51 protein-coding genes, 1 pseudogene and 1 riboswitch (2 of these 53 cut by a window edge) are annotated in these 56,695 nt (G+C 61.0%); of the genes and pseudogenes, 29 read left to right on the top strand and 23 right to left on the bottom strand.

Features of this window, described 5'->3' with window-relative positions:
• The 3 genes in view from ABCW43_RS21995 to ABCW43_RS21985 are tightly spaced (each overlapping or abutting the next) and all read left to right on the top strand, a layout consistent with a single transcriptional unit that may run on beyond the window.
• Nucleotides 1-238, top strand: the 3' portion of a protein-coding gene (locus tag ABCW43_RS21995) for a branched-chain amino acid ABC transporter permease (protein ID WP_345928395.1). 800 nt of this gene lie to the left of the window's left edge; 238 of the gene's 1,038 nt are visible here — the last part of the coding sequence; the start codon falls outside the window, past its left edge; the stop codon is at nt 236-238.
• Nucleotides 238-987: an ABC transporter ATP-binding protein gene (locus ABCW43_RS21990; RefSeq protein ID WP_345928393.1), complete on the top strand. Its 750-nt coding sequence runs from the start codon at nt 238-240 to the stop codon at nt 985-987. The genes ABCW43_RS21995 and ABCW43_RS21990 overlap by 1 nt, the downstream gene beginning before the upstream one ends.
• Nucleotides 984-1,703 (top strand): ABC transporter ATP-binding protein, encoded by a 720-nt coding sequence (locus tag ABCW43_RS21985; protein WP_345928391.1) that lies wholly within the window; start codon nt 984-986, stop codon nt 1,701-1,703. Before ABCW43_RS21990 ends, ABCW43_RS21985 begins: the two co-directional genes overlap by 4 nt.
• Here ABCW43_RS21985 and ABCW43_RS21980 read toward each other — a convergent pair whose 3' ends face one another.
• The 4 genes from ABCW43_RS21980 to ABCW43_RS21965 form a co-directional block, all read right to left on the bottom strand.
• Nucleotides 1,704-2,588 carry an AraC family transcriptional regulator gene (locus tag ABCW43_RS21980; RefSeq protein WP_345928389.1) on the bottom strand — a complete coding sequence of 295 codons (885 nt, stop codon included), beginning with the start codon at nt 2,586-2,588 and terminating at the stop codon, nt 1,704-1,706. It lies immediately after the preceding gene.
• A 134-nt stretch (nt 2,589-2,722) separates the two neighbouring features.
• On the bottom strand, nt 2,723-3,475 hold the full coding sequence (locus ABCW43_RS21975) for an ABC transporter ATP-binding protein (protein ID WP_345928387.1): 753 nt from the start codon (nt 3,473-3,475) through the stop codon (nt 2,723-2,725).
• Complete coding sequence (locus tag ABCW43_RS21970; protein WP_345928385.1) at nt 3,469-4,539, bottom strand: FecCD family ABC transporter permease; 1,071 nt, start codon at nt 4,537-4,539, stop codon at nt 3,469-3,471. The genes ABCW43_RS21975 and ABCW43_RS21970 overlap by 7 nt, the downstream gene beginning before the upstream one ends.
• 6 nt (nt 4,540-4,545) lie before the next feature.
• Nucleotides 4,546-5,682: an ABC transporter substrate-binding protein gene (locus ABCW43_RS21965; RefSeq protein ID WP_345928383.1), complete on the bottom strand. Its 1,137-nt coding sequence runs from the start codon at nt 5,680-5,682 to the stop codon at nt 4,546-4,548.
• A 115-nt stretch (nt 5,683-5,797) separates the two neighbouring features.
• On the opposite strand from ABCW43_RS21965, the gene ABCW43_RS21960 reads away from it, so the two are divergent.
• The 5 genes from ABCW43_RS21960 (at nt 5,798) to ABCW43_RS21940 (ending at nt 11,366) form a co-directional block, all read left to right on the top strand.
• On the top strand, nt 5,798-6,583 hold the full coding sequence (locus tag ABCW43_RS21960; RefSeq protein WP_345928381.1) for a class I SAM-dependent methyltransferase: 786 nt from the start codon (nt 5,798-5,800) through the stop codon (nt 6,581-6,583).
• Nucleotides 6,584-6,892: 309 nt separating this feature from the next.
• Nucleotides 6,893-7,408 (top strand): invasion associated locus B family protein, encoded by a 516-nt coding sequence (locus ABCW43_RS21955; protein ID WP_445738992.1) that lies wholly within the window; start codon nt 6,893-6,895, stop codon nt 7,406-7,408.
• Between the two features lie 67 nt (nt 7,409-7,475).
• Entirely contained in the window at nt 7,476-7,727 is a 252-nt protein-coding gene (locus ABCW43_RS21950; RefSeq protein ID WP_345928378.1) for a type II toxin-antitoxin system VapB family antitoxin, read from the top strand.
• Nucleotides 7,727-8,119: a type II toxin-antitoxin system VapC family toxin gene (locus ABCW43_RS21945; protein ID WP_345928376.1), complete on the top strand. Its 393-nt coding sequence runs from the start codon at nt 7,727-7,729 to the stop codon at nt 8,117-8,119. The genes ABCW43_RS21950 and ABCW43_RS21945 overlap by 1 nt, the downstream gene beginning before the upstream one ends.
• 145 nt (nt 8,120-8,264) lie before the next feature.
• Complete coding sequence (locus tag ABCW43_RS21940) at nt 8,265-11,366, top strand: response regulator (RefSeq protein ID WP_345928374.1); 3,102 nt, start codon at nt 8,265-8,267, stop codon at nt 11,364-11,366.
• A 143-nt stretch (nt 11,367-11,509) separates the two neighbouring features.
• On the opposite strand, the gene thiD is transcribed toward ABCW43_RS21940, so the two are convergent.
• Genes thiD through thiM form a run of 3 tightly spaced genes read right to left on the bottom strand, consistent with a single transcriptional unit; the run spans nt 11,510 to nt 13,745 of the window.
• The gene (gene thiD / locus ABCW43_RS21935; protein ID WP_345928372.1) at nt 11,510-12,313 is read right to left on the bottom strand and encodes a bifunctional hydroxymethylpyrimidine kinase/phosphomethylpyrimidine kinase; all 804 of its coding nucleotides are present in this window, start codon (nt 12,311-12,313) and stop codon (nt 11,510-11,512) included.
• On the bottom strand, nt 12,310-12,948 hold the full coding sequence (gene thiE / locus ABCW43_RS21930) for a thiamine phosphate synthase (RefSeq protein ID WP_345928369.1): 639 nt from the start codon (nt 12,946-12,948) through the stop codon (nt 12,310-12,312). Before thiE ends, thiD begins: the two co-directional genes overlap by 4 nt.
• Entirely contained in the window at nt 12,945-13,745 is an 801-nt protein-coding gene (gene thiM, locus ABCW43_RS21925; protein ID WP_445738991.1) for a hydroxyethylthiazole kinase, read from the bottom strand. Before thiM ends, thiE begins: the two co-directional genes overlap by 4 nt.
• A gap of 50 nt (nt 13,746-13,795) precedes the next feature.
• A riboswitch (TPP riboswitch) is annotated at nt 13,796-13,891 on the bottom strand.
• A 113-nt stretch (nt 13,892-14,004) separates the two neighbouring features.
• On the opposite strand from thiM, the gene ABCW43_RS21920 reads away from it, so the two are divergent.
• The 3 genes from ABCW43_RS21920 (at nt 14,005) to ABCW43_RS21910 (ending at nt 16,998) form a co-directional block, all read left to right on the top strand.
• Entirely contained in the window at nt 14,005-16,335 is a 2,331-nt protein-coding gene (locus tag ABCW43_RS21920) for a heavy metal translocating P-type ATPase (RefSeq protein WP_345928365.1), read from the top strand.
• A gap of 90 nt (nt 16,336-16,425) precedes the next feature.
• Entirely contained in the window at nt 16,426-16,701 is a 276-nt protein-coding gene (locus ABCW43_RS21915) for a type II toxin-antitoxin system ParD family antitoxin (protein WP_345928363.1), read from the top strand.
• Between the two features lie 114 nt (nt 16,702-16,815).
• Complete coding sequence (locus ABCW43_RS21910; RefSeq protein ID WP_345928361.1) at nt 16,816-16,998, top strand: type II toxin-antitoxin system RelE/ParE family toxin; 183 nt, start codon at nt 16,816-16,818, stop codon at nt 16,996-16,998.
• A gap of 8 nt (nt 16,999-17,006) precedes the next feature.
• Here the strand turns inward: ABCW43_RS21910 and ABCW43_RS21905 are convergent, their stop codons facing one another.
• Entirely contained in the window at nt 17,007-18,701 is a 1,695-nt protein-coding gene (locus tag ABCW43_RS21905; protein ID WP_345928360.1) for a glycoside hydrolase family 13 protein, read from the bottom strand.
• A 144-nt stretch (nt 18,702-18,845) separates the two neighbouring features.
• On the opposite strand from ABCW43_RS21905, the gene ABCW43_RS21900 reads away from it, so the two are divergent.
• Entirely contained in the window at nt 18,846-19,028 is a 183-nt protein-coding gene (locus ABCW43_RS21900) for a hypothetical protein (RefSeq protein ID WP_345928358.1), read from the top strand.
• A gap of 11 nt (nt 19,029-19,039) precedes the next feature.
• Nucleotides 19,040-19,267, top strand: coding sequence for a hypothetical protein (locus ABCW43_RS21895; RefSeq protein WP_345928356.1), 228 nt, complete (start codon nt 19,040-19,042; stop codon nt 19,265-19,267).
• Nucleotides 19,268-19,344: 77 nt separating this feature from the next.
• Here ABCW43_RS21895 and ABCW43_RS21890 read toward each other — a convergent pair whose 3' ends face one another.
• Entirely contained in the window at nt 19,345-20,151 is an 807-nt protein-coding gene (locus tag ABCW43_RS21890) for a class I SAM-dependent methyltransferase (protein WP_345928354.1), read from the bottom strand.
• Between the two features lie 155 nt (nt 20,152-20,306).
• Between ABCW43_RS21890 and ABCW43_RS21885 the strand changes: the two are divergent.
• Nucleotides 20,307-20,543: pseudogene (locus ABCW43_RS21885) on the top strand (hypothetical protein); the annotation flags it as partial.
• Between the two features lie 47 nt (nt 20,544-20,590).
• Here the strand turns inward: ABCW43_RS21885 and ABCW43_RS21880 are convergent.
• The 5 genes from ABCW43_RS21880 to ABCW43_RS21860 all read right to left on the bottom strand — a co-directional run bounded on the left by ABCW43_RS21880 (nt 20,591) and on the right by ABCW43_RS21860 (nt 25,557).
• Nucleotides 20,591-21,361 carry a gamma-glutamyl-gamma-aminobutyrate hydrolase family protein gene (locus tag ABCW43_RS21880; protein WP_345928352.1) on the bottom strand — a complete coding sequence of 257 codons (771 nt, stop codon included), beginning with the start codon at nt 21,359-21,361 and terminating at the stop codon, nt 20,591-20,593.
• A gap of 77 nt (nt 21,362-21,438) precedes the next feature.
• On the bottom strand, nt 21,439-21,768 hold the full coding sequence (locus tag ABCW43_RS21875) for a DUF6665 family protein (protein WP_345928350.1): 330 nt from the start codon (nt 21,766-21,768) through the stop codon (nt 21,439-21,441).
• Nucleotides 21,769-22,227: 459 nt separating this feature from the next.
• Entirely contained in the window at nt 22,228-23,301 is a 1,074-nt protein-coding gene (locus ABCW43_RS21870; protein WP_345928348.1) for an HlyD family secretion protein, read from the bottom strand.
• 47 nt (nt 23,302-23,348) lie between these two features.
• The gene (locus ABCW43_RS21865; RefSeq protein ID WP_345928346.1) at nt 23,349-25,115 is read right to left on the bottom strand and encodes an efflux MFS transporter permease; all 1,767 of its coding nucleotides are present in this window, start codon (nt 25,113-25,115) and stop codon (nt 23,349-23,351) included.
• Complete coding sequence (locus ABCW43_RS21860; protein WP_345928344.1) at nt 25,102-25,557, bottom strand: MarR family winged helix-turn-helix transcriptional regulator; 456 nt, start codon at nt 25,555-25,557, stop codon at nt 25,102-25,104. Before ABCW43_RS21860 ends, ABCW43_RS21865 begins: the two co-directional genes overlap by 14 nt.
• A gap of 187 nt (nt 25,558-25,744) precedes the next feature.
• On the opposite strand from ABCW43_RS21860, the gene ABCW43_RS21855 reads away from it, so the two are divergent.
• Together ABCW43_RS21855 and ABCW43_RS21850 are read left to right on the top strand one after the other, a co-directional pair.
• Nucleotides 25,745-26,461, top strand: a complete 717-nt coding sequence (locus ABCW43_RS21855; protein WP_345928342.1) for a cysteine hydrolase family protein — start codon at nt 25,745-25,747, stop codon at nt 26,459-26,461.
• A gap of 140 nt (nt 26,462-26,601) precedes the next feature.
• The gene (locus ABCW43_RS21850; protein WP_046635934.1) at nt 26,602-26,805 is read left to right on the top strand and encodes a hypothetical protein; all 204 of its coding nucleotides are present in this window, start codon (nt 26,602-26,604) and stop codon (nt 26,803-26,805) included.
• 224 nt (nt 26,806-27,029) lie between these two features.
• Here the strand turns inward: ABCW43_RS21850 and ABCW43_RS21845 are convergent, their stop codons facing one another.
• Nucleotides 27,030-28,451: a DHA2 family efflux MFS transporter permease subunit gene (locus tag ABCW43_RS21845; RefSeq protein ID WP_345928339.1), complete on the bottom strand. Its 1,422-nt coding sequence runs from the start codon at nt 28,449-28,451 to the stop codon at nt 27,030-27,032.
• A 266-nt stretch (nt 28,452-28,717) separates the two neighbouring features.
• On the opposite strand from ABCW43_RS21845, the gene ABCW43_RS21840 reads away from it, so the two are divergent.
• From ABCW43_RS21840 to ABCW43_RS21815, 6 genes are all read left to right on the top strand, one after another.
• A complete protein-coding gene (locus tag ABCW43_RS21840; protein WP_345928337.1) occupies nt 28,718-29,530 on the top strand; it encodes an IclR family transcriptional regulator in 813 nt (270 codons plus the stop codon).
• Between the two features lie 238 nt (nt 29,531-29,768).
• Nucleotides 29,769-30,431 carry a gluconate 2-dehydrogenase subunit 3 family protein gene (locus ABCW43_RS21835; protein WP_345928335.1) on the top strand — a complete coding sequence of 221 codons (663 nt, stop codon included), beginning with the start codon at nt 29,769-29,771 and terminating at the stop codon, nt 30,429-30,431.
• A 12-nt stretch (nt 30,432-30,443) separates the two neighbouring features.
• Nucleotides 30,444-32,210 (top strand): GMC family oxidoreductase, encoded by a 1,767-nt coding sequence (locus ABCW43_RS21830; protein ID WP_345928334.1) that lies wholly within the window; start codon nt 30,444-30,446, stop codon nt 32,208-32,210.
• Complete coding sequence (locus tag ABCW43_RS21825) at nt 32,207-33,418, top strand: c-type cytochrome (RefSeq protein WP_345928332.1); 1,212 nt, start codon at nt 32,207-32,209, stop codon at nt 33,416-33,418. Before ABCW43_RS21830 ends, ABCW43_RS21825 begins: the two co-directional genes overlap by 4 nt.
• A gap of 270 nt (nt 33,419-33,688) precedes the next feature.
• A complete protein-coding gene (gene pepT, locus ABCW43_RS21820) occupies nt 33,689-34,924 on the top strand; it encodes a peptidase T (protein WP_345928330.1) in 1,236 nt (411 codons plus the stop codon).
• Nucleotides 34,925-35,907: 983 nt separating this feature from the next.
• On the top strand, nt 35,908-36,609 hold the full coding sequence (locus ABCW43_RS21815; RefSeq protein WP_345928328.1) for a hypothetical protein: 702 nt from the start codon (nt 35,908-35,910) through the stop codon (nt 36,607-36,609).
• A 22-nt stretch (nt 36,610-36,631) separates the two neighbouring features.
• Here ABCW43_RS21815 and ABCW43_RS21810 read toward each other — a convergent pair whose 3' ends face one another.
• Complete coding sequence (locus ABCW43_RS21810) at nt 36,632-37,708, bottom strand: glycosyltransferase family 4 protein (RefSeq protein WP_345928326.1); 1,077 nt, start codon at nt 37,706-37,708, stop codon at nt 36,632-36,634.
• Between the two features lie 7 nt (nt 37,709-37,715).
• Nucleotides 37,716-39,134: an NAD(P)-binding protein gene (locus ABCW43_RS21805; protein ID WP_345928324.1), complete on the bottom strand. Its 1,419-nt coding sequence runs from the start codon at nt 39,132-39,134 to the stop codon at nt 37,716-37,718.
• Nucleotides 39,135-39,436: 302 nt separating this feature from the next.
• Between ABCW43_RS21805 and ABCW43_RS21800 the strand changes: the two genes are divergently transcribed.
• Together ABCW43_RS21800 and ABCW43_RS21795 are read left to right on the top strand one after the other, a co-directional pair.
• Nucleotides 39,437-41,401 carry a hydrolase gene (locus ABCW43_RS21800; RefSeq protein WP_345928322.1) on the top strand — a complete coding sequence of 655 codons (1,965 nt, stop codon included), beginning with the start codon at nt 39,437-39,439 and terminating at the stop codon, nt 41,399-41,401.
• A gap of 69 nt (nt 41,402-41,470) precedes the next feature.
• Nucleotides 41,471-42,907: a lipopolysaccharide biosynthesis protein gene (locus tag ABCW43_RS21795; RefSeq protein WP_345928320.1), complete on the top strand. Its 1,437-nt coding sequence runs from the start codon at nt 41,471-41,473 to the stop codon at nt 42,905-42,907.
• Between the two features lie 4 nt (nt 42,908-42,911).
• On the opposite strand, the gene ABCW43_RS21790 is transcribed toward ABCW43_RS21795, so the two are convergent.
• From ABCW43_RS21790 to ABCW43_RS21775, 4 genes are all read right to left on the bottom strand, one after another.
• Entirely contained in the window at nt 42,912-44,003 is a 1,092-nt protein-coding gene (locus tag ABCW43_RS21790) for a glycosyltransferase family 2 protein (RefSeq protein ID WP_345928318.1), read from the bottom strand.
• The gene (locus tag ABCW43_RS21785; RefSeq protein ID WP_345928316.1) at nt 44,000-45,670 is read right to left on the bottom strand and encodes a Wzz/FepE/Etk N-terminal domain-containing protein; all 1,671 of its coding nucleotides are present in this window, start codon (nt 45,668-45,670) and stop codon (nt 44,000-44,002) included. The genes ABCW43_RS21790 and ABCW43_RS21785 overlap by 4 nt, the downstream gene beginning before the upstream one ends.
• A complete protein-coding gene (locus ABCW43_RS21780; RefSeq protein ID WP_345928314.1) occupies nt 45,667-47,700 on the bottom strand; it encodes a glycosyltransferase in 2,034 nt (677 codons plus the stop codon). Before ABCW43_RS21780 ends, ABCW43_RS21785 begins: the two co-directional genes overlap by 4 nt.
• A 372-nt stretch (nt 47,701-48,072) precedes the next feature.
• Entirely contained in the window at nt 48,073-48,792 is a 720-nt protein-coding gene (locus ABCW43_RS21775) for a sugar transferase (RefSeq protein WP_345928313.1), read from the bottom strand.
• Between the two features lie 286 nt (nt 48,793-49,078).
• Here ABCW43_RS21775 and ABCW43_RS21770 point away from each other — a divergent pair, with 286 nt between their 5' ends.
• The 3 genes from ABCW43_RS21770 (at nt 49,079) to ABCW43_RS21760 (ending at nt 52,051) form a co-directional block, all read left to right on the top strand.
• A complete protein-coding gene (locus tag ABCW43_RS21770) occupies nt 49,079-50,197 on the top strand; it encodes a glycosyltransferase (RefSeq protein WP_345928311.1) in 1,119 nt (372 codons plus the stop codon).
• A gap of 161 nt (nt 50,198-50,358) precedes the next feature.
• Complete coding sequence (locus ABCW43_RS21765; protein ID WP_345928309.1) at nt 50,359-51,558, top strand: polysaccharide biosynthesis/export family protein; 1,200 nt, start codon at nt 50,359-50,361, stop codon at nt 51,556-51,558.
• A gap of 139 nt (nt 51,559-51,697) precedes the next feature.
• On the top strand, nt 51,698-52,051 hold the full coding sequence (locus ABCW43_RS21760) for a hypothetical protein (protein WP_345928307.1): 354 nt from the start codon (nt 51,698-51,700) through the stop codon (nt 52,049-52,051).
• Here the strand turns inward: ABCW43_RS21760 and ABCW43_RS21755 are convergent.
• Together ABCW43_RS21755 and ABCW43_RS21750 are read right to left on the bottom strand one after the other, a co-directional pair.
• Nucleotides 52,048-53,016, bottom strand: coding sequence for an NAD-dependent epimerase/dehydratase family protein (locus tag ABCW43_RS21755; protein ID WP_345928305.1), 969 nt, complete (start codon nt 53,014-53,016; stop codon nt 52,048-52,050). The two genes, ABCW43_RS21760 and ABCW43_RS21755, sit on opposite strands and share 4 nt — an antisense overlap.
• Before the next feature lie 16 nt (nt 53,017-53,032).
• Nucleotides 53,033-54,523, bottom strand: a complete 1,491-nt coding sequence (locus ABCW43_RS21750; RefSeq protein ID WP_345928303.1) for a GMC oxidoreductase — start codon at nt 54,521-54,523, stop codon at nt 53,033-53,035.
• 342 nt (nt 54,524-54,865) lie between these two features.
• On the opposite strand from ABCW43_RS21750, the gene ABCW43_RS21745 reads away from it, so the two are divergent.
• The gene (locus ABCW43_RS21745) at nt 54,866-56,008 is read left to right on the top strand and encodes a glycosyltransferase (RefSeq protein WP_345928301.1); all 1,143 of its coding nucleotides are present in this window, start codon (nt 54,866-54,868) and stop codon (nt 56,006-56,008) included.
• 40 nt (nt 56,009-56,048) lie between these two features.
• A protein-coding gene (locus ABCW43_RS21740; protein WP_345928299.1) for a glycoside hydrolase family 16 protein crosses the window boundary here: on the top strand, nt 56,049-56,695 show its 5' portion. 283 nt of this gene lie beyond the right edge of the window; 647 of the gene's 930 nt are visible here — the first part of the coding sequence; it begins with the start codon at nt 56,049-56,051; its stop codon lies off the right edge, out of view.

Below are 56,695 nucleotides of genomic sequence, written 5' to 3'. Positions count from 1 at the left end.
CCGCTCGGCCGATGTTCTGCTGGTGCTCGTCATCGGTGGTACCGGTTATCTCTACGGCGGCATCTTCGGCGCCATCCTGTTCACCCTGGTGAAGGACTGGCTGTCGGTGATCACGCCCCAATACTGGATGTTCTATATCGGCCTGCTGCTCGTCATCCTGGTGCTGATCGGCCGTGACCGGCTGTCGCGTTGGGTGGAATACCTGCCCGGGCGTTTCTCGAAGAAGGAGGACCGCTGATGAGCGACATCGTTCTCGAAACCCGTCATCTCGTGCGCCGCTTCGGTGCCTTCCTCGCCACCAATGACGTCAGCCTGAAGGTGGAGCGTGGCGCTCGCCACGCCCTGATCGGCCCGAACGGCGCCGGCAAGACGACGCTGATCAACCTCCTGACCGGCGTCCTGCCGCCGTCGGAAGGCCAGGTCTTTCTCGAGGGCGAGGACATCACTTCGATGGCGTCGTTCCGGCGGGTCAAGCGCGGGCTCACCCGCACCTTCCAGATCAACCAGCTGTTCAACGAGTTCACACCGCTCGAAACCGTGGCGCTGGCAATCGCCGAACGCGAAGGCGTCGGCCACAATCTGTGGCGATCGATCGCCGGTTACGGCAAGGTGGTCGACGAGGCGGCAGCCCTTCTGGCGCGCTTCGGCCTCTCCTCCGTGATGGGTGAGCGCACCGTGATCCTGCCTTATGGCAAGCAGCGCCTGCTCGAAATCGCGCTCGCTTTCGCCTCCAAACCGCGGGTTCTGCTGCTCGACGAACCGGCCGCCGGCGTGCCGGAGGACGAGCGGCACGAGGTGCTGCAGATCGTCTCCGACCTTCCGGCAGACGTCACCGTGCTGTTGATCGAGCACGACATGGATCTGGTCTTCTCGTTCGCCAACCGGATTTCGGTCCTGGTGGCGGGCGCGGTCTTTGTCGAAGGAACGGTTGCGGAAATCTCCAGCGATCCGCGCGTCAAGGCCGTCTATCTTGGAGAAAATGCATGAGCGCCCCGGTTCTGGTCACCGAAAAACTGGTCGCGGGTTATGGCGAAGCGAGCGTACTCGCCGGCATCAGCCTCAAGATCGAGGAAGGCCGCACTCTGGCCTTACTGGGCCGCAACGGCACCGGCAAGACGACCTTCGTCAATACGCTGGCCGGCGTCACGACGCATCATTCGGGCTCGATCCACCTGATGGGACGCGACGTGACGAAGCTTCGCGCCGACCGACGTGCCGCGGCCGGCATCGGCTGGGTGCCGCAGGAGCGCAACATCTTCAAGTCTCTGACCGTCGAGGAAAACATGACGGCGATCGCGCGTCCCGGTGTCTGGACGCTGGAACGGGTCTATGCGATGTTCCCGCGGTTGAAAGAGCGCCGCAAGAACCTCGGCAACCAGCTCTCCGGCGGCGAACAGCAGATGCTGGCGGTCGGCCGGGCGCTGATGGTCAATCCGAAACTGCTTCTTCTCGATGAGCCGACCGAAGGCCTGGCGCCTATCATCGTCGATGAACTGCTGGCGGCGATCCAGCGCATCACCCAAGGCGAGGGCATGTCAGCCATCATCATCGAGCAGAAGGCCCGCAAGGTCCTGCCGCTCTCCGACGACGCCGTCATTCTCGATCGCGGTGCGATCGTCTACCAGGGCACCAGCGCCGACCTGCTCGCCAACGACGATATCCTCGGCAAGCACCTGACCGTGGAAAAGGGTACACCGCACTAGTCATTTCAACGGCAGGAACAGCTCCGCGACCGTCTCATGCTCCGCTACCTCGGGGAAGAATGCGAGGCGTTGGCAGTAGAGAGGGAAATCCCTTGGCTCTTCGCCGCTGGCAGGCAGCCAATCGCGATAGAGATAGAGAGCGGCTGGCTCCAGATTGTCGGTATTGCCGACGACGCGCAGAACCGCGCAGCGCCCGCCGGGAATAAGACCCGCCGCCATCCCTTCGTCATTCGGTCCAATCGGGAAATCGATGCCGGCACACAGGTCCATCCGATATTCGGCCGGCGATACGGGCCGCCGTTCGGAACGGAAGACGTTGAAGATCGGGCTGGTTTTTGGGGATGATAGACCCCTGGCCTTTCGCCAGGCGATGAACCGCTGGATGGTATCGCCAATCGTCGCGGGGTCGCCCCGGTGCTCCATGATCGCCACCGGCGTCGAGGGCACATCGCGGATTGTCACATCTTCATGGCTATAAGTCTTCTGCATGAGCTTGCTCCTAGCGTTGTCAAGAGGCCCGAAGGCTGCAAGCCACGGCTCCCATTCGGGAGATTTTCGGAACGACGAAGGCGATTGTCCGAACCGTTGCCGGAAGGCGCGGGCGAAAGCATCCGGTGCGCCGTAGCCGGCATCCATCGCTATGTCGGTGACACTTTCGGCGTCTCTATAGGCCAACCGGTACGAAGCGCGCTTCATGCGGGCAAGTTGGACATAGCGATACACGGACAACCCGAAGGTCGCCGTAAACTGCCGGTGGAAATGGTATTTCGAGAACGCCGCGACGCCGCTCAACGCTTCCAGGTCCAGATCACCGTCAAGGTGCCGGTCTATGTGGTCCAGCACCCGCTGCATTCGGGCATAGTAGTTTTCAAGTGCCGCCTTCATCGTCTCTTCTCCGTGGCGACACCAGCTAGGCCCTTTCGAACATGTCGCGCTCGACCAATCTTGCGATTTTGGCATGGATCAGCAGATGCCCGCCAGCGACGGCGTTCAGGCAAGCCCGAGAGATTCAGCGATTCCTAGTGCGCCGTTCCGTCGACGATCACGTGGTCGTGGTCCATCGAGCATTTCTCGATGCGGGCATGGACCTTGTAGACGTCTCGCAGCATATCGACGGTGACGACTTCGCGCGCGTTGCCGCAGGCGCGCATCCGGCCGTTGGCGATCACCAGGACCTTGTCGGCAAAACGCAGGGCCTGGTTGAGGTCGTGGATGGCGATCATCACGATCATGCCTTTCGAGCGTGCTCGCCGCTGCATGAAATCCAGCACTTCCACCTGCCGGTGAAGATCGAGCGCGCTGGTGGGCTCGTCCATCAGCATGATTTCCGGTTCGCGAACCAGCGCCTGGGCGATCGACACCAGCTGGCGCTGACCGCCGGAGAGCGCACCGAGATCTCGAAACGCGATGGCGGTGATGTTGAGCGCCCTCATGATTTCGTCGATGAACGAAAGGTCGCTGTCGCTGACGCTCCAGGACTGGCCCTGCTTGCGGGCGAGAAGAATGGATTCGTAGACGGTCAGCACCGCATTGGCGGACGTGTCCTGCGGCATGTAGGTGATGGCGTTCCTGGTCCTGGCGCCATCGATGACGATATTGCCGGGACCCTTCAGAAGGCCGGTGATGCGCTTGAACAGCGTCGATTTGCCGGCGGCGTTTGGGCCGATGACGGCGATCAGTTCGCCCGCCTGCATGACCGGCGTCGTCACGTTTTCCACGAAAAGTTTGCGGCCGTGATAGGCGCCGACCGATTGCAGTTGCAACGCTACCATGACCGGCTCCGGTTCGAGAGGATGAGCGAGAAGAAGAACGGTACGCCGACCAGTGCGGTGATGATACCGATCGGGAAGACCACGCCCGGAATGATCGACTTCGAGACGATCGAGGTGACCGACAGCAGCAGCGCCCCCGACAGGATCGAGCCCGGCAGGAAGAAACGCTGGTCTTCGCCGAGGATCATGCGGGCGATATGCGGGCCGACCAGACCGACGAAACCGATCGTGCCGACGAAGCTGACCGGGACTGCGGCCAGAAGCGAAACGATCAGCATGGTTTCGAGCCGGATGCGCCGGACATTGACGCCGAAGCTCGCGGCCTTGTCCTCGCCGAGCCGGATCGCGGTCAGTGCCCATGCGTTGCGGGCAAACAGCGGCAGCGCGATCAGCAGGACGGCAAGCGTGATGCCGATCTTCGGCCAGGTCGCCTTGGTGAGGCTGCCCATGGTCCAGAAGACGACGGCGGAAAGTGCCTGCTCAGAGGCGAGATACTGCAGAAGGGCGAGCAGCGCATTGAAGGTGAAGACCAGCGCGATGCCGAGCAGCACGACCGTCTGCACCGAGACGCCGCGCATCTGCGAGATGAAGTGGATGAACAGCGTGGCGATCAGCGCCATGATGAAGGCATTAGCCGGCACGAGCAGGGTGGCGGCAACCGGCAGGATGGAGACGCTGGTGACGATTGCCAGCGCCGCCCCGAAACTGGCAGCCGCCGAGATGCCGAGCGTGAACGGGCTGGCGAGCGGATTGGCAAGAATCGTCTGCATCTGGGCACCGGCGACCGACAGGGCGGCGCCGACGACGATCGCCATCACGGCGACCGGCATGCGGATATCCCAGACGACCGCCCGTATCTGGGCCGAGACAGAAGAGGGGTCGATCAGCGCGGCGATGACTTCGCCGAGGCTGTAGCGGGCCGGCCCCCAAGCGAGATCGACGGCGAATGACAGGCTGAGAGCGGCCGTCATGGCGGCGAGGATCAGAAGCTTGCGCCGGGCGAGGGCGCGATAGCGCTCCCGCCCTGCTTCAGCTTCGATCCGCAATGCGGCGATCTCGGCCATATCGGTTTACTTTGCTGCCTTGGCGTCGATCCAGTAACCCGGCTGGTAAGGAACCGGCAGGAATTTTTCGTGGAATTCCTTGAAGGTCGCGTCCGGATCGAGATCGGCGAACAGGTCGGGATGGAACCATTTTGCCATCTGCTGGACGGCGGCGAACTGGTAGGGGCTCGTGTAGAACTGATGCCAGATCGCATGCACATTGCCGCCCGCGACCGCCTTGGAACCAGTGAAGGCGGCGTTCTGCATCAGGGCGTTCAATGCCTTGCCGCTGTTCTCGGCGGTTGCGGCGGCCGTCGGACCGACATTCACGAAGTCCTTGGCGTTCTTGGTCTGGCTCCAGTTGGAACCGGTGACGACGATGACATCCGGATTGGAGGCGACGACCTGCTCGGCATTGATCGAGCCGGTATAACCCGGCAGGAAGTCCGAGCCGAGGTTATGGCCGCCTGCCCAATCCACCATCAGGCCAAAATTGTCCGGGCCAAAGGTGCCGCAGCACTCGACTAGACCGGCCGCACGATACATGAAGACATTCGGCTTCTTCGGGTTGGCGGCCTTGAGCTTGTCCGTCACCCGCGCCATCTGCTGCTTCCAGTAGGCTGCGACGGCAGCGGCGCGGTCCTCGTGGCCGAAAAGTTTGCCGAGCACCTTGAGGCTCGGTTCGGTATTGGCGAGAATCTGCTCGCGGAAGTCGATATAGACGATCTTCACGCCGATCTTGTTCAGCATCTCCTCGAGCTTCACCTCGTCGGCAGCTTTCTTGTTGCCGATCGGCAGCAGCATGACATCCGGGTTCAGCTTGACGACGGTCTCGGTCTGCAGCGTACCGTCGGTCAGATTGCCGAGGAAAGGCAGTTCCTTGCCCTTCGGGAATTTCGCGAGATAGGTGTCGTAACCGTCCTTGTCGGTGGTGAGCAGGTCGTTGCGCCAGCCGACGATCTTGGCGAAGGGATCCTCCTTTTCGATCGGGGCGACCGAATAGAGCATCCGGCCTTCGCCGAGAATGACGCGCTCGACCGGCTTGTCGAACTTCACCTCACGGCTGGCGACGTCCTTGACGGTGAAGGACTGCGCCAGCACGGAAAGCGGTAGAAGGCTCGCAAGCACAACCGTTGACGTTGCAAGCACTTTCGCGAAATTCATCTGGAAACTCCCCCGGTGACTGGTAATGTCCGCATGCATATGAAATACGACTTTTGGAATCAAGTTTTATGTTTTAGAGCTTTTCCAAAGTAGTCTGACTGTCGGGGCGCCTATAATGAATTCGATGAACTCCAACTATTCCATCCGTGATGAGATCCGCGACTTCTGGTCGGAGAGGGCGGCTACGTTCGACGAGAGCGTCGGCCATGAGATCTTCTCGGAGGAAGAGCGCAAGGGCTGGCAACGGCTGATCCGCAAGCATCTGGGCGACGGCACCGGCCGTGCGGCCTTGGATCTCGCCTGCGGCACGGCGGTCATCTCGCATCTGATGAACGATGTCGGTTTCAAGGTCACCGGTCTCGACTGGTCGGATGCGATGCTGGGCCAAGCGCGCGCCAAGGCCGCGAAGCGTGGTACCGATATCCGCTTCGTGTCGGGCGATGCGGAAAATACCATGGAGCCGAAGAACAGCTACGACGTCATCACCAATCGGCATCTGGTCTGGACGCTGGTCGATCCGCCGGCCGCCTTTGCGGAATGGTTCTCCGTTCTGAAACCGGGCGGCAAGGTGCTGATCCTCGACGGCAACATGGGCAAGGAGACCTGGGTCAAAGGCCTGCAGAAGTTATGGTCGAGGATCACCGGCAAACCGGCCGCAAGCCACATGACCCCGGCCATGGCAGCGCGTCACCAGAACATTCGCTCGCGCGTCTATTTTTCCGACGCGATGCCGGCGGAGGCGGTGGTCGATCTGCTGACCAAAGCGGGTTTCGTCAACATCGTCGTCGATCGAAAATTGTCCGACATCCATTGGGCCCAGGCCCGCAAAATGCCGTTCCTGCGCGGCCTGGAGCGCATGGTGCAGGAGCGCTTCGCCATTTGCGCGACGAAGCCGGAATAATCTCCCGACATGGGGTGGCCCCTGGTGGCCACCTTTCGACCCATAGCAATATGCACAGCATTTATGGCCGCCTGACATGATTGTGACCGGGCTGTGACCGCGGGCGTTGACCTTTCACGGCGTTTCCCCGAAACGCGGGGGTGGCGCGGAGTAACGCGGATCACGATCCGGTCCCATTCGGCCCCGCGGAGCGCCTCGTTTCGGGACGTCGGCCCGATGCAATTAACCTTGTGATAACCGATCGATTTTTGAATGGGCTATCTTCTGCGCGCGGCCATCGCCGCCGTGGCTCCCTTGCCATTTCCGACCATGGAGACAAGATTGTCCATCAAACTTTTTGCCCTTTCCGCGCTCGCTCTTTCCGCCATCGCAACACCCGTCCTTGCCCAGCCTACCCCGAGCATGGTGAAGAAGTTCGACGCCTGGGGCCTCTATTCCTACAAGGGCGATGGCGGCACGACCTGCTACGTGCTGACCACGCCCACCCGGATGCAGCCCGCCACTGTCGATCACGGCGACAACTTTTTCCTCGTTGCGCCGAAGCCTTCCGGATCCGGCTTCTATCCGCAGGCGATCATGGGTTACGACCTCAAGGGCGGATCGCAGATGACGGTCACCGTCGACGGCCGGACCTTCGCCCTGGAGCCGAAGGGCAATTCCGGCTGGACGAAACAGGAGAGCACCGATGCGGCCCTCATCGCCGCGATGAAATCGGGAAGCAGCATGACGCTTGAAGCGGTCTCCCAGCGCGGCACGCAGACCAGTTACACATTCTCGCTTTCCGGCGTGAGCGCGGCGTTGGCCCAGGCAGGGCGCTGCGGTTGATAAGGGTTTCGCTCGCGTTGTCATGGCGGATGTGCTATTTGTCATGACAACCATTGGAGCGGCTGCCATGAACCTGCAGATACGTGATCCTCTTGCGCATGAACTAGCCCGCGAACTGGCAGAGAAGCGAAAGATTACATTGACCGAAGCGGTGATAGTGGCCCTGAAGGCGGAGCTGGAAAAGGAAAACTCCGCACAGGAGAAGAGCAGGTCGCTCGTCGAGCGGCACGCCTTCCTGGCCGAAAAGCTGAAGGCACTTGGCGCCGGCGAGGGCCGCGAGATGACCAAGGACGAGATTGATGAGATGTGGGGCCACTAGTGTTCATCGATACCTCGGTGATCGTGGCAATTCTTGCTCAGGAAGATGATGGCCCCGCCTGGTCGAAACGGATGGAGGGTGCCGAGCGCCTCCTGACAAGCCCGCTTGTTATTCTCGAGGCAACGATGGTTCTGTCGACCAGGCGGATTGCCGATCCACTTGTGACCCAGATGGTGGTTTCGGACTTTCTCCGAAGCAGCGGCGTAGAGATCGTCCCAATCGAGGAAGCCGATGGCGAGCTCGCGATCCGGGCTTTCCGGGACTACGGGAAGGGACGGGGACACCCGGCGCAGCTCAATCTGGCCGACTGCCTCTCCTATGCCTGCGCCAAAAACCGCGGCCTGTCGCTGCTCTACAAGGGTGACGACTTTGCCCGTACGGACCTCGCCTGAAGCCCTCCGGACTGCGTCGAAAATAGCCGTCATCGCCCATGGCTTTTTCGTGGCACCACCCTAATTGACGATTGCCAAAAGGCTGTCTCAGGTGATCGTTGTCATGTAAGACGGCAGCATAGTGCCTATCGCCGCCGAAAGCCCGATGATGAATCATTCGACTGCCGAGACAGCCTTTCTTTCCCATAACGGCGAAATGGCCCGTCTTATTGCGGCTTTCGATTGGGCGGGCACCTCGCTTGGTCCGATCGCCACCTGGCCGCAGAGCCTCAAGACGACGATTTCCCTGGTGCTTCGTTCGCCGGTCCCGATCGCCACGCTGTGGAACGAGGATGGCGTGATGATCTACAACGACGCCTATTCCGAGTTTGCCGGACGGCGCCATCCGGGCATCCTCGGCTCCAAGGTGCGCGACGGCTGGCCTGAAGTCGCCGACTTCAACGACAACGTCATGAAGGTCTGTTTCGCTGGCGGCACGCTTGCCTATTCCGACCAGGAGATGTTGCTCGACCGCTCCGGCGTGCCGGCCTCGGCATTTATGAATCTCTATTATTCCCCGGTCTATGACGAGGCTGGAAAGCCGTTCGGGGTAGTGGCGATCGTCGTCGAGAACACGGCCAAAGTGCGGGCCGAGCGGCGGCTTCAGGGCGAGGGCGAACGTCTGAGGCTGATGTTCGATCAGGCGCCGGGCTTCATGGCTATGGTGAGCGGACCGGACCATGTTTTCGAAATGGCAAACGGCGCCTACATGCGCCTCGTCGGCGGCCGCGAGCTGCTCGGTCGGCCTATCCGCGATGCCTTGCCGGAAGTGGCGGAGCAGGGTTTTGCCGACTTGCTGGATGAGGTTCGCAGAAGCAGCCGCCCGCATCTCGGACAGGGGGTGAGCGTGATGTTGGCGCGCCAGCCTGGCCATCCGACGGAAGAGCGTTTCGTGGATTTCGTCTATCAGCCGATCGTCGATGACGCCGGCCAGCCGACCGGCATCTTCATCCAGGGCAGCGACGTCACCGACCAGAAGAAGGCGGAGATCGCGCTTCTCAAGGAGACCCGGCATCTCGAGGTGCTGAATCGGCTCGGCGCTGAGCTTTCCGCCGAGCTCGACCTCGAAAAGGTCGTGCAGATGACCACCGATGCCGGCGTCGAACTGACCGGCGCGCAATTCGGAGCCTTCTTCTACAACGTCATCAACGACCGCGGCGAAAGCTACATGCTCTATGCGCTGTCCGGCGTCCCCCGGTCGGCATTCGAGAATTTTCCGATGCCGCGCAACACGGCTGTTTTCGCGCCGACATTCGGCGGTGAGAGCGTTATCCGCTCCGACGATATCATGGCGGACCCACGCTACGGCCGGAACGATCCGTATTTCGGCATGCCGAAGGGTCATCTGCCGGTGCGCAGCTATCTTACGGTCCCGGTGATCTCGCGCTCCGGCGAGGTGCTCGGCGGCCTTTTCTTCGGTCATGCCCAGCCCGGCCAATTCCGCGAGGAGCATGAGCGGCTGGTGGTGGGTGCTGCGGGCCAGGTGGCGATCGCCATCGATAACGCGCGGCTCTTCCGTGCAGCGGAGCGCGACCTTGCAGAACGCCAGCGCGCCGAGGAGGCGCTGCAGGCGTTGAACGCCAGCCTCGAACAGAAGATCGCGTCCGAGATTTCAGAACGCCTGAAGGCGGAAGAGGCGCTGCGCCAGAGCCAGAAGATGGAAGCGCTCGGCCAGCTCACAGGCGGCGTGGCGCATGACTTCAACAACCTGCTGCAGGTGATTTCCGGCAATCTTCAGCTCCTCGCCAAGGACGTCGCCAGCAACCAGCGCGCCGGTCGCCGGGTGGAGAATGCACTTGCCGGCGTGCAGCGCGGTTCCAAGCTGGCAAGCCAATTGCTCGCCTTCGGTCGCCGCCAGCCGCTGGAGCCCAAGGTCGTCAATATCGGCCGGTTCCTCACCGGCATGGAAGAACTGCTGCGCCGAACGCTCGGCGAGGATATCGAGGTCGAGACGATCCGTTCCGGCGGCCTTTGGAACGTGCTGGTCGACCCCACCCAGATCGAGAACGCGCTGCTGAACCTCGCGATCAATGCCCGCGACGCCATGGAAAACGGCGGCAAGCTGACGATCGAGGCGGGCAACGCTTTCCTTGACGACAATTACGTGCGCCAGCACGGGGACGTGCCGGCCGGCCAATATGTGATGCTGGCGGTGACCGACACGGGCACCGGCATGGCGCCGCAGGTGATGGAACAGGTGTTCGAACCGTTCTTCTCGACCAAGCCCGTCGGAAAGGGCACCGGCCTCGGCCTTTCCATGGTCTACGGCTTCGTCAAGCAGTCGGGTGGCCATATCAAGATCTATAGCGAGCTTGGCCAGGGTACGACCGTCAAGATCTATTTCCCCCGCGTCCAGCGCAGCGAGGATCTCGTCACCGACGCCGATTTCGGTCCGGTGACCGGCGGCAGCGAAACCATTCTGGTGGCGGAGGACGACGAGCAGGTGCGTGCCACTGTCGTCGAGCTGCTCGGCGATCTGGGTTATGCCGTGCTGAAGGCGAAGGACGCTGCGGGCGCACTGAGTGTTATCGAAAGCGGTGTGCCGGTCGATCTTCTCTTTACCGACGTGGTGATGCCGGGACCGCTGAAGAGCACCGAGCTTGCCAGGCATGCCCGCGAGCGGATGCCGGATATCGCCGTGCTGTTCACCTCCGGTTATACGGAAAACTCGATCGTGCACGGTGGCCGGCTCGATCCCGGAGTCGAACTGCTCTCCAAACCCTATACCCGCGAGGCCTTGGCGCGAAAGATCCGCCACGTGCTGAACGGCCAGCAGCATCGCAACCGGGTGAGGGCGTCGTTCGCTGCCAATCCGCCCGCCCCGCCGATCGGGCAGCGGCCGGTTCTGCCGCGCTATTCGGTGCTGCTGGTCGAGGACGATTTCCTGATCCGCATGAGCACGGCCGATCTTCTGGCCGAACTGGGGCATGGGGTTTCCGAGGCCTCGACGGCGGAGGAGGCAATGACCATGATTGAGGCGCGCAGCTTTGACGTGGTGGTCACCGATCTCGGCCTGCCGGGTCTTTCCGGCGGAGAGTTCGCGCAGCAGGCGCGCAAGCTATCTCCCGATGTCGGCATCGTGTTCGCGACCGGCAACGACCGCATTCCCGACGAGGCGGCAGTAGAAGGCGCAGTGCTTCTGAAGAAGCCCTACGGCAGCCAGGAGATCGCGATCGCCTTCGAGAAGATTGCAGCGCAGAAGGGCTGAGGACCGGTCGTCACCCTTATCGAGCCGATGACTATGTTCTCACCTTCAACCGCGAGAAAGCTGCCGGCAGCGCCCTTTCGGCGGCCCGGCATCAAGAGCTTTGCGCGCCGACGTGATCGGAGCCCTTCACCTTGAGAATCGCCTCACCACCACTCGTAAAAATGCGATACCGGTCCGTGGCCGGTGCCGACGGTGAGGGTGTCGGCGGCAGCGATAGCGCCGGCGAGATAGGTCTTGGCGATCGCGACCGCTTCAGCCGGCGAGGCGCCCTTGGCGAGTTCGGCGGCGATCGCGCTCGAGAGCGTGCAGCCGGTGCCGTGGGTGTTGCTGGTCGCGGTGCGTCTGCCCTCGAACCAGTGGATGCCGGCGGCATCGGCCAGCACATCCGGGCTATCCTCGCCCTCCAGATGGCCGCCCTTCACCAATACCGCCTTGGGGCCGATCTTCAGCAGCCGCTCAGCCTGGTCTGCCATTTGATCGCGGGTGGTGGCGATCGTCTCGCCGAGCAGCGCCGCGGCTTCCGGCAGATTGGGGGTGACGACGGAGCTAAGCGGCATCAGGCGGTAGGTGACGGCATCCACCGCATCGAGTGCCAGAAGCGGCGATCCGCCTTTGGCGATCATGACCGGATCGAGCACGATCGGCACGCTGTCCCGGTAGGGGCGTAGCACGTCGGCGACGATTTCGGCGATCTCGGCATTGGCGATCATGCCGATCTTCACCGCATCGACGCGCACGTCGAGAAAAATGGTGCGAATCTGGTTTGCGACGAAGGCGGCAGGCACCGCGTGTACGCCCGTGACCCCTTGGGTATTTTGGGCCGTCAGCGCGGTCAATGCCGCCATGCCGTAGGTGCCGCGAGCCGCGAAGGTTTTCAGGTCCGCTTGTATGCCAGCTCCGCCGGAGGGATCCGAACCGGCGATCGACAGGACGTTTTTGATGGTCATGCGCGAGCCCTTTCGATTTCCGCGGCGATCCTGTGGGCCGCCGCTTTCGGATCGGGCTGGCCGCAAATCGCGGACACCACCGCGATGCCCTTCGCGCCGGCGGCAAGTGCCGGGCCGGCATGTTCCGCCTTGACGCCGCCGATCGCGACGGCCGGGACAGGAGCCATGGCGACGATACGGGCGAGGCCGTCGAAGCCGATCGGCTGCTTGTGATCCGGCTTGGTACCGGTCGCAAACACCGGCCCGATGCCGACATAATCGACCACCGACGGATCCACCCGCCGCGCCAGCTCCTCGGTTTCCACAGAAAGGCCGAGGATCATGCCGGTACCGATGTGCTGCCGTGCCATCGCGGCGACCATGTCGCCCTGGCCGACATGCAGGCCTTCCGCGCCGATCGCGATCGCCGCCTCGACGTCGTCGTTGATGATGAGAGGCACGCCGGTGCCTGCCAGCACCGCCTTCAGCGCCCTGCCGGTTTCGATCATTTTTGCCGTATCCGCCTGCTTGTCGCGAAGCTGGACGATGGTGGCGCCGCCGGCGACCGCCAGCCGGGTCGTCTCGACCATGCCGATCCCGTGGCAGAGATCCGGGTCGAGGACGAGGTAGACGGAAAGGTCGAACATCTTGGTCATGCCGGGACGATCCTTGCCTGGGCATCGAGCGACTCGCCGGTCAGGGCCGCGAGGCGGTCAAGGAAGATGGGGGAGAAGAAGCCGGGGCCGGACGCGGTGAGGGTTGCTTCCTCGCCCGCGACGGCAAACATGGCGAGTGCGGCGACCGTCGCGTCGAAGGGCTTGTCCGTGCTGGCCGCAAAGGCACCGACAAGGCAGGTCAGCGAGCAGCCGAGTGCGGTAACGCGCGGCATCAGGGCCGAACCGCCGAGGATGCGGACCGAGCGTCGGCCGTCGGTGACGAAATCCACCTCGCCGGTAACTGCCACCACGCAGGCCTTCTGCTGGGCAATGGCAATGGCCGAGTCTTCGGCCGCCACGACGCTGTCGCCGCTGTCGACGCCATGGCCGCTCGACTGGCCGCCGGCAAGCGCAATGATTTCCGACGCGTTGCCCCGTATGACCGTCGGCCGCAACTCCATGAGCTCGGAAAGTGCCGCGCGGCGATAGGCAGTGGCGTAATGGGCGACGGGATCGAGCACCCAGGGCCTGCCGGCCTCGGTGGCGGCTTCGGCTGCCATCTTCATGCCGGCCAGGAAATCCGGCGACAGCGTTCCGATATTGATCGTCAGTGCCGCCGCGATGCGGGCGAATTCGCCGGCCTCTTCCTTTGTGTGCACCATGGCGGGAGAGGCGCCGGCCGCAAGCATCACGTTGGCGGCGATGTTCATCGCCACGAAATTGGTGATGTTCTGGACGAGCGGATTTTTGGCGCGCATGGCGGTGAGCAATTGGCCGGGGGTCTGTCCAAGGGGCATTGTCGTGTGCATGTCTGCCTCGTTCGGCGGGGCAGGCGCGGGGCGCAATGGTGAACGCCCGAACGACTCCCTCCGCCAGCATGATCTGGTTCAGGTTCTAAGGGTGCTTCTCAGCCCGGCTTTGCCGGACGCCCCTGTCTTCACCATGGCTTACAGCAAAGATAATGCGCTTCGCCAGCGATTTTTTCTGATTTTTGGCCTTGCAGCTCTAGTTGCTAGAGGTTGTAGAGACGGGGCTCGATCCAATGGGAAAGAGACGATGAACGCGACGACACAGGCACGATACAAGGTTGGCGGCATGGATTGCGCCAGCTGCGCGACGAAGATCGACACCGCGGTGCGCCGCATGCCGGGTGTCGAGGACGTGTCCGTTTCGGTGGCTTCAGGCACGATGACGGTGAAGCATGACGGGACCGGCGATCTCGTCGCAATCGAGAAGAAGGTCGTGGGGCTTGGGTATTCGCTCAGGGCCTTGGGAAGAGGCAAACTCCCGGTCTCCCCCCTTGCGGGGGAGATGACAGAAGGGGGTGGTGCCGCGAACTCAATGGCCGAAGAGCACGCCGCGGCACCCCTCTCTACCCTGCCGGGCATCTCCCCCTCAAGAGGGGAGATCGGCAAGGCGCACGACCACCACCATCATGACGGTGGGCACGACCACGCCCATCATGATCACGGCCACGGCACAACGGAAATCGAAGGCCCGTACGGCCATGATCACGGGCCGATGGACGGGCCGTGGTGGAAATCGGTGAAGGGCCGCCTGACCCTCCTGGTCGGCATTGCGTTGGCCGCGGCTTACGGGATCGGCCATCTCTTCCCGGCCTATGACACCTATATCTTCACCGCCGCAATGCTGACCGGTCTCGTGCCGATCGCACGCCGCGCCGTCATGGCCGCGCTCGCCGGCACGCCGTTTTCGATCGAGATGCTGATGACGATCGCCGCCGTTGGCGCGATCGTCATCGATGCATCCGAAGAGGCTGCCGCCGTGGTCTTCCTCTTCCTCATCGGCGAACTGCTCGAAGGGGTCGCGGCCGGCAAGGCGCGGCAGAGCATTCGGAGCCTGACGGCACTGGTGCCGAAGAACGCGCTTCTCGAAGAGAATGGCCAGGCCCGCGAAGTGCCGGCCGAGAGCCTTGCCGTCGGTGCGATCATCCTCGTTCGTCCCGGCGACCGTATTTCCGCGGACGGCGTGATCGTCGCCGGCGAAAGCGCGATCGACGAAGCGCCTGTGACGGGTGAAAGCACGCCGGTTGCCAAGGGCATCGACGACGCGGTGTTTGCCGGCACGATCAACGGCGATGCCGCCTTGCGAGTGCGCGTCACGGCAGCTGCCGAGGACAATACGATTGCCCGCGTGGTGCGGCTGGTCGAGGAGGCGCAGGAAAGCAAGGCCCCGACCGAGCGCTTCATCGACCGTTTCTCGCGTTATTACACGCCGGGTGTCGTTGCCGTTGCCGCTTTGGTCGCCATCCTGCCGCCGCTCGTTGCCGGTGCGTCCTGGAGCGAGTGGGTCTACAAAGGCCTGGCGATCCTCTTGATCGGCTGCCCCTGCGCGCTGGTGATCTCGACGCCGGCGGCGATCGCCGCATCGCTGTCGTCAGGTGCCCGCCGCGGCCTGCTGATGAAGGGTGGCGCGGTGCTGGAAACGCTCGGCAAGATCACCGCCGTCGCGCTCGACAAGACCGGCACGCTGACAGCGGGTAAGCCTCAGGTGACAGACGTGATCGCCTTCGGCCGCAATGCGGAGGACGTGCTGCGCTTTTCCGCCGCGCTCGAGACCGGCTCCAGCCATCCGCTCGCCGTCGCCATCCTCGCCAAGGTGGCCGATGACGAGGTGGAGGTTCCCGCCGCGACCGATGCCAGGGCGCTCAGCGGCAAGGGCGTTACGGCTGTCGTCGAAGGCCAGGAGGTTTTTCTCGGTTCGCCCAAGGCCGCAGCCGAGCGGGTGTCGCTGCCGATGGCCCATTCCCGGCGGATCACCGGCCTCAACGACGAAGGCAAGACCGTCTCGGTCCTGATCGTCGGCGGGGTCCTGGCCGGCGCCATCGCCATGCGCGACGAACCGCGCGCCGACGCCAAGTCCGGCCTCAAGGCGCTGACCGACGCCGGCATCAAGACCGTCATGCTGACCGGCGACAACGCCCGCACCGCGACCGCGATCGGCAAGGACCTTGGCATCGAGGTGCGCGCCGAACTGATGCCGGAAGACAAGAGCCGCATCGTTGGCGAACTGAAGCGCCAGGGCTTCGTAGTGGGCAAAGTCGGCGACGGTATCAACGACGCACCGGCGCTCGCTGCCGCCGATGTCGGTATCGCGATGGGGGGCGGCACCGACGTCGCGCTGGAAACCGCAGACGCCGCAGCACTGCACGGCCGGGTCGGCGACATCGCGGCAATGATCGAATTGTCGAAGCGGACGATGCGCAACATCTACCAGAACATTTCGATCGCGCTCGGCCTGAAGGCGGTCTTCCTGGTGACCACCATCATCGGCGTCACAGGGTTATGGCCGGCGATCCTCGCGGATACCGGGGCAACGGTGCTGGTGACGATCAATGCGCTGCGGCTGCTGCGGGTGAGGAGCTAGTCATCGGCCGGGCGGACATTGCGCAGATCGGGAGATTGCACAAGACACTGTCGTGTAGCAGGATAAGGCGACGTCAAAGGATAGGCTGACATGCGCACCAACAAATCCATCACCCTGACACTCGGCAAACAGCAACAGGTTCTCGATGCCATGGTGGAATCGGGGGACTACGAGTCCGCCAGCGAGGCGGTGCGCGCTGCGCTGCGCGCGCTTGAGCGGGAAAGGGAGGCCCTGGACGAAATCATGCGCACCAAGGTGCGGGAGGCGATAGACGATTCGCGCCCCAGTATTCCCGCAGCCAAAGTGTTCGCGGAGCTTCGCGAATTCCATGCCAGCCGGGCGAAAGCCGACAAGCGTGGTTCATGATGCAGAATTTCGGCCACCCGCCGCTGCTGACCTCCGGCGGATCTACCTGACGATTGCCCGGGAGGCCGGGCACGAACGCGCTGGAAACTATATCGATCGCATCGAGGCGGCTGCATGAGCCTGGCGGCATTTCCTGAGCGGGGAACGGTACGAGGCCATATCCATCCGGGCCTGCGCGTCATTGGATTTGAACGCAGCGCCGCCATAGCTTTCGTCGTCCAGCGGGACCGGGTCAATATCCTCCGTATTCTTCCGCGGGGCATGGATTTTCCTTCGGACTGGTCTGCGGATGACTGACGCCCTTTTCAAGGGGCCGGCGCCAGAACCGCAAAAGCCTCATAGGGCTTCAGCGTCAGGTACTCGTCCAGCGCATCCACCAGTTCATAATTCGAGATCAGGCACTCGCCCGACATTCTCAGTTCACCCGGGAGCGTGATCGTCACGTCGCGGGCTGCGAAATTGGCCACCACCACCAGGCGCTCCTCGTCGAGCGTTCGCGAATAGACGAAGACATCAGGGTGGCTGTCGAACCAGCTCTGATAGAGCCCGTAGACGATCACCTGATGGGCTTTGCGGAGTGCGATCAGCTTGCGGTAGTGGTTCCAGATCGACTTTTCATCGGTCATCTCCCGTTCGGCGTTGATCGTCGAGTAATTGGGATTGACCTCTATCCACGGCACGCCGGTCGAAAAACCGCCATGGGGTGCGGCGCTCCATTGCATCGGAGTGCGGGCGTTGTCGCGAGCGTTTTCGTTGGCGCCCTTGATGAATTCCTCGGGCGACAGGCCGGCCTCGACATGGAGGCGGTGCATGTTGAGCGTTTCGATATCGCGATACTGCTCGATCGTGGTGAACGGCACGTTGGTCATGCCGATTTCCTCGCCCTGGTAGATGAAGGGCGTGCCCTTCATCAGGTGCAGTACGGTCGCCAGCATCTTGGCCGATTCCACCGGATAACCGGTCGCGTCTCCATATTTGGAGACGGCGCGCGGCAGGTCGTGATTGCCCCAGAACAGCGAGTTCCAGCCGTCATCCGACAGCGCATATTGCCACTTCCCGAGCACCGCTTTCAGCTTCACGAGGTCGAAAGGTTTCGACCGCCATTTGCCGTAGACTTCGTCCCATTGCTGGGTGACGTGCTCGAACTGGAAGATCATCGACAGTTCGTGGCGGTTGCGGCCGGAATAGAGGAGTGCGGAACCGGGCGTCGCGCTCCAGGTCTCGCCGACGGTCAGGATATCGCGGTTGCGGAAGGTTTCGCGGTTCATCTCCTGCAGGTAGTCGTGCAGGTGCGGGCCGTCATGGATAATCGCCTGGTCCACCTGCTTGCCGATATAATCGATGACGTCCATGCGGAAGCCGGCGATGCCGCGCGCCAGCCACCAGTTCATCATCTCGTAGATCTCGGTGCGGACTTTCGGGTTTTCCCAGTTGAGATCCGGCTGGCGGGTCGAAAACAGGTGAAGGTAATATTCACCGCTTAAGGTATCGAGCGTCCAGGCCGGTCCGCCGAAGGAGGACTTGAGGCCGTTGGGCGGCCCGCCGTCTCTTGCCGGTTTGCGCCAGATATAGAAGTCGCGGAACGGATTGCCCGGCCCCTTGCGGCTTTCGACGAACCACGGATGTTCGTCCGACGTGTGGTTGACGACAAGGTCGAGCACGATGCCTATGTCGCGCCTTTTCGCCTCCGCCACCAGCATGTCGAAATCGGCAAGCGTGCCGAATTCCGGGGCGATGTCCTGATAGTCGGAAATGTCGTAGCCGTTGTCGTCCATCGGCGACTTGTAGATCGGCGAGAGCCAGATCACGTCGATGCCGAGCGATTTCAGATAGCCGAGCTTGGAGGTTATGCCTGGAATGTCGCCGATGCCGTCGCCATCCAGGTCGCAGAAACTGCGCGGATAGACCTGATAGACGGTGGCGGCATGCCACCACTTGCGTTCTATCGGCAGCGTGGCCTGCTGCATAACGGCTGCAAGCTGATCCTGAAAGTTGTTCATCGAAAGCCCTCCCTGCCTCTCAACCTGTTCGAACGCGAGAGCGCGGCGCGGGGTTCCTGACCCAAGGCGGCAACTCTTCCGATGGAACATCGGGACTCTCCGCTGGTTAGACCAGTAGGAAACCTGAAGAAAAGGAGGCCTTTCATGAGCAGCAGACTTCCCCCGACGCCCTCTGAGAACCTAAGCCACAAAGGCTCCGGCGAACAGACCCATGCGTCCGATATCAAGCGTGGCAAACTTCAGCCGGCGAACGATCCCGGCAAGCAGGGCCAGCAGGGCAATACCAAGGTCAACACGACCCATCAGGGTCATCAGCAGGACCGATAGGGAGTTTCACCATGTCGACATCGACCAAGACGCCTGCGAGCATCCGCCAGGGCGGGCCGGGTGCGTCCCATGAAAATGCCCCCAATGCGAAAAAGGGTGTGCCGCTTGAGGTAAAGAAGCCGCCGGCCGACGACGATCAGCGCTCCAGGAGCCGCGTCTCTGGCGGCGGTGGCGAACGCGACAGCCACCACACCCATGATGCGAAAAAGAAGGGCGGACAGGCCCATTCGGCGCACTGAGCCGCCACATTGGGCTGATGAGGAACGCCCTTCCGGTGGAAACACCGGGTGGGCGCCGTGTTTGTGCATCGAGGCGATCAGGCGGCGGGCGCGACACCCCGGCAGGCCCAGGCGACGGAGACAAACGAGCGTGGGCCGTCGGGCTTGCCTGCCTCATAGGCTCCCCTGACGGCGGCATCGGTTTTCGAGCGCAACACGGGGTCGAGCGACGCGACATATTTGCCGAGTGGTCCTTCGCCGGCGGCGATCGGTCCCCAGTAGTCGTCGAAGGACGCGAAATCCATTCGGATCATCAGGGAGACCTCTGCCACGTCGACGAGACCCTGCCGGATGAAGCTTTGCTTCATCTCGCCCGGTTGCATCATAGGCTGGAAGAAGTGGTGGCTTCGCATCTGGCGGGCGTTATCGTCCAGCATGGACACGGTATCCCACATCATCCGCATCGCCGGCATTCCGCCGAGATGATCCCAGACGGTGGCGGCGACCACGCCGCCGGGACGCACGACGCGCCGCATCTCGGCCACGGCCTTGTCCGCTTCCGGCACGAAATGCAGGACCAGAAGCGCCATCGCCCGGTCGAAATATCCGTCTTCGAACGGCAGTGCGCAGGCATCCGCCTGGCTGATCCTGATCTTCGGGTCCGTGTTGCGGCGCTTCGCTTCTTCGACGAAAACGGGCGAATAGTCGATCGCGGCGATCTCGGAGAGATTGGCTGCTTTCGGCAGCGCAAATGTCAGGCTTCCGGTGCCGCAGCCGACGTCGAGCACCTTTTCTCCATCTTCAAGACCGGCGAAATCGATGAGCAGCGGTGCCAGCTTCTGGCTCCAACGTCCCATCAGTTGCTCATAACCGCCGGCGCTGCGGACATTGAAACTCGATGTCATGGTACCCTCCAAGGCTTCCCAGGTGGAGGTTATTCCTGGCCTTCCCAATTGCCAAGACGGCAGAACGGGCTACGCAGCTCGATCGAGACCCCAGGGTGAAGCGCGCGGGATGCGATTATACTGCGTGTTTGGCCATGGGAGAAAGCAGCCGCAGCCTGCATGAGTTCCTGCATGCCTATCACGACAAGATGCGGCCGCGGGGCTTCGACAATGCGGACATCAAACAGTTCTTCGACCGGGGCAGGCAATTCTGGCCGGGCGATTCCTGCATGATGAGCAATCACCGGGAATTCTTCGCGGTGACCGCCAGCGTCTACCGGTTCGGCGGCATCGACCGGCCGCCGTTCTCGAGCGCCGAGCTTCGGAGCAAGCAGCCGCGCTATTACGAGTAGCTGGTGCAGCACTTCGACGACGGTAATGCGAGGTAGCGGTTTTCCGTCTAAGAGCCGTTCCTGCGCGCCCTGACGGCCTCGCCAAAAGCCTCGAACAGGGCACGGTTGATGGGATTGATCTGCGGATCATATTCGGCATGCCATTGCACGCCAAGGGCAAACCCTTGCGCCTCCTTGAACCGGATTGCTTCGATCGTGCCGTCTTCCGCCACGCCTTCGACGACAATGCGGTTTCCCAGTTTGTCTACTCCCTGGCCATGGAGGGAGTTGACCCGGATCGTCTCGCGGCCGAGCAGGCGGGCGAACACGCCGTCCGGGGTGAGCTGGACGTCATGCCGGTCGGCGAAGACGACGGTCATGTCCGGATGGATCTCGCCGTTCTCGAGCCGCGGCATGCGGTGGTTCATGCGTCCGGGCAGTTCGCGGATCTCCGGGTGCAGCGAGCCGCCGGCCGCGACGTTCATCTCCTGAAAGCCGCGACAGATGCCGAATACCGGTATGCCGGCAGCCACGCAGGCATTGATCAGCGGCAGGGCCACGGCATCGCGGTTCTGGTCATAAGGCTCGTGGCGGGCATGCGGCTCGGTGTTGAAATGGCTCGGATGGACATTGGCCCGGGCGCCGGTCAACAGGATGCCGTCGACGGTATCGAGCAGCGTCGGGATGTCGGTGATGTTGGGATTGCCGGCGAACATCAGCGGCAGGGCGCCGGTGACTTCGGCGATTGCCCTCAGGTTCTGCTCGCCGACGAGCTGAGCTGAGAAGCGGTTTTCGACATTATAGGTATTCCCGATCACGCCGATCACGGGTCTGGTCATTGCTCAAATCCATCTTCCAGCCGCAGTGCTTCGATAAAGGCCTGCGGGCATTTTCAAATCTCACTTGCGGCCGGGTTTCACCTGCGGATCGCCCCGACCCTTGAAAGGACCTCGCCCGGGATCGCATAACGCTTGACGATTTCGCGATTGTTTCGAAGTCCGCAGATTTCGCGCTGGATGAACAGCCCCCAGACGGCATCCGCCGCATCGTCGCAAAGGCTCTTGCGCTCTGCGTCGCTGTCTCGCTCCGGGCTCCACGCATTCAACGCGGCGAGTGCCTCTTCCACCTTCAGCCCCGCTCGCCCGAGCGCTGCCGCTCGCTCGGACTGCAACTCGTATTCCAGCACGTTGAAGCCGGTATTGGTGAAGCCTGGCTGATAGAGAGACTGGGGAGGGCGGACGCTCATGGAGATACCTAGACTTTCCGGCAATGTTAGCCAATTGGTGCGGCGCGTCAAATGGGGAATGACGCTCCATGGCTATTTGCAGGCAGTATGGATACGACATCGGGAGGCGTCGCGGGGAATGGGGAGAAGCACCCTGGTCATTTCCGACGCGGGCAGCTGCAAAGCAGGCTCCCTCGCACTGTAGAGCTTCGATCAACTTGGGATGCGGACCGTCGCAACACCGGGCGGTGATTGCGTGCAGTGCCAAAAACGACAGCATGTTGAAGTTCCGGTATTCACGAGGACCGGAGCACTACAGGCCGAAAAGCGGGCGGCGCCCACCCGTTTCATGCGTCCCGGCCATCAAGATATGGCCGGGACTGAAAAACAAAACGCCCCGCGCCAAAATGCTGAACAGGCGCGGGGCGTTCTCCGTCGGATCGCCGAAGGGCGGAATTCGCGGATCGCGGCGGACGGCGATCAGCGAATTTCCGCTGCCTCGGCTGGAGCCGCGCCGCCTTGCGCGAGGTCTACGCGTGCGACCACCGACATGCCAGGGACGAGCCTGTCGGTGAGCGGCTGTTGCGGCTCGATGGCGATCCGGACCGGGATGCGCTGGGCAACCTTGGTGAAGTTGCCGGTGGCGTTGTCGGCCTTGATGACCGAGAACTCCGAACCCGTGGCCGGGGCGAAACGCTCGATCCGGCCAGTGAACCTCTCATGGCCGAGGGCATCGACGGTAAAGGTCACTTTCTGGCCGGCAGCCATGCCGCCGAGCTGGGTTTCCTTGAAATTGGCGACTACCCAGACATGCGTAGGCACGATCGAGCCGATCTGGGTGCCGACCGAGACATACTGGCCGATGCGGCCGGCGACCTCGCCGAGCGTGCCATCCTGCGGCGCGGTGATGCGGGTATTGGCGAGGTCGATCTCCGCGAGCTTTACCGCCGCCTTGGCGCTCTCGACATTGGCCTCCAGCGACTTGCGGCTGACGACGATCGTATTGAGATCCTGTTCGGCGACCAGTTCGGCGGCTTCAGCCTGATGCACGGCGGCCTGGGCCTGATTGAAGGCGGCGCGGTTCTTTTCCGACTCGCTCTGGGTGGCGATGTTCTTTTCGAGCAGGCTCTGGGTGCGGTCGTAGGCGGTCCTTGCGGCGTCGAAGGCGGCGGTGGCGCTTTCGATGGCGGCCTTGGCGGACTGGATCTTGGCTTCGGCCGACTTGCGGCTCTGTTCGGAATTGGAGAGCGAAGCTTCTGCCGTCGCCAGTGCCGCTTTCGCCTGTTCGAGCTTCTGGGCGTAGATGCGGTCGTCGATCCTGGCGATCAGGTCGCCCCGGCTGACCCGTTGATAGTCCTGGACCGGCACTTCGGTAAGGTAACCGGCAAGCTGGGGGCTGAGGATCGTCACCTGGCCGCGCACATAGGCGTCGTTGGTGGTCTCGACCGAGCCGTGGAAGGGCGGCAGGTTCCAGGCATAGAGCACGACGACGATGCCCGCGGCGCCGATGGCGAGCGCCACATAGGTGGCGATGAAGCGGAAGATCTTGGACATGGCAGTTTCGTTTCTTGTTCTTCGTTTTTGGGGATCTGCTCGGGGCTTCAAGCGGCGGCGGGCATCGGGTTCCTGGTTGGCAGAAGCCGGTGACGGTTGCGCCAGGCCACGTGGAGGAGAAGAAGGCCAAGCGCTGCGAGCGACGCCCAGGCGGTGAGCAGGAAGGAGTCGTTGTAAGCGAGCGCATAGGCCTGCTGCTGCACCTGCTTGGTGAACAGGGCAGCACCTTGGACCACTTGCTGATTCGGGTCGGTCAGCACCTTGCCATAGGCGCCGCCGAGCTGTTTCAGGCGGGTTGCGACCAGCGGATCGGTGGAGGCAAGCTGCGAGACAAGGCGGAAGGAGTGGAACTGCTCGCGCCACTGTACGAAAGTGCCGTAGAGCGCGCTGCCGAGATAACCGCCGATCTTCTGGGTGGCGAGGAAAACGACGATGAAGGACAAGATGTAGCTCGGGCCGCGCTTCATCGCCGCTCCCAGGCCGATCGTCAGCGCCGGCGGCAGGAAAAGACCGCCCGCGAAGCTGACCAGGAACTGGCTGAGATACATCTGTTCCGGGCGGGTGAGGATGGTCGACTGGCTGTCCATATAGCTGCCGACCGCGACCAGCAGCAGCGAGGCCGCGTGGATCAGCGGCTCGCGGCCGGGCTTCATGATCATGGCGCAGACGACCCCGGAAATCACGGCCCCGGCGAGGATGACCCAGTAGAGCCCGGCCATCTGCTCGTTCAGCATGCCGGCATTGCGCAGGAAATTGACCGCGCCGCTGGTCTGTTCGGACAGCACGAGGCGGGAGACCATCAGCGCGCCGGTGAAATGTAGGATTTCCCGGGAGGTGAGCCACCGGATGTCGACCAGGTGGTTCTTGCGGTTGAGTTCGATCGCTGCGAAGATCGCCGAGGCGGCGATGCCTGCGATGATCATCCAGGCGAGCCAGTCGACCGCCGTCCACCAGTAGAGCTTGCCGACCGTGAGCACGACGGCAAAACAGCCGAGCCCGATGGCGAGGAAGATGTAGCTGACGACATCGAGGCTGCTGATCACTTTCGCACGCGGCGGGGAGGCGAGCGGCAGCACGTAGACGAGGCCGAGCGAGATCATGGCGAGCCCCATCTCGACGAGATAGAGCGCGTGATAACTGCCGATATCCAGCAGATAAGGCGAGATGATGCCGGTCACCGGCGTGGGAAGGGCAAGCGCCGTCAGCGAGGCGCAGAGGCCGACGCTCATCTTCTTTGCCGGGGAGACCGACTCGAGAATGTAGAGGAAGCCGAGCGAGGTCATCGGCGCGGCGGCAACGCCCGCGAAGAAGCGCAGCGCCAGCGCGCTCTCGTAGCTGTCGACCCAGAAATGCGCCAGGCACACCAGCACATAGACGACGATCGCCACCTCGGCAAAGTTGCGCAGGCCATATTGGGCCCGCACCTTGAAGAGCAGCAGCGTCAGGCTGGCATTCGGGAAGAGATAGGCCGCCATCAGCCAGGTGGCTTCCGTCTGGGTCAGATCCATCGGGCCTGCGATCTGCTGCAGATTGGTGGAGATGAAGCTCATGCCGAGCCCTTGCGTCAGGGCGATCAGCGTGCCGGCCAGCATATAGGCGGCGATCATCATGCGTGACTTGGGGACGAAGGCGGGCGGCGTGGCTGGAGCAGGCGTGGCCGGAGCAGGCGTGGAGGGGGCGGGCGCGGAGGGGGCTGAGGGTTCCGGCGGTGCCTTGACGGCCTCAACGGTTTCGGCCGGCTCCGCGTTTTTGCGGAAATCCGGCCGAATGATCGTTGCGTCCTCCTGCCTTGCTGCCGCGTCACGCGAGGACATCGATGTCCTCCAGCTCGCCGATATTGACGGTGATGCGCTCGAACAGTGCCATGGCGACATGCATCTGGTCGGGATCGATATCCTGAAAGATCTGCTCGCGCATCCGGTCGGCGATCGAGCGGACGAGGTCGGCCTGTTCCTCGCCATGGGCGGTCAGGAACAGAAGCTTGACGCGGCGGTCGTTCGGGTCTGGCCGACGTTCGATCAGACCGTTCTCCTCCATCCGGTCCAGGAGACGCACCATGGTCGCCTGTTCGAGCTCCAGGTCGCAGGCAAGCTCGCTCTGCGTCATGTTCTGCTTCTTGGCGAGGCGGAACAGGGCGCGGGCGCGCGGATAGGTCAACCCATGCGCCGTCACCTGCTGGTTAAAGGCCGTGCGGATCTTGCGGCTGACCTTGGTCAGCGCTTCGAAGAATTCGGATGCGATCGGATCGGGTTTCATCGTGAGCTTAAAGTTAGTGTGCTAAGCTTTATATGCGCATCAGTTAGCATGCCAACTAATTTATTTCAAGGGGAAGGCTGCGCGGTGGTCCGGCGGCTATGGGAAAATGGTCTTGGCGCAAGACGCGTGGTATCGTCAGCGGTAGCAATCCATGGCGCATGCGCCGCGATCTCTGGAGGGGAAACAGATGGAGATGCACTTTTCCATAACCGCGCGTCCCGAAGAGGTGAGTTTCGATCCGCGGCGAACGGCCGTTATCGTCATCGACATGCAGAATGATTTTGGCAGCCGCGGCGGAATGTTCGACATTGCCGGTATCGATATCGCGCCGATAGAGCGATTGGTGCCGCGCATTGCACGAGTGCTCGACGCGGCGCGCAGCGCCGGGCTTCTGGTTGTCTATACGCGGCAGGAACACAATCCAGACCTCTCGGATGCCGGAGGCGAGCAGTCTCCCCACAGGATCAAGCACCGGCGCATGAATGTCGGCCGCGGCGTCACGGCGCCGGATGGCAGCGAGAGCGGCATTCTGGTGCGCGACACCTGGAATACGGCGATCGTGCCGGAACTTGCACCGAAGCCGGGCGACGTGGTGGTTTCCAAACATCGGTACAGCGCATTTTTCGAGACGCCGCTCGATTCTATTCTGCGCGCCCGGCACATCGATACGCTGGTCTTCACCGGGGCGACGACCAGCATCTGCGTCGAATCGACCGTCCGCGACGCGACATTTAGGGACTACCGCCCGGTCGTACTGCGGGATTGCACGGCGGAGCCGATTGCCGCGGATGCGGCACGCAGCAATCACGAAGCGTCGCTGCTCGCAATCGAACTGCTTTTCGGCTGGACGGCGGAGTCGGACGATGTGATCGCCGCCTTGGAAAAACAGCGGACGGCCGCGTGAATCCGCCATCTATATGCTGAGGCCATCCGGAGAACCATTACGTCATCTTCTCAATACTGGAATTAACGTCCCATTAACCATGGGTGGCTAGAAATGTTGGTGCGCGAATGACCTGCGCGCCTAACCTCTATGGGATCAACATGTACGTTGTATCGGTGCTCGACAATGGCGACCAACGGACCTTCGTGTCCGAAAGCCTGAAAATATTAGACCGGATCGTCTACGCCACCATCTGTGGGTCTCCAAAGCAGTTCCTGCTTTCGGAGGTTGTTGATATCGTCCCGGTCGATGCAAAGCCCACCAAAGCTCCAACAACACGCAACGTCGCCTCGCTGATCCAGTAGTCGCCTGGGACCGGGCTGACCGAGAAGCGAAAACAATCCCGTAGCCGTGAGCCGCCCGCAGGCGGTCCTTGACCATGATCCATGGCCGGGACCCGGCCGGGATCGCGCTCGCGCGCGCCTGCTCAGGTGGCTGCAACCGATCACACACCGGGTCGCAGCCACGGAGGGCTCGCCGGCCAATGTCGGCGAGCTTTCATATGCCATGCCCATAGGCGGCCACATCGTTACTCCGCCGCGTCGGCCTGTTCGGCCGCTATTCTTTCCTCCTTCGCCTCCCTTTTGCGGCCCGCGAGCATGTCGCCGGCCGTCTTTGACAGGCGGAAGAAGGAGACGCACGAAGATGCGGAAATGATCGCGATGATGATGAAAGACATCGCGAAGGCGAAGTTGGTCAGCGTTTCGGAGCCGCCGGAAAAATAGTGCAAGAGCATCGCCGACATCGCCACCCCCGTACTCTGGGCGATGCGTTGCGCCATCTGCGACAGCGACGTCGCGTGGCTCATCTCCGGGTCTGCCGTTTCCGCAAATGTCAGAGTGTTCAGCGACGTGAACTGCAACGCCCGGAAGAAGCCGCCGAACAGAATGATGATCACCATGACGACCGGTGCCGTGCCGGGTGTGAAAGTGGCGAGCAGCGCCATCGAGGCGCTGGCGATCAATGCGTTCCAGAAGAGCACGCTGCGGAAGCCGAAACGACGCAGGATGCGTCTCGTCATGGTTCGCATGCCGAAGGCGCCGATCGTCGAGACGAAGGTGATCGCGCCGGACTGCAGCGGCGTATAGCGGAAAATCTCCTGCATCAGCAGTGGCAGCATGAAGGGCAGGGCGCCCATGCTGATGCGGAACAGCGAACCGCCGGTGACGCTCGATCTGAATGTGGGATACCGAAAGAGTTTGAGGTCGAGAATGGCATTCGGCGTTTTGCGCGCATGGCGGATGTAGAGGCCGAGCAGGGCGATGCCGCTCACAACCAGGATCAACGCGCTGGAATTCATGCCGCGGGCGAAGGAATCGAAGCCGAAGATGACCGCACCGATGCCGAAGCCGGTGAGTATGAAGCCCGGAAAATCGAAGGAGGTGCGCTCCGTCGGCGGGATTTTCTCGATGAGCGCAAGCGTCAGGATGATCGCCGCGATGCCGACCGGCAGGTTGATCCAGAAGATCCAATGCCATGAACTGATGCCGGTGATGAAACCGCCGAGCAGCGGCCCGATCGCCGGGCCGACCACGGCCGGCATGCTCATCAGCACCATGGCGGAAACCAGTTCCTCGCGCGGCACGGAGCGCACCAGGATCAGCCGTGCCGTCGGCAGCATCAACGCGCCGCCGAAACCCTGCAGGGCGCGCGCGGCGATCAGCATGGTGAGGCTGGTCGAGGCGGCGCAGAGCAGCGACGCGAAAGTGAACAGCGCGATCGCCGAGCAGAACACCAGCCGCGCGCCGAAACGATCGGCAAGCCAGCCGCTCAAGGGCAGGAACACGCCGAGCGACAGCATGTAGACGGTGATCGTCGAATGCAGCGCCAGCGGCGGCTCGCCGAGCGCGTCGGCGATCGTCGGCAGGGCCGTGGCGATCGCCGTCGAATCGATCTGCTGCATGATGAGAGCCGATGCGACGATCAGCGGCACGGTCTTGCGGGTATCCAAGGGGCAGTCTTTCGGTTCAGGTCCTCGTTTCGTAAGCCCGGTTCCTGGCGGGCCACCCAACCGCGCGGCCACCGATGGTGATTCCGCTTGCTTCAGTCGTCGTCATGTGTTCTTCTATATGGAACGCCGGTCCACACGAAGAATATTCCCTTGGATAAGGGGCTGTCAACGGCGCTTATGCGGTTGCAGCGTTGGCCGCGCCCGTTGTCCGGATGCACGCCGGCTGATTTCACGGGAGCGGTAACTGAAATGAAGACGGTAGGGACATGAAGATCACGGGCACGCCGGACGAGGACCAGCAAAAGGGCCGCCTTTCTTCGGTCTCGATGGCGATCCGCATCCTCAAGGCTTTCGAGGGCGACGATGCGGAGATTGGTGTTACCGAGCTCGCCCGCCGCCTCGGCATCGCCAAGAGCACCGTCCACCGACTGGTGGTGACGCTGATGGCGGAGGATTTCCTCGAGCAGAATCGCGAGACCGGTCGCTACCGGCTGGGGCTCGAGCTTTTCAGGCTCGGTTCGCTGGTGCGCAACCGCATGGACCTTTCCACGGAAGCGCGCACGCTGCTGATGGATCTGCGCAGCGAAACGGACGAGACGGTGCTGCTCGGCGTGCCGGCCGGGCCGGAGATCATGTATATCCGCGTCCAGCCATCGCGGCAGGCGGTGCGCATCAATGCCGAGATCGGCATGCGGGCGCCTTATCATTCGACGGCCGCCGGCCGGGCCATGCTCGCTTTCCAGCCGGAAAGCCGCATTGCGGCCCTTGTCGGCGCGCCTCTGTCGCTCCGAACCCCGAAAACCGTCACCGATCCCGATAAGCTGCGCAAACTGCTCGCCAATATCCGTCGCCTCGGCTACGCGGTGGAAGACGAGGAGAACGAATTTGGCATGCGCGCCATCGCCGCCCCTATCCACGACGCCCAGTCGGACGTGGTCGGCGCGGTCGCGATCGCCGGTCCGGTCCAGCGCCTGTCGCTGAAAAATTTGAACGGTTTTGCCGAACCGCTGCTCGTTGTTGCACGGGCAATTTCCGCCCGCCTCGGGCATCGGGCCTCGCTCGGATCAGGCGATTTCTGACGAACGGCAGCCGTGACGATTTAATGTTCCAGAAGGGTTGCCGCGGATTGGACCCGCTCTAGGTAGTCCGTTGAACCGCTCGGTTCGATCTCATCGGCGCACGTCGTTCCGGCGCGTCACCGACCTTTTCTCTCCGGGGAGGTCCTCTATGGAAAGCCACTGTCTTAAGCGCCCCACGCGGCGCCAATTCCTTTCTTCCGTTGCGTTTACAATTCTCGCCGGCGCCGCCGCCCCAGTGATGGCGCGCAGCATTTCCGGTAGCCTGCCCTGGGAGGCGCGTTCTGCCGATCCGCCGGTGCAGGTCAAGCCCGGCGGCTGGCTGTTCTTCACGCTCGAAGAAGCGCAGACGATGGAAGCGGTCGCCGACCGGCTGGTGCCGGCGGACGATCTTTCGCTCGGCGGCAAGGATGCCGGCTGCGTCCTCTATCTCGACCGGCAGCTGGTGGGATCGTACGGCACGTCGAGCCGGCTCTATACCAAGGGTCCGTTCATGCCCGGCCTGCCGACGCAAGGGTACCAGGCGCCTGACACCCCGGCCCAGCGGTATCGCGCCGGCATTGCCGCGCTCAACGCGTTCACCCGCGAAACCAAGGGCGGCAAGCGCTTTGCCGAGCTAGGCCCCGCCGACCAGGACGCGATTCTCAAGGACCTTGAGGCCGGCAAGATCACCCTGCCGAACAAGGTGGATGCCAAGTCCTTCTTCAACCTGATGCTCGCCAACGTGATGGAAGGCTTCTTCGCCGACCCGATCTATGGCGGCAACAAGGACATGGCCTCGTGGAAGATGCTGGGATTCCCCGGCGCGCGATACGACTACCGCGACCACGTTTCCAAACACAACCAACCCTATCCCCTGCCTCCGGTTTCGATCGCAGGCTCGACGGAATGGATGACTAGGTAGGGACTGAGAAACATGACCACTATTCTACCTCGCAAGGACGCCGTGATCGTCGGCCTTGGCTGGACAGGCGCGATCCTTGCCCATGAACTGACAGAGGACGGGCTCGACGTCGTGGCGATCGAACGCGGTCCGTGGCGCGATACGGCGACCGATTTCAACATCGGTTACGCCCAGGACGAACTTCGCTACGGCATCCGCCGCGATCTCTTCCTGCAGCCGGTCGTTGAAGCGATGACGATGCGCAACAGCACCTCGCAGACGGCGCTGCCGATGCGCGACTACGGTTCTTTCCTGCCCGGCAACGGGGTGGGTGGGGCCGGCGTTCACTGGAACGGCCATACCTGGCGGTTCTGGGACAGCGACTTCCAGATCGCCGACCACCTGAGGGACCGCTACGGCGCAGCACGTATCCAGGACCTGCAATTGCAGAACTGGGGCGTGACCGGGGCCGAGTTGGAAAAATCCTTCGACCGGTTCGAATATCTTGCCGGCATTTCCGGCAAGGCGGGCAATATCAACGGCCAGATCCAGGAGGGCGGCAATCCGTTCGAGGATCCGCGCTCGCGCGATTATCCACTGCCGCCGCTGCAGATGACCTATGCGCCGACGCTGTTTGCCGAAGTGACGAAATCGCTGAACCTGCACCCGTTCCCGACGCCGGCGGCGAACCTCTCCAAGGACTATATCAACCCGCTCGGCATCGCCATGGGCCAATGTACCATGTGCGGTTTCTGCGAACGGTTCGGCTGCGCCAACTATTCGAAATCCTCGGCACAGACGACCATTCTGCCGGTGCTGATGAAAAAGAAGAATTTCGAGGTCCGCACCGAGTCGGAAGTCCTGCATGTGGATCTCGACGCCTCGAAGAAACACGCCCGCGGTGTCACCTATGTGAGTACTTCGGGCGAGGAATTCTTCCAGCCGGCCGATATCGTCCTGCTCTGCGCCTACGGTCTCCACAATGTCCGGCTGATGATGCTCTCCGGTATCGGCGAGATCTACGATCCGAATACCGGCGAGGGCACGGTCGGGCGCAATTACTGCTACCAGACCAATGCCAGCGCCCAGGTGTTCTTCGACGACAAGAACTTCAATCCGTTCGTCGCTGCCGGCGCGCTCGGCCAGACGGTGGACGACTTTAACGGCGATGCCTTCGACCACGGGCCGCTCGATTTCGTCGGCGGTGCGGGCATCAACTGCATTCCCTCGAACGGCCGGCCGATCCAGACACGCCCGACCCCGCCCGGCACGCCGCGCTGGGGTAGCGACTGGAAGAAGGCGACAGTCAAATCCTACAAGTCGACGCTCGGCTTTTCCTCTCAAGGCTCGAGCTACCCGACCCGCGGCAACTATCTGGACCTTGATCCGACCTATACGGACCGGTTCGGGCGGCCGCTGCTGCGCTTCACCTTCGATTTCCCGGATAACGACATCCGCATGTCGAACTGGGTCTCGGACCGGATGGAGGAGATCGCCAAGGCCTTCGGCGGTAGGCAATACACCAATACCCGCCGCAAGAAGGGCTGGGATTCGGTGCCCTACCAGAGCACCCACAATACCGGCGGGGCGATTATGGGCACTGACCCCAAGACCAGCGCCGTCAACAAGTATCTGCAGAGCTGGGACGTCGCCAATGTCTTCGTCATCGGCGCTTCCGCCTTCGCCCACAATGCCGGCAAGAACCCGACCGGCACGGTTGGGGCGCTCGCCTATCATGCGGCGGATGCCATCCGGCAGCAGTATCTCCGCAACCCGGGCCAACCTCTGGTGTCGGCATGAGCAGGATCGTCTTTTCCCTCACACTTGCCGCAACGGCGCTCTCGGCAGGTCTCGCATTTGCCCAGGCGCCCGACCAGGCGGACGAGATCATCCGCGGTCGTTATCAGGCGATCCTCGGCGATTGCTCGGCCTGTCATACGGCGCCGGGGGCAAAACCGCTCTCGGGCGGGCTGCCGCTCGAAACGCCCTTCGGTCAGATCATTCCGCCCAACATCACGCCCGACAAGGCGACCGGCATCGGCAACTGGACGGAGGCGGATTTCCGCAATGCTTTGAAGAACGGTATCGGCAATGACGGCAAGCGGCTCTACCCCGCCATGCCCTATCCGGCCTATACGAGGATGACCGACAGGGACATCGGCAATCTCTGGTCCTATCTCCGCACGGTCGATCCGGTCTTCAACCCGGTCGAATCCAACCAGCTGCCATTCCCGTTCAACATCCGGCTGTCGATGATGGGCTGGAACATGCTGAACTTCACGCCGGGCGAATTCCAGCCCGATCCGTCGAAATCGGCCGAATGGAACCGCGGCGCCTATATCGTCCAGGGGCCGGGCCATTGCGGCACCTGCCACTCGCCGAAGACGGCGCTTGGCGCCGACAAGACCTCCCAGGCGCTTGACGGAGCTTCGCTGCAGGGATGGTATGCGCCCAACATCACCGGCAACAACTACATCGGCATCGGCGGCTGGAGCGAGGACGAGATCGTCCAGTACCTGAAAACCGGCACCAACGCGCATACGATCGCCTCCGGCCCGATGGCGGAGGCAATCCAGGCCTCGACCTCGCTGATGGCAGACGCGGACGTGCACGCGATCGCCACTTACCTCAAGAGCACCGAAGGCGGCCCGACGCAGAAACCGCAGCCGATCCCCGCGAGCGATGCGCGCATGAAGGTGGGGGCGGCGATCTATCACGACACCTGTTCCGCCTGCCATGGTGGCGACGGCAAGGGGGCGAGCCAGCTCTTCCCGGCACTCGCCGGCAGCTCGATCGTCCAGCAGCCAAGCGCTGAGACGCTGACGCGCCTGGTGCTGCAGGGCAGCCAGGCGGTGCATACGCCCGCGGCGAAGACGACGCCCGCCATGCCGTCGCTCGGCTGGAAGCTGTCGGATGAGCAGGTCGCCGCCGTGCTCACCTATGTCCGCAACAGCTGGGGCAACGCCGCGCCTTCGGTCGGGGCGTCGGATATCGGGGCGCAGAGGTAGAGGTCGGTTTTCCGCCTGGCTCTTGGCATAAGCCCCCTCACACTAACCCACTCCCCGCACGCGGGGAGTGGGGACGTGCCCCGCTCGCCGTCGGTAATTGAGGCAGGCCGGTGCGGCTTGGGTCCTTCTCCCCGCGCGCGGGGAGAAGGTGGCGGCAGCCGGATGAGGGGCAACTTCCCAAGTCGCCAACCCGTCATTTCCCACCTTCACGCCACCCGTTCCGCCCGCTACAACTCCATTATTCCATTCACAATTCTGGATTTGAGAACCATGGCCGATAGCGTTACCGATCGTTTCCTCCGTTACGTCGTCATCGACACCCAGTCCGACGCCAAATCGCCCTCCCAGCCGTCGACGATGAAGCAGAAGGATCTCGGCCGGCTGCTGGTGGAGGAAATGCTGGCGATCGGCATTACAGACGCGCATCTCGACGAGCACGGCTATATCTATGGGACGATCCCGGCGACGACGTCGAAGAACAACGTGCCGGTTATCTGCTTCTGCGCCCATATGGACACAGCACCCGATTTCACCGGCACCAACGTCAAGCCGCAGATCGTCAGGAACTACCAGGGCGGCGATATCCAGCTCGCCGGCGACAAAAACCAGGTGATCCGGGTGTCCGAACACCCGGTGCTGAAGGACCAGATCGGCAACGACATCGTCACCTCCGACGGCACGACGCTGCTCGGCGCAGATGACAAGGCGGGCATTGCGGAGATCATGTCGGCCGCCGAATTCCTGATCAACAACCCGGACGTCAAACACGGCGCGATCCGCATCCTCTTCACGACCGACGAGGAAATCGGTCGGGGCGTCGACAAGGTGGATCTTGCAAAGCTCGGCGCCGATTTCGGCTATACGCTGGACGGCGAGACGGCCGGCACGATCGAGGACGAGACGTTTTCGGCCGACGCAGTGGAGATCGCCATCAAGGGCGTCGCCATGCATCCGGGCTTTGCCTTCGGCAAGATGGAAAACGCCATCAAGATCGCCGGCGGCATCGTCGCCAAGCTGCCGAAGGACATGACGCCCGAGACCACCAAGGGCCGCGACGGCTTCATCCACCCGACCGGCATTTCCGGCGTGATGGAAAAGGCGAACCTCTCCTTCATCATCCGCGATTTCACCGAAGAGGGCCTGAAGACCAAGGAGACGCTGCTCGAGGAGATCACCAGACAGGTGATCGCCGACTATCCGGGCTCGACCTACACCTTCACCGTCAAGGAACAGTACCGCAACATGAAAGTGGTGCTCGACCAGCATCCGGGCATCGTCGATTACGCGGTCGAGGCGATCAGCCGGGCCGGCATGACCCCGGTGCGCGGCAGCATCCGCGGCGGCACGGACGGTTCGCGCCTCTCCTTCATGGGCCTGCCCTGCGCCAACCTCTTCGCCGGCGGCCACGCCTTCCATTCCCCGCTGGAATTCGTCAGCAGCCAGGACATGGAACTGGCGGTAAAGACGGTGGTGGAGCTTGCGAAACTGTGGGAGGAGCGGGCGTAGGGGCAACGTAGGCCGCAGGTAGATTCCGAGCCTCAATTCGCTGCGCTTTGTTCTGGGAGGCACGTAAAGGCCACCCTTGGGTTTTCTCCATTGGTTCTGCAACGGAACAACGGCAGCGAAGGCTTTGCCGACCCGTTCGGGTGTTAAGGAGGGGCGACGGCCAAGATGCTGGCCCCTTTGACGGGCCGCCTGCATGCCGGCTCGGGTGCGTTCGCTGATGAGCGACGCTCAATTCAACTCGGAGTCCTGATGATTTTGTCCGCCGCGAGCACCGGCGTACACCGATAGGCGTAGTGCTATCATCACAATGGTTTCCTTCCTTCCCGATCCGATTTGCTGTTCGCTTCCAAGAGAACTCTTAAACGCAATCATCGCTGGGTCTCTGTAAATCGGCGGCAAAGCAGTGAAGGCTAAATGATTGAATGCCCGCTCGCAGGTGAGCGCATCGGAAGGCGGGCGAAGCGAGTACCACATGAGCCTGTTCTCAAGACGGTCCGTGAAATTGGCGGCTTCGCTAGCGAACTTGATTCACATAACCATCGTGTCAATCGTCTTTGGAATAATTACATATTATTACGATCGAGATTTCGATACCTCTCTCATCTATACATCAATTTGTTTTCTCCTACTGCAGTTTGGCTATGTCGCTGGCGTCGTCTACATGGCCTGGTCGGAGCGCAGGCGGCGATCGAACTAGTTAATCTTGGAGGCGACAATTTTGCCTGACCAGAATTGAGTGATGACGGACGGCATCATCCACGGTTGCGCATCGAGTTGCTTAACCTAAAGCCGGCTGAGTTCGTTCTCGCGGGGAGCAACAAGGAGCCATGAGCGGCGCCATCTTCGCTGCCGCGCCGAATGATTACTTTTTCCGGATGATCCCGTCGATGTCGCGGCCCGGTTAATGCCCGATGTCTTCGAGGACAGAACTACGCTCTCACATGGAGCCTGCTATGCCTTACCTAAGCAATGCAAGATACTGGTTGTCCGCACTGTCGGACAAGGATGTCGCTGCCATCGCTCGACAGATCAACCAAGACGGAATTTCCTGCATTCCCAACTTCCTTACGACCGAAGATCTCGGCCATATGCGAAGTTTTGTTTCCGCCACGATCAAGCGTGCAGGCCAGCAGACGGTTTCGCTGAAAAGCGATGAGCTCGCAGGATCGGGCCTGGATGACCTCGGCAACTCTGCAGAGTTCAAGGCTCTCTTTGCCCGCCTATATTCCATCGGTCTGGGACGCCCTGCACCGGAGGTCAAGTTCTATCAGATCCTTCGCTGCCTCACGGGAAAAAGCGTGGCAGACCACTCTTTGATATTTCACTATGATTCCTACGCGATCACCGCACTTATACCGGTGGAGATCCCCGAATCTGGCCGCCGAGGCGACTTCTTGATAATCCCCAATACCCGGGGGATTCGATCGAGTTACCTCTTCAACCTCGCCGACAAAGCGATCCTCGACAATGCGCTTACTCAGCGCCTCCTGAGGAGGCGCGCTTCCGGGGGCAAAGGTATGAAACACGTGTCCATGGTTCCGGGTGGTCTCTATCTCTTCTGGGGCTATCGCAGCATTCACACCAACGAGCCCATCGATGAAGGCGCGGTGCGGGCAACGGCGCTGTTTCACTATGCCGACCCACATGCCGACAGCTACCTGAAGCGGCAACTCGGCCGCGGTTGATCCCGATCGTTCCGACAGATTGTTAAGCTGAGGCGGTCTCGGCCCCAGGCGACCTGACGGATTTGTAAATGCTGAGCGTTTCGCGAGCGACCCGCTCTATCGTCAGATTGTTGATATGCAGTTGACTTCTTGCCTTCCACATATCCAATCGTTCGGGATCCGCTAACAGTTCGCACAGAACCGCTGCTAGGGCTTGTGGGTCGCGCGGGGGGACGAGAATGCCGGCTTCGCCGAAGCCGAGCAGTTGCGGGATTCCATCCACGTTGGTGCCAATCACGGCACAGGCCGCTTCTCGCGCTTCCGACAACACGAGCGGAGCGGGATCGGCATGGGATGGCAGAACGAAAATGTCGGCCGCCAGCATGTAGGGAAAAGGTTCATCGATCGCGCCGACAAACGTGATGGCATTTGCACAGCCCGTTTCGGTAGCCAATTGCAGGTAGGCGGCTTCGAAGGGCCCGCCGCCGGCGATATATAGATGGCTCTCCGGATATTTCTCATGTGTCATGCGGAAGGCTTCCAGGAGGTCGGGCAGCCCCTTTCTGGGGTGAAGCCCACCCACGAAAAGAATGCTTCGCCCCCGAAGTGATGCGGGCGTCCTGTCGCGCCCCTCGAACCGGGCCGATCCGATTGTGCCGTTGAGAACGACGTGCAGTTTCGATGCCGCGATACCGCGCTGCTTCATCGACATCCCGACGGCTTCACTGACGGCAATCACACGAGTGCCAAGCCCCATCAGGACGGCACTTTTTTCGAATGCATTGTGAACGGTGGTAATCAGCGGCGTCGATGATAAACGACATATCGGGGCCGAAAGAACAGCACTCGTCATCATATGCGCATGCACGATATCCGGCTTCCAGTCCCGGATGAGTCGTCGCAAGGTCCAAAGGCATTTGAGAAGGGCGAGTGGCTTTCTCTCCTGGTCGAGGAACGCCACTTCGACAGTGTTGCGGGCAAGCAATCCGTCGAAGTCACCTCCGCCGCTTGCCATGCAGACATTGTGGCCAAGCTTCACCTGAGCGCAAGCGAGATCGACGGCAGCATGCACATTGCCGTTTAACCGTCGGGTGTGGTTCAGAATATGCAAGATCCGCACGGGGCGCTCATGGGGTTGTCGGAGAGGATATCAGGAGCGGTGAAGCTGCTCTCTCATTTGGAGGAGAAACCTCGATCGCTTCAGGTGGCTGAGAAACTTTCCGTTCAAACCCGAGAGCAGTTTCTGCATCGAGGGTGGAGACGCGTGCCGTCGGCTGGTAGTTGAAACCGCCGTGGCGTCCGTAAGACTGTATCCCGAAGGCGTACAGTTCGGCGATGGCTTCATCTGCCTGGCGGGCGGCGCCCCGGCTGTAGACCGGATAGGCATTGGTCAGGACCTGGCTGCCCTCGAGTTTCAAATCCCCTCGAAACAGACCATTCGCCGAGGCGTGGGCGCGAAAATCCATTTCTGCCATTTCGGTCGAATAGCCGGGCTGTTCGGCGACGACTTCCACGCCGAAATATTCGCGCCCGTGGGCCGGACCGTAGAAGTCGGAATAGACCGTCAGCCGTTTCCAGGCGCCTTCGTGCGAGAAATTGTAGACGATCGGCTGGTGGAAGCCACGGTTTCCGCTGAAGCTGAAATAGAGGCCGATGAGCGTGGTGGTATTGAGGGTGTATTGCCGCTCCATGGCGCACAAGGCCTGTACCTTTTCGATCGGGATCGTCGAAAACAACCGGGCTGCGGTAACCGCCCGATCCGCCAGCCTTAACCGAAAGCCGTTTTCCAAGCGGTCGATAGCGACCGGTTTGACGCCGAGCGCGAATTGCGCGCCTCGTTTCTCCAGGTTTTGTTGAGCAAACCGGTATAGAGGCGCAAAGCCGGCTTTCGGGCGTGCAAGCTGTTTATTTGTTGATCCCCGGCGCTTGGGCCAGAGAAGGCGGCGAACCAGATTGCCCAGCGAGGCATGTTCGCTGATCCACAGCATCCTTTTCGTCGCCAGTTCGATATCGATCTGATCGAGGGCGATCCCGTAGAACCGCCGCATATAGGATTCCAGACCGGAGCGCCGGAGAAGCTCGGCTCCGATCCAGTAGCGGGAAAATTCTCTTGCGTTGTTCATTTCGCGCTGGAACAGGCGGGCATAGAACACCGAGCCGAAGATCCGCATCATCCCTCTGGCGCCGGCTCGCAAAATGTCGTCCCGCAACGAAATCGGATAATCGGTAACAATTTTCTGGGGGGTCAACCGACCCCACCGGGGCTCAATCGGCACATAGAGAGGGAGCATCTCGGGGAAATGCGTCAGCAAGGGTGAATCGTCCTGGAAAATCAGGCTTCCAATGTCGAATGTGTATCCGTTCGCTGACCAGTCCATGTGGTTCCCGCCGATGTGTTTGTATTCATCGACGACCAGGATTTTCTGGCATCCTTGTTTGATCAGGACGGAAGCTGAAACGAGACCGCTGACACCTGCTCCCAGAACAATGGCGTCATATTCTATGTCCGCCGCCCGATCCGGGGTGGAGAAGTGAGTCTCATTCATGCAAATCTCCATCGTTTGATCTAGTACTTTCGGGCTGCGCGGTTTAGATAGATGTAGATATGCCTCTTTAAATCTGGTGTATGCTTAAATATGTGAAAGTATGACTATATTTTCAGCAGGTATACTGATTGATATATGATAATTTAACTTGAAGGCATTTGTCTATGTCTGTTACACTCTCTTATCGACGTGGAGGCCTCCTCTCTTTTGGGGAGGCGCTCGGGGAAAATTCCATCTGTGATTTAGGTTCGTGCTCTGCCATCAAGGCGCGCTGATTTCGATGATTTGCGAGGGAATGTTGGATGCCGCGCCGTAGCCTCGATGATCTCAATCGACCGTTGCATTCCGTGGATCTGATCGCCACGGATGTGTTCGATACACTTTTGATGCGCAACGGTCTGTCGCAGCGATCACGCATCATTGCGGGTGAAAAGATGTTCGCCCGTTTTCTGAAAAGTCAGGGTTTGACCTTGCCCGCCGATGAACTCGTCCGGGTCAGGCTTCTGGCTGAAAAGATGGCTTACCGGGCCTTGAATATGGGAGGCGGTCGAGGCGAGGTGCGCCTTTGCGACGTCATCTGCCGCCAGCTGACTATTCTCCGGCTGCCTCAATCCCTGATCGAGGAACGGATCGCGGTCGAGATTGAAATCGAAAAGCGGGCCCTTTTCGCGAATGGCGATTTTGCCATGCTGTTGCGACGGCATCGCCAAAACGGCGTCAGGGTAGTGGCGATCACAGATACGGGGTTGTCCGGTGAAAAAGTCCGCGAACTCATCGACCATTTTCACGGCCCGGGGCTTCTGGACAAGATCTATTCAAGCGCGGATCTGAGGGCCAGCAAGCGACAGGGCGACCTGTTCTCGCTTGTCTTGCAGGCTGAAAGAGTAGACGCCTCCCGCGCCTTGCACATAGGTGACGACCTGCTTGCCGATTGCCTGGTGCCGAAGAGCATGGGTTTACAGACCATCCATATGCCGAAGAAACGGATCAGACGGCTCGTTTCACAGGGCAATGCAGCCCTGGCGGAAGGAATGCGGCACGTCAAAAATGGATTGGGCTCCCGCAAGGCCATCCCGTCGATCAGCGATCAGGCTCACTTCGGTGAACATGTGTTCGGCCCGATCGTCGCTGAATTCTGTCTCTTTTTGTGGCTGTATAGCCAGCAGGCGAGTTTGAAGGGCGATGCGGCAATGCTCTTTTGCGCGCGCGGGGGGCTTGGTATACGGGAGGCTTTCGAACGCCTCCAATCCGTGCTCGGCTTGCCTCTTTCATTGAAGCGCGAGAACATCCTGATTTCCCGCCTGGTTGCTGCCCGCACAGCTGTGGCGACCAGAAACCCGGTTGTCCTCGATGAGCTGGCGCGAGAATTCGAAGGCTCAAGTTTTGCTGCCGTAGCAGATGCGCTTGGCGGTCGTTCTTTCCATCTACCCGCCCAATGGCAGCAGGCTTTCGATGCGAGCGGCTTCTTCGACCTGTTGGATACGGCCGGCGGCGGCGCCGTCGCGCAGGAGATCGACCGTCAGAATGACTACTTCAAGATTCATATCGAGCAGATCGTAGGTGATGCCAAACGCATTATACTCTGCGACACCGGGCTCTATGGCAGTACGCAGAGGCTTTTGTCCGCCGGGCTGCCGGAGCGTCGCTTTGAAACGGTGCAGTTTGCCCGATGTAACTACAAGGGGCTCAGCGAAGATCATTTCCCCAATGTGGCGGGTCTGGTGGTCGAGGATCGCTTCTACAATCCCTTCAAGACGAGGACGGTGGTCTTGCGGTACTGGCATATCATTGAGAGCCTCTTCGAGCCGGCGATACCTTCGGTCAAGACGTTGAGCATAGGGCAAGACGGCATCGTGATCGGGAACTCGGGAGATATTCGTTTCGCTTGTCTCGATCCAGCAAACGGCAATCCGCTTCTCACTGGCGCGCTGCGGTATATCGACGGCCTTTCCAGTGGCGCACAGGTTCTTCGTGACGCGGATCGGGCCTGGCTGAGGCTTAAACAGGCGATCACCAACCCGTCCAAGGCAGATATGATTGCGCTGGGTGTCGGGCCTCGTTCGGTTGATTTCGGGCGAAGTGAATTTATCGCGACGCTTGCACCAACGACGAGGGCGGGGATGGCACGCAAGTTGATGGCCGTGAAATCTGAACTATGGCGCGAAGGAGCGATTGCCCAGGAGTTTCCGCGGCTAAAACCGGCCTTGCTCCGCGCAGTGGGTTTGGCGCATGTTCTCCGAGGCTTCTCAGCCAAACTGAACCGCTGAAGGGTGTCCGGGAGGCCGGCAGCAAAACGGAACCTGTCTGACGGCAGTGAGACAGAGGCGTGGTGAAGAATGCTTGCGTTCGCAGCTCTCAAAGGTGCCGGTTGGCTTGTCTTTTCCCGCTTCGTGGGGCGGTTTATCGATTTTTTCAACGTACTCATTCTGGCCCGCCTCCTGTCTCCCGCGGAATTCGGACTGGCGGCGCTCGCAATGGCGCTGGTCGTGGTCATCGATACGGTTCTGGAGGTTCCGGTTACGCAGGCGCTGGTACGGCTTCAGGTGCTCGATAAGAGCCACCTTGATACCGGCTTCACTCTCGGCGTCTTGAGAAGTCTGGCAATCGCCGTGATCTTTCTCCTGGCGACCTGGCCATATTCGCTGATCAACGGAAACCCCTGGCTCGTCCCGGTGATTGCGGCCATGGCGCTCGGCCCGATCGTAAAGGGGTTCATGAGCCCCGCCATGGTGCATTTTGCCCGCGCCCTCGAATTCCGTCCGACATTTGCGGTCGAGACGATCAGCAAACTGTGCGCTTTTGTGGCCGCCGTTATCACCGTGGCTGCCGGTGGCGGCTACTGGGCGATCGTCATCAATTTCGTGGCGACGGCATTTGTGGCCACCATCGCCTCTTATCTGGTGGCGCCCTACCGGCCTGCGTTCTCGCTGAAGCGCCTCTCGGATTTCGCGGGCTTTATCGGCTGGTTCAGCTCGGCGCAACTTGTGTCCGCCTTGAACTGGCAGTTTGATCGTTTCCTGATCGGCTCCGCCGGCAACAACGCCATGCTCGGCCGCTATGCCGTCGCAAGTGACATCGCCGTCATCCCGACCCAGAGCATCATCGGCCCGGCCCTGCAGCCGGTCATGGCAGCGTTTTCGCAGATAAGTTCGAATGCGGACCGGATGAGGATGGCTTTCCTCAAGGCAAGCCGTTTCGCGATGCTGGTTTCGCTTCCCATTTGTGTGGGCATCTCCCTGACGGCAGATCTCGTGACCGATATTCTGTTGGGAGAGCAATGGAGCGACGCGGCGCCCTACCTTAGCCTGCTTGCCCTTTCGGTTATTCCCATACCCTATTTCCAGACGCTTTATTCCGCGAGCCTTGCTCTTGATCGTCCCTCTGTCATTTTCAGGCTCAATACGATCGACCTGTGCTTCCGGGTTTTTCTCATTTCCATCGGCTTCTACCTGTTTGCCGCCCATGGAGCGAGCATTGCCCGAATCCTGGTCGCATCCGTCATGGCCATTTTCTACGTTGCCGAGGCTCGGCAGTTGTTCGGGCTGGGGCCATGGAGGCAGTTGCAGAACAATTGGAAAGTTCTGGTTTCCGCGGCCGTCATGGCAATTGTCGTCACGTGGTTACGGACGGAAATGCCACTGTCGGATCTGCCCGCCCTCATACAGCTTGCCGCGGCGGCGAGCGTGGGCGCAGCAACCTATTTCGGGACATTGTTCGGTCTGGGTATGCGGATTGCCCGCACAACCGGAAGGCCCGAACTGGTCGACCGGTAATCTGTCAGGTCAGAGCCCGAATAAGCCCGCCTGTCGAGCGGGTGCGTGCACCCAGGCGATAGGCAAGCGCTCTACGGGCGCGTTCTCTGGGAAGCAGACTGATGGCCGTGAAAAAGAGTGTCATGGAGACCTTCATCCGCAGCGGATTCTTGTCACGCCACAGCTGCCACACCAGTCCGGACAGGCTTGCGAAGGAAATGCGCTCATCCTCCGCCACCGCAAGATAGAAGCGCCGCTCACGATAGAAATAAGCATGCTCAGCGGTTATCAGGCCGGATCGATAGCCATAGCCTGGCAGGATCTGGCGCAGATGCTCCGTTCTCTTGACGAACCTCTCAAGGTCCCGGCGCAACGCCTGCGTATTCAGTCTGTCACCGAAACCGGAATCGTTGCGGTCATGGACCCGGTAAAGACCGAGCGTTTGCGGCAGGCTGACCACATCGCCGATAAATGGAGCCGCAAACAGGATAATTCCATCAACCGCCCGATCGTAGTCTGCGTCCTTCAGGAGCTCGCAAACATCGCGTCTGAAGACGTTTCCTGAGGTCGGAGGTGTCGCATACGCACCGGTGCGCAATACCCTCCCTGCCAGTTCACGCCCTCTGGACGCCCGGAGTTCGGGTATCGGGCCGCTGATGACATTGCCGTCGCCGTCTATCCGCTTCAAGGGAAACTGGAGTTTTGCGACGCCATCGTCCAGGTTGGCGATGATCACTTCCAGCGCTCCGGGAAGAAGTTCATCATCGGCATCGAGGAACAGGACGAAGGGTGTCCGTGTCTGCTCCAGGCCAAAAAGGCAGGCCCTGCGCTGACCGCCATTCGCAAGACGAAACGCCCGAACTCCCAGGCCGCAGATCACCTCCCATGAATCGTCGGTGGAGCCATCGTCGATCACGAGGACTTGGCACTGGCTGCACCTTTGCGAGAGGACGCTTTCAACAGCGCGCCTGATATACTGTGAATAGTTGAAGCAGGTGATGATGATCGCGAGCTTGAAGATTGAGGCGTTCTGATCGTCCGCGTACTGGTCGGATCCGGAGGTATCCCAAACCTGGGAAGCCGCCTGCGGTAAGGCTGCGGTGTCCCGGGCGGTCATGACCTTGCCCGATTGATTATGGTACCGATCACGGGCGCCCCGGCGCGCCGCAGTTGGTTGTGAACGTCTTTGACCTCGTCGATGGTCGTGCGACCGCTCTTTGCGACGATCAGGACGGCATCGGCATGAAATGCCAATGCAAGTGCGTCCATGGACGTATCAAGGGCGGGAAGATCGAAGATCACGTCCCCCTTCAGCCGAGCGGTTTCCAGGACCCGCAGAACGCCGGGATGGCGGAAATCCGCGAAAATATTGGTATGAAGGTCCTTCGAGTGGATCGGGAGGGTCGCAATGCCGTCGAGATCGCCGAAGGACAGCTGGTCCGCCTTCAGACCGGAGATGGCCACATCGGCCATGGAGGTTGACGAACTGAACGTTTCTTCGACCATCGACGGCAGCCCGGAATAGAAGAACGTCACATAACGGCCGCCTCGGCTTAGAAGCTGGGCCATACTGAGAGACAGAGTCGAAACGCCGCTCTCGGTCGTTGCAGCGACGAGTGCGACGACGATGTTTCTTTCCCGTCGTTGCGAGCAAGCGACATCGATCGAGATTTTCAGGTCACGGATGACGTTGGCATAGCGCTGCAGCGCCGGACTATCGATATGCCAGGAAATACCTGTCGTTTTCCCGGTGTCCGGAACGGTTGCGAGACATGGAATGCCGGTTTCCTGTGAGAGTTCCTTGGCGTTGCGCACGCGGCGATCAAAGGCCACGTTGATGGCTATGGTCGACATGCTGATCAGAAACCCCAAAAGCCCACCCAAAGCGGCGATGAGTTTCGTGCGCGGGCCGGAGGGATCAAGGGGTGGAAGTGCGGCGCCAATGATCCGGGCATCGGCATCCGGCGTGGCAAGAACGGGTAACGTGCCGTTTCTCATTGCCTCCCTGGCGGCATTGACCTGTGCGGCCAGCGCATCCAGTCGCCCCTGCAGCGTGTCCGTGCCAGCTCGCGCCATCTGCTCTTTGGAGGCAATCGACTGGAGAATGTATCCCGACACCATCGCATTTGCGACGCGCGCAGGAAGCGTTTGATTATATGACCAGAATTCGATCTCGACGACGTAGGATTGCCCCACGCGTCGTGCGCTCAGCCGCTTGACGAAATTCGCAAAGGCAATGCGGCGGGCGTTCTCGCGGGGATCAGCAGTCGGGTCCAATGCGTCTTCAGCCCGCCGTGACGACTTCCCAAGCGTTTTTAATCCGCTATCGACGAGCGTCGACATCGTGTCCTGCATCTGTACCGCCAAGCCTCTGAATTCTTCCGGGGGCTGCGGACCAAGTTCGGCGTCGCCTTGAAGGACAAGGCTGTCGAAGACTGCTGAGAGAAGCCGCTCCGAACGGATGATCTGCAATTCGCTCTCGGCGTTGTTCAGGTCGAGGTTCTGCTGCGCATTGATATCGCGCCCGATGTAGGCAAATTGCCGGGGCTCCAGCAGAAGCGTGGCAGTCGCGTTATAGACCCGAGGGAGAGAGTTCGCGTAAAGGAAGGCGAGCAGGAAACCCGCGGCCGTACATGCGATGAGCCGTATCTTGTTGCGCCATGCAAGAGCAATCACCAGGCGTAATAGGGCGAGGGGACCTTCGCCCGCATCGCCTATCGGCGTGCGATCCGTGCGCCAGAGGCGGGAAGCTCCCTCCAGAGGACCAGGTCTGTTGATTGTCATCTGGCCTTGCCTCCGGATCTCAGCGGAAGAGGGTTGAAAACTGACAACTGAGCAGCGCGCTCAGGCTCCAGGCGTCCTCGTAGAACATCCGCAACGCCCATGAGATTGCCTTTGACCCTCCCGCGTCGATCGATAAATGGCTCCGCCCATAACATCCGGCCGAAATTGCTGACGATGTTGCGCAGGACCTGGTCGGTAACCTGCGCAAGCGTCATGGTGCCCTTGCGCATCATGTAGAGCGGGTTGACGATCTGTGAATACCCCAGCCGCTCGCCGCTCACGCGACCGCTCTTGACGCCCAAGTGTACGCCGGAAGCCTCGTCCGACTTGACGAAGCGTCCACCCTGCTTGGCAAGGGCGGCAGCGAAGTCACGATCCTCCAGCCACCCGTACAGAACCAGCCGCTCATCGAACCTTGTATCGCCGATGGCAGACACGCGGAAGGCCATGTTACAGCCATAGGGACTGTAAGGCTCATGCCATCTGGAACCAGGGGACGGCGCGCCATCCAGAAGGCGAAGGGCCTCATCGAAGGGGATACCGGGTCCTTTGATTCCATCGGCGACGACGTGGCCCGTTAACCCCACAAGGCGACTTTCATCGCGAAAGGCGCAGGCTGCGGACGCCAGCCAATTTCTATGGGCGACGAAATCGTCATCGAAGAAGACGACTACGTCCGTTTCGGGAGGCAAGTTGGTAAGCGCCAAGTTGCGTTGGGCTGCAAGGCCAGGCCTGCCCGTCACGATCGTCACTCTCGGATCGGAAACCAGGTCGCTGGCGTCATTTACGTCTACACAGGACACAACCAACGTGTCCGGACGAACCGTCTGGGTCGCGAGAAGATGGCGCACCGTTGCGCTGACGACGGCCGGGCGGCCGCGGGTCGCAATCACAACCGCGAGGCTCAGTGCATTCGAACTGCGTGACCTGCCGCGCTGAGCGAGGCTTCTCGCGGGGTTTTGAAGCAGTTCCCGATAACCCGCGGCGGTGTTCGTCCATGAGAAATTGCGCACCTGTTCCAAGCCCCGGCCGCGCAACTCGCCTTTGAGCAGATCGGACCGCTTCAAGGCTTCGATGTGGCCGATCCACTCATCCGGTCGGAAGGGAGAGGCCATCAGCGCCGCCGTGCCGCATACTTCCGGCATGCTGGCGCAATCGGACGCCACGACGGGGCAACCCAAGGCCATGGCTTCGACAATAGGCAGCCCAAAACCCTCGGTCATGGAGGGGAACACCAGACAGAGCGCGTGTTTCAGGAAATAGGCAAGGTCGTCGTCGGAAACCCGCCCGACGAGGAGAACGTTCGGCAGTTCTTCGAGAAGATCGGAAGCAAAAATCCCGTCGCTCCCTCCGGCAACGACGATGTCGATATGCAGGCCATCCAGAGCTTCGGCGGCCTTCGCCAGCAAGCCAAGGTTCTTGTGCTTGGCACGCGAGGCAAGCGCCAGAACGAACTGGCGGCCCCTCCCGCCTATGGCGCTGACGACTTGCGGCGCGGTCTCCGCTCGCCCGGCGTCCCATTCGAGAGCGTGTTCATGTCCATTGGGAAGGACGGCAATGTCCTCCTTCCGGACAGGCAGGTAGCGCGCAAGCTGCCGGGCTGATGCATGAGAAACCGTGGCAATGCGGGCGGCCCGTCGAACCAGAAGCGGCTGCAGTCGAGAATAAGCCATGCGAAAGGCGGGGCTATAACTTTCCGGGGCGGCGAAAATGTTGGCATCATGGATGCAGACGATCTGATCCTTTTTGAAGGCTGGCGCCGAATTGCAAAGATTGAGGAGCGGCCCATGGTCAGTCCGAGCAAGCACGATCTGCTCCCACGCATGCCCCCCGAACGAACCAGACGTGACCAACGGAAGTCGGACAAAGTCCGGATTCGTGGTGCCGGTGGGCGCGATTATCGGCAGGCGCTCGTCATTACCCAAGGTGCTATCGAGCGCCTTGACGACGTTCATCGCATAGCGTTGAACGCCCGTCGCATTCTGTGTCAGGAACCGCCCGTTGATGGCGCAATGCTCAATTGAGCTCACAATCGCCCCCCATCATGGTTCGTCCGTCCCCCGGGACGACGGAGAGGAGGTATCGTGAATGGCGCGCGGGAAGGGGAAAGCGCGGCCTTGGCTGGCGAATAACGAGACCACAACGACAAGTAGACTGCGGTCTTTTTTTGGTGAGAGTTTCTGCTGAAGATTCCAGAACTGGCTTGCAAGATGTGCTGATCCCTCGATGCTGCTGCATTGTGTTTGCCGTATGCCCTAAATCCCTTCCGCCGGCCGCCACGATCCGAACTGCCGCGCTGGATCAAGGAGGAGCCTGCAGGCGAATTTATCTCGCTGGGAAGCGTGAGAAGGTGTTCACCGTTCGGCAGGCCTGGCCGCTACCCGGGCCTATCCCCAGGATATTCAATAGCTTCCCTGCGCCCTTAGGACCGCAGGGACGGTCTTGGCCATAATGACGATATCGCCCCAGATGCTTTGTTCGCGGACATAGCGCATGTCCAGTTCGACGCGCGCATTGTAGCTGATGTCATTGCGGCCACTAATTTGCCAGAGGCCGGTCAGACCTGGCCGAACCCGGATGTAGTCCACGAAGTAGCGACCATAGAATTCCGCCTCACTCGATACGATCGGGCGCGGGCCGACGATGCTCATATGCCCTAGCACGACGTTGAAGAGCTGCGGGATTTCGTCGACACTGCTTTTGCGCAACAGGGCGCCAAGCGGCGTAATCCTGGGGTCGTTCTTCAGTTTGTGCGTGGCTGCCCATTCGGCCCGCTCCGACGGATTGGCGGCGAGATGCCGAAGCAGGGCCTCCTCGGCATTGGGGACCATCGTCCTGAACTTGAGGCAGGGGAACATAACCCCGTTCTTGCCAACCCGGCGGTGTCTAACGAAAATCGGGCGACCCTGGACGGCATAAAGCAGGGCGATCAGCATCACGATCATCGGCATCAGGACGATAAGTCCCACAAGGGACATTGCCGTGTCGAGAGCGCGTTTCAGAGGGATCGAGAGGCGATGCGACGCTTCATTTCCGATCTTCGAGAAAGCGAATTGCTCAGGTGCGTGGAGATGCGCGCTGTTTATCGCATTCAAATTACCACTGACATTCATGTCATTCATCTGCGTGCTCCGTGCTCCAGAAAAGACGAAAGGATGTGGGCAGATAATTTAGAGCGGCATCCAGACTTAGGTTAGCCCGTGGTATTTCATTTGACAATACTTTTATTGCGGCGCACTATTTAGAACAATTAGGGTACATATGCCTATATTTATCGATATATAGAACGGTTAAACTGCATGAGACGGGGTAGGTAATTATATTTACTTCTTTCGATCTATAAGGCGACCTAAATTGCTACAGTCGCTGCGCAATTCGGCACTGTACTTGATCATAGGGGAGACTTCCATGCGGGTGGCAATTGTCCATTACTGGTTGGTCGGAATGCGGGGTGGAGAAAAGGTCCTGGAGGCCCTCTGCCGGATCTATCCGGGCGCCGACATCTACACGCATGTTTATGATCCTGCTGCGATTTCCCCGGAAATTCGGAAGCATCGCATCTATACGACCTTCATCGATTCCCTGCCCTACGCGAAGCGGTTGTACAAAAAATACCTGCCGCTGATGCCGATGGCCTTGGAGCAACTGGACCTCAGCGCGTACGACCTAGTCATTAGTAGCGAGTCAGGACCTTCAAAAGGAGTAATACCTACCTCCCCGGCCATCCATATTTGTTACTGTCACTCGCCGATGCGATACATTTGGAACATGTACAACAAGTACTACGAAACCTCCGGCAGGCTGACGCGGATTATGATGCCGCCGCTGGCGCATTATTTGCGGACCTGGGATGTCGCGACGGCCAGCCGCGTCGATGAGTTCATCGCCAATTCGACGACGGTGGCGCAGCGGGTGAAGAGCTATTACCGCAGGGATGCTCAGATCATCCATCCGCCGGTCGATACCCAGGCGTTTCGACCGGTCGCCGCCCGTGACCTCGAGGATTATTATCTGATGGCCGGGGAACTGGTGAGTTACAAACGCCCGGATCTCGCCGTGGAAGCGTTCAACCGGATGAAGGTAAAACTGGTGGTCATCGGCGGCGGCGAGATGTTGGATCGCCTGCGCAAGATCGCCGGGCCCACCGTGACTGTCATGGGGGCTCAGTCATTCGAGGTGCTTCAGCATCACTACGCGCGCTGCAGGGCGCTCGTTTTTCCGGGGGAGGAGGATTTCGGCATCGTGCCGGTTGAAGCGATGGCGAGTGGCCGACCCGTCATCGCCTATGGGCGGGGCGGGGCGACGGAAACCGTCATTGCCGGCAAGACCGGCGTGTTTTTCTCCACCCAATCGGTTGAGGCAGTCATCGATGCCGCCGAGCGCCTCGATAAAATGGATTTCAATCCCGCCGATGCCGTTGCGCGGGCGCAGGAATTCCGGACGGCGGTTTTCATCGACAAGTTCAGGTCCTACGCCAATCACCTCACCGGGCAGGGGCCGGTCTGGGATGACGTACGGATAGCCTAACCAGCCTGGGGTAAAGGAGTGACCGAATGCAGCAACTGAGCTTCTTACGACGCCCGTCTACCATGCGTGTCAGGTCGTCGGCCGCATCCGCGTCCCGGCCGTATTGCCTGGCCAGGCTCCTCCTGCTTTTGGCGATTTGGTTTGCGGCATTTTTTCCGGGCATGCCGGCAAGATCGGCCGACTATACGCTCGGCCCGCAGGACGTTCTCAAAATTCGCGTTTTCGAATGGCGGCCGAATGCCGGGGTGGCATTCGAATGGGTGCCATTGACGGGTGAATTCGCCGTCTCGGCAGCAGGCACATTATCGCTCCCTATCATCGGCACGGTTCCGGTCGCCGGCAAGACGTTGGATGATGTATCAAGCTTGATCGGAGAGCAGCTTCAGAGACAGGTCGGCTTGCAGAAGCGCCCCAATGCTTCCGTGGAGGTCTCGGTCTATCGACCATTCTTTGTGACGGGCTTGGTGTCCAAGCCGGGGAAATACGGCTACGTTCCCGGCTTGACCGTGATCCAGGCAATCAGCATGGCAGGCGGGCTGGGAGGAGCCGATCCCGAGATGATCGGTCTCCAGCGCGACGCGCTCGTCACTCAGGGAGACCTCGGCCAGTTGGAAATAGAGCATTATGGACTTCTGGCACGCCAGGCGCGTGTCGAGGCGCTTCTCGGCGGAGCAGCCATGGTCTCTTTCCCACAGGAACTGGCATCGCAAGCCACGCGGCCGGCCCTGGCGCGCATGATGCAGGACGAACAGGCATTGTTCGAAACCCGGCTGCATCTGATGAACACCGAACTCGACAGGCTTGCCCAGGCCAAGATTCTGGCAACGAACCAGCTCGAAACACTGCGGCTCAAGGAAAGCTCGCTCGCCAGGCAGACCGAGATGGCGACCAAGGACCTCACTTCCATCAACAAGATGGTGTCCCAGGGGCTGACTGTATCGTCTCGGCAACTGGGTGCAAACCAAGGGCTTGCGGATCTCGAAAGCCGCAGCCTGGATGTCTCGCTCGCAATTCTCAAGACGCAGCAGGACCTCGCCAAGCTCGATCAGGAAATGGGTGATTTTCGCCAGAAATACCGAGGTGACGCGCTTGCCGAGGCTGTTGACCTGCGCGACCGGTTGGCGGCCAATTCTGAAAAGGCGAAAACGGCGCGGGCGCTTCTGGCAAATATCGAACTGCGTGCACCCGCCGTCCTCGCCGCGCTGGAAGCCGACGGCAAGCCCGCCTTTATGACGATGGTGAACCGGACGATCAACGGTGCGATGCAGACCTTGGTCGTGAGCGACAATGACGAAGTGGCCCCAGGCGACGTCGTGCGGGTGGAGAGACGTGTGAAAGACATTCGCCCGAAGAACTTCTGAAATTCGGCCAGGACCGACAGCACAAAATCGTCACCGAGCTCGGTGCCGGAAGCTAGCCAATTCCTCCTTGCTTGGAACATTCAGCACATGGTAGGATAAAATTCTAAAATACCGGAGATGAGGCTGGTAAAGGACGCTGATGACTTGGGATTTGGTCATTGCATTCATCATCGGTCTGCTTTGCGCGGTCCGATTGCCAATTTTGATCTTTACGCTTGTCGTTCTGGTGATCATCATCGTTTTGGCGGCAACGGCAATTGTTCTTGGTAATTCGGTCTTCGAGGCGCTGACCTGGGCGTTCCTCGTTGCGGCGGCGCTTGAGGCGGGATGCGTAGCCATGAACGGGATATTCTATCTGCTCTATGTCCGAAGGCACGAAAACGAGCGGAAGCAATCCCCGTTGGAAGTGAATTCGAAGTTTTCTGGAACGAGAGAGCTCACGGCTTCGCGCCCGAGTGCATTCATGCGGCGCCTCATCGCTCGGCTTCTCTAATTCCCAACGCTCTTGTCGAGGTTCGAAAGCGCACGCCGTTGAGCATCTGCCATACCGTAGCGAAAGCGGAAGCCGGCCTCCTTCAGGCGCTGATTGGAAAAGCGCATTCGCCATAAAGGGTTTCTCAAAGGCAGGGTTCTAAATCTCAGGAAATCGTGGAGCCAGTCGGCAATTGCCGGTATCGGCATGCATTTGTAGCGTCGGTCGTGGCTGACGGAGAACGCTTTTCGCATGAAATCGATGTGCCGCGGATCGGTGCAATCGTCCTCCGCGAGGTTATAGACTTCAACCTCGCCCGGGAGGCCGTGGCCTGCAAGGCCACGCACGATAAACCAGATCATCGCATCGGAAACATCGCCAACATAGATGTGATGCGCATGACGATGCGCGGCAAGCAGCCGTTTGGTCGGGCTCCATTCGCGGATCCCGATCAACTGGTTGATATCGACGACCACGGCGGGGCGCACGATCGTAAAGCGGGTCCGTTTTGCCACGGCGCGCAGCGCAAGTTCGCCCGCAAGTTTGGTGCGCCCGTACATCCGAACATAGTCGAGAGCCCAATATTGCGAGGCGATATCCCGATCGACAGTCAACACCGGCGAAGTCTCGTCGATCAGACGCTGTCGCCCGCTCCCATAAACCGAAATGGTGCTGGCATAACAGAAAGCGGCAATGCCTTGACGCTCGGCGGCCTGGGCAAGTTGTCGCGTCGCTTCCACATTGACCCGCTGCATGCGCTCCATCTTGCCGAGTTCGGCGGCAAGGTGCAGGACCGCGCAGCAGCCGTTGACGAGGCCGTCCCAGTCATCATCCACCATGAAGTCGAACCGCCGCCACTCAAGGAGACCGTCGACCTCGCGTCCATCCCCTACCAATGGCTTCGATGTGGTGGCTCGTACGGCATAACCGCGTTCAATCAGATCCGCGACGACGACCTTGCCGATCCTGCCGGTCGCGCCAGTCACCAGAACGGGCCTGGCCTCAGGCAAATCTGGCATGGGCCGCCACCGGGACTGGCTGTCGATATTGGTGCTCCATCTTGAGGTGATCAGCGAGGCGGACAGCCAGTCCGACGATCATCTGCGTCGGATTGCAATGCCCGGCCGTCGGGAAAATCGAGCTGCCAAGAACGAAGAGACCGCTGACACCATGTACTTCGCAATTGGCATCAACGACGCCGCGGCCGGGATCCACGGACATACGCGTCGTTCCAGTCGGATGGGCAACATCGACGAATGTTGGGGGAATTTCGGCGCCGTCCTTGACCCATTCCTCGAGCTTCGGCGCAGGCAGGCCGGCTTTCGGCAGTTCCTGGACAGCCAATTCCGCCGTTCTGCGCATGGTGCGGGACTCGGCGCTATGGCTGCGCCAATCCACGCGTGGTAGCCGCATGCCCAGGCGATCGCGTCGTTCCGACAAGGTCACGCGGCTATCGGGATTGGGCACCTGCTCGCACATGCATTGCAGGTTGAGTTCGGTCAGCTTGCGCGGTACGCCGTTCTTCGCGCCTAAAAAGTCTTTCAATCCCCTGACGAGCAAATTGCTGTTCGCAATGATACTGAATATGTCCTGCGGCAGCTTCGGAGCGCGCCCCGCTATCCGCCGCAAGGCATCCCAAGGGTCATCCTCAGCCAGCACCTCGCCCAGCCAGCCGGCGCAGTTGAGCAGCTCTTCGCGTCGTTGAATATCCGGGCTCAGCCGAAATCCGGCGCGAAAGAAATGGCGGCTGACATTGTATCGGCCAAAGCGTCTTTGAAGCGCATCGGAGCCAGCCAGGGAAAATGTCGCCACCGAACCCCGTAAATGATCCATGAGGTAGCGTCCAACCTGATCATGGTCGTTTCCCACGCCCTGAGGTTTTGTCTCGTTGGAGTTCAAAAGCGTGCGTGGGTTTTCGATGCCTCCGCAGCACAGGACCACGACGGAAGCGGTCAGGACAGCCTGGCTGCCGTCGGCAGTCGCAAATCGTACGCTGCGAACGGCGCCTCCCGATTCCGATACCTGGACGCTCTGCACCGTCGCCCCGGTGACGAGTGTCACGTTAGGGCCGATCCGCCTGGCCAGGTGGCGACCGAAGCGCATATATTCGTAAGGGTAAGCCTCTTCAGCGTCGCGGCTGAATTGCCAGAAGAAAGGTATCAGAACATCCGGATCGAGATCGGGCGTCGGCCGCTCGCGACCGGCAATAGACCAGAACCGCTCATCGTTATAGCCGCTGCCGAGAGCCAGGCCGAGATGGGTGGTGGTGCGCGCCAGATAGGGTTCGAGGTCTGCGCCGTCGATCGGCCAGCCGGAATGGGGAACCCAAGGCCGCTCCTCATAGTCGATGGGGTCGAACGGGCCGCAACGTCCACCCCACGTATGGGAGCTGCCGCCAACGACCCGATTGCGAACAGACCATTGATCGCTCGCACGCGCACGCCCGACATTGTCGATCTCGTCAAGCGCATCCGCCCGCGGATCACGGGCCATGCCGCCGCTTTCCAGAAGTGTGACGCAAAGGTTGGTGTTCGACAATTCCTGGGCAAGTGTCGTGCCGGCCGGTCCTGAGCCGACAATGCAGATGTCGCAGCGCGACAGTGGAAGTACAGTCTCTCCCGGTATCCCATTTAATTCAATGACTGACATCCAGGAAACCTTTACTGTTGCAATTTGTTCGACAATAGCTCAATCTTATTGAGCTGGCGGCGAGAGATTTTCTTGCTTGTTGCCGCGGTTTGACTTGTCGCTCCAGCAGGGATGTTTCCGACGTTTTTTATGGGAGGTTGTTCTTTACTGTACAATGTCTGGTGAAAAATTCAAAGAGGTAGTTGTATGCAAACAGCAACCATGCCCTACGCCGAAAGACTTAGTGGCCATACACCTTTGAAGATACTCTACGTCCAACCGGGTACGGGGGCTTTCGCCGGTATCGAGAGGGTCGTGGATACGATCTGTTCCGGCCTGATCGATCAGTATGGAAACGACTTCGAAGTGGACGTGCTCTACACCGCGGTTCACAAGAACCGCCCCACGGAAGACAGGAAGTACACCATTATCGATCGGGTGGCTTCGAGCCGGATCGAGCTGATGCGCAACTTCCGCAACGTCATCGGAGCCAAGGATTATGACCTGATCGTCGTGCCGCAGATCGAGCCGACGGTGATCTGCATGGCCTCCTGCATCGGCATTCGGCGGCGGTTTGCGGTCCATCTCCACGGCAATCCCAAGCTGGAGTGCAGTCACATCAAGGCCAAGGTACTTTTCCTGTTGATGAAGACGCTTTTCCTGCCGAAGATAGCGTCGGTTTTCGGAACCTCGCCGCGGCAGCTCAAGTCATTCAATGCGATGTTCAAGAGCAAGCGGCCGCACTACTGGGTGCCCAACCCGGTTCGAAAATTCGACCTCTCCCATGCCGACCACGCCCGCGCCGACGACACCGTGACTTTCGTCAATGTCGGCCGCTTCTCGTTTCAGAAAGGCCAGGACATTCTGCTTGCCGCGTTTTCCGAACTGCGGAAGAAACGCAGCAACGTCCTGCTGAAAATCGTCGGTTTTGGCAACGGGGAGGCGGCCCTGCGCGCCGAGATCGACCGCCACGGCCTCGGCAATGCGGTCAGCCTGGAGCATCATCCCGACAATCCTCAGCCCGCACTGGCGGCAAGCGACGTCTATGTCTCCACATCACGCTGGGAGGGCTGGTCGCTCGCCATATGCGAGGCGTTGCGGTTCGGTTTGCCGGTCATCGCGACCGATTGTGAATTCGGCCCGAGCGACATTCTCGTCGATAGCAGGCTGGGCCTGCTTGTGCCGGTGGATCGTCGCGAGGAGCTCGTGAACGCGATGGTTTATTATTGCGACAATCTGCGCGCCGAGCAGGCCCATGCCGGCTTCCGGCAGGAGTTCATTGACTGTTACAGCCCGGAGCGGGTGGTCGAGGTGCATGCCAACGCGTTGCGGAGCGCGGCAGCGGCGTAGGTGCCTGGACCAGCCGGATGAAAGTGACGTGAGGTGTATCATGACGAGATTGCTGTCCCGCCGCTCATTCGCCATAGGCTCGCTGGCCTCGGCCGGTCTCGTCGGCGGTCTCGCCTGGCGATCGAAGGCTTCCGCTCCCCTGGAGGATCCAACAAGCGGACGGACCGTGATATTCGAGGACAAGTTCACCGCGCTCGATTGGTCGACATGGAACGCCGGGCCGAAGCCGACCACTTCCGATCCGGGCTTTTACGGCCGTTCGGCCTTCGCCAGAGACAGCGGCGAAGAGGGTTTCAATCCCTATTCGATTGTCGACGACCCGAACGCAAGCGATGGAAAGGCATTGGAGGTGGCCGCAAAATACATCGGCCGGCCGATGGAGGTCCCGCATTATTACGGCAATGGACTGGCCGAGTTCCAATGGATATCGGGCAACATTCAGACGGCGAGGCGCGACGGCACGATCTTGAAGGGTTGGCGGCGCGGTTATTTCGAGGCCCGGATGCTGTTTCCGAGACACCCGCTGAGCTGGCCGGCTTTCTGGATGATGAACGGCCGCAGCGTCCTGTCTCCGCAGACGAGCATCGAAATCGATGTCGTCGAGCATAAGGGCTGGGAACCCACGCTCTACGGTGCCTATCTGCACGAGTGGGGGCAGCCCGGTGAGCATCACGAAGGAACCGGTGT

The organism is Neorhizobium tunisiense (genome assembly GCF_039631515.1).
GTDB lineage: Bacteria > Pseudomonadota > Alphaproteobacteria > Rhizobiales > Rhizobiaceae > Neorhizobium.
Note: the sequence above shows the minus strand (reverse complement) of the source record. Positions and strands in the feature narration are given on the sequence as shown.

Coding starts and splice junctions, on each gene's coding strand:
- ABCW43_RS21990 (WP_345928393.1), top strand. CDS start 238: ATGAGCGACATCGTTCTCGAAACCCGTCATCTCGTGCGCCGCTTCGGT.
- ABCW43_RS21985 (WP_345928391.1), top strand. CDS start 984: ATGAGCGCCCCGGTTCTGGTCACCGAAAAACTGGTCGCGGGTTATGGC.
- ABCW43_RS21980 (WP_345928389.1), bottom strand. CDS start 2,588: ATGAAGGCGGCACTTGAAAACTACTATGCCCGAATGCAGCGGGTGCTG.
- ABCW43_RS21975 (WP_345928387.1), bottom strand. CDS start 3,475: ATGGTAGCGTTGCAACTGCAATCGGTCGGCGCCTATCACGGCCGCAAA.
- ABCW43_RS21970 (WP_345928385.1), bottom strand. CDS start 4,539: ATGGCCGAGATCGCCGCATTGCGGATCGAAGCTGAAGCAGGGCGGGAG.
- ABCW43_RS21965 (WP_345928383.1), bottom strand. CDS start 5,682: ATGAATTTCGCGAAAGTGCTTGCAACGTCAACGGTTGTGCTTGCGAGC.
- ABCW43_RS21960 (WP_345928381.1), top strand. CDS start 5,798: ATGAATTCGATGAACTCCAACTATTCCATCCGTGATGAGATCCGCGAC.
- ABCW43_RS21955 (WP_445738992.1), top strand. CDS start 6,893: ATGGAGACAAGATTGTCCATCAAACTTTTTGCCCTTTCCGCGCTCGCT.
- ABCW43_RS21950 (WP_345928378.1), top strand. CDS start 7,476: ATGAACCTGCAGATACGTGATCCTCTTGCGCATGAACTAGCCCGCGAA.
- ABCW43_RS21940 (WP_345928374.1), top strand. CDS start 8,265: ATGATGAATCATTCGACTGCCGAGACAGCCTTTCTTTCCCATAACGGC.
- thiD (WP_345928372.1), bottom strand. CDS start 12,313: ATGACCATCAAAAACGTCCTGTCGATCGCCGGTTCGGATCCCTCCGGC.
- thiE (WP_345928369.1), bottom strand. CDS start 12,948: ATGACCAAGATGTTCGACCTTTCCGTCTACCTCGTCCTCGACCCGGAT.
- thiM (WP_445738991.1), bottom strand. CDS start 13,745: ATGCCCCTTGGACAGACCCCCGGCCAATTGCTCACCGCCATGCGCGCC.
- ABCW43_RS21920 (WP_345928365.1), top strand. CDS start 14,005: ATGAACGCGACGACACAGGCACGATACAAGGTTGGCGGCATGGATTGC.
- ABCW43_RS21915 (WP_345928363.1), top strand. CDS start 16,426: ATGCGCACCAACAAATCCATCACCCTGACACTCGGCAAACAGCAACAG.
- ABCW43_RS21910 (WP_345928361.1), top strand. CDS start 16,816: ATGAGCCTGGCGGCATTTCCTGAGCGGGGAACGGTACGAGGCCATATC.
- ABCW43_RS21905 (WP_345928360.1), bottom strand. CDS start 18,701: ATGAACAACTTTCAGGATCAGCTTGCAGCCGTTATGCAGCAGGCCACG.
- ABCW43_RS21900 (WP_345928358.1), top strand. CDS start 18,846: ATGAGCAGCAGACTTCCCCCGACGCCCTCTGAGAACCTAAGCCACAAA.
- ABCW43_RS21895 (WP_345928356.1), top strand. CDS start 19,040: ATGTCGACATCGACCAAGACGCCTGCGAGCATCCGCCAGGGCGGGCCG.
- ABCW43_RS21890 (WP_345928354.1), bottom strand. CDS start 20,151: ATGACATCGAGTTTCAATGTCCGCAGCGCCGGCGGTTATGAGCAACTG.
- ABCW43_RS21880 (WP_345928352.1), bottom strand. CDS start 21,361: ATGACCAGACCCGTGATCGGCGTGATCGGGAATACCTATAATGTCGAA.
- ABCW43_RS21875 (WP_345928350.1), bottom strand. CDS start 21,768: ATGAGCGTCCGCCCTCCCCAGTCTCTCTATCAGCCAGGCTTCACCAAT.
- ABCW43_RS21870 (WP_345928348.1), bottom strand. CDS start 23,301: ATGTCCAAGATCTTCCGCTTCATCGCCACCTATGTGGCGCTCGCCATC.
- ABCW43_RS21865 (WP_345928346.1), bottom strand. CDS start 25,115: ATGTCCTCGCGTGACGCGGCAGCAAGGCAGGAGGACGCAACGATCATT.
- ABCW43_RS21860 (WP_345928344.1), bottom strand. CDS start 25,557: ATGAAACCCGATCCGATCGCATCCGAATTCTTCGAAGCGCTGACCAAG.
- ABCW43_RS21855 (WP_345928342.1), top strand. CDS start 25,745: ATGGAGATGCACTTTTCCATAACCGCGCGTCCCGAAGAGGTGAGTTTC.
- ABCW43_RS21850 (WP_046635934.1), top strand. CDS start 26,602: ATGTACGTTGTATCGGTGCTCGACAATGGCGACCAACGGACCTTCGTG.
- ABCW43_RS21840 (WP_345928337.1), top strand. CDS start 28,718: ATGAAGATCACGGGCACGCCGGACGAGGACCAGCAAAAGGGCCGCCTT.
- ABCW43_RS21835 (WP_345928335.1), top strand. CDS start 29,769: ATGGCGCGCAGCATTTCCGGTAGCCTGCCCTGGGAGGCGCGTTCTGCC.
- ABCW43_RS21830 (WP_345928334.1), top strand. CDS start 30,444: ATGACCACTATTCTACCTCGCAAGGACGCCGTGATCGTCGGCCTTGGC.
- ABCW43_RS21825 (WP_345928332.1), top strand. CDS start 32,207: ATGAGCAGGATCGTCTTTTCCCTCACACTTGCCGCAACGGCGCTCTCG.
- pepT (WP_345928330.1), top strand. CDS start 33,689: ATGGCCGATAGCGTTACCGATCGTTTCCTCCGTTACGTCGTCATCGAC.
- ABCW43_RS21805 (WP_345928324.1), bottom strand. CDS start 39,134: ATGAATGAGACTCACTTCTCCACCCCGGATCGGGCGGCGGACATAGAA.
- ABCW43_RS21800 (WP_345928322.1), top strand. CDS start 39,437: ATGCCGCGCCGTAGCCTCGATGATCTCAATCGACCGTTGCATTCCGTG.
- ABCW43_RS21795 (WP_345928320.1), top strand. CDS start 41,471: ATGCTTGCGTTCGCAGCTCTCAAAGGTGCCGGTTGGCTTGTCTTTTCC.
- ABCW43_RS21790 (WP_345928318.1), bottom strand. CDS start 44,003: ATGACCGCCCGGGACACCGCAGCCTTACCGCAGGCGGCTTCCCAGGTT.
- ABCW43_RS21785 (WP_345928316.1), bottom strand. CDS start 45,670: ATGACAATCAACAGACCTGGTCCTCTGGAGGGAGCTTCCCGCCTCTGG.
- ABCW43_RS21775 (WP_345928313.1), bottom strand. CDS start 48,792: ATGAATGACATGAATGTCAGTGGTAATTTGAATGCGATAAACAGCGCG.
- ABCW43_RS21770 (WP_345928311.1), top strand. CDS start 49,079: ATGCGGGTGGCAATTGTCCATTACTGGTTGGTCGGAATGCGGGGTGGA.
- ABCW43_RS21765 (WP_345928309.1), top strand. CDS start 50,359: ATGCCGGCAAGATCGGCCGACTATACGCTCGGCCCGCAGGACGTTCTC.
- ABCW43_RS21760 (WP_345928307.1), top strand. CDS start 51,698: ATGACTTGGGATTTGGTCATTGCATTCATCATCGGTCTGCTTTGCGCG.
- ABCW43_RS21750 (WP_345928303.1), bottom strand. CDS start 54,523: ATGGCCCGTGATCCGCGGGCGGATGCGCTTGACGAGATCGACAATGTC.
- ABCW43_RS21745 (WP_345928301.1), top strand. CDS start 54,866: ATGCAAACAGCAACCATGCCCTACGCCGAAAGACTTAGTGGCCATACA.